Genomic DNA, 42,076 nt, shown 5'->3' with positions numbered 1-42,076 from the left:
GGGGGGGGGAGGGGGCGGTGGGTCGGAGCCGCGGGGAGGAGGCGGAGTCCGGGGGCCGGGCCGGGGGCCGGGAGGCGCCGGCGGTACGGCGGTGTGCGGCGCACGCGTCCGCCGGGGGGAACCGGCTCGTCGGCCGCCACGGTGGCGGGACCGTGGGAGATTCCGGCGGATCCGGCGTTCGGCCCGGGCCCCGGCGCGGTACCCGCAAGGGCGGTGCACCGGGTTGCGGGCGGTGTGCCGTGACCGGTGCGGGGCAGAGGCGAGGAGGCAGGCGGTGGCCGACACCGAGGACGGGACGCCCGACGGCAAGCCCGCCTTCGCTCGCGGTGCCTTCCGCGGCCCGGGCGGAATCCTGAGCAGGACCGGTGCCTCACGGCGCGCCGAGCGCGCTGCCGTGCGCTTACGGATCGCTGACGTCCGTCACCGCACGGTCTCCGGAGCGGCGGTACCGGTGCCAGACTCGCTGGTGTGAAACGCGTACTCGTCGTGGACGACGACCCGACCGTGTCCGAGGTCGTCGCCGGGTATCTGAACCGGGCGGGCTTCGCGGTCGACGTGGCCGCCGACGGTCCGGCCGCCGTGGCACGGGCCGCCGCCCGGCCGCCCGACCTGGTGGTCCTGGACCTCATGCTGCCCGGCATGGACGGACTGGAGGTCTGCCGCCGGCTGCGCCGCGACGGCCCGCTGCCCGTGATCATGCTGACCGCGCGAGGCGAGGAGGAGGACCGGATCCTCGGCCTGGAGGTCGGCGCGGACGACTACGTCACCAAACCCTTCAGCCCGCGCGAGCTGGTCCTGCGCGTGACGTCCGTGCTGCGCCGCGCCGCAGCGAGCGGGGGCGCGGCGGCCGGGGGCGGCGCGGCCGGGGGCCGGCTGAGCGCGGGCCCGCTCGTCCTCGACCGCCCCGCCCGGCGCGCCACCCGTGACGGATCCGAACTGCCGCTGACCGCGAGGGAGTTCGACCTGCTGGAATACTTCCTTCGGCACCCCGGCCGGGCCACGGGCCGGGAGGAACTCATGCGTGAGGTGTGGGGCTGGGAGTTCGGCGACCTGTCGACCGTCACCGTGCACGTACGGCGGCTGCGGGAGAAGATCGAGGACGACCCGGCGCGCCCCCGGCTGATCAGCACGGTGTGGGGCGTGGGCTACCGCTTCGACCCTCCGGCGCCGCCGGGACCGGGCGGGAGCGGGGCGCGTGATGGCCGGTGACATGCTCCTCATCGCCCTGTACGCGGCGATCGGCGCGGCGGCCGCCGGACTGGCCGGCGCGGTGGCGCTCAGGCTGCTGCGCCACCGGTCGGTCGCGCTGTCGCTGGCGGTGGTCGCGGCCGTCACCGTGACGGCGATGTTCGCGGGCACCCTGCTGGTGTCGTCGGCGATGCTCCTGTCCGACCACGACCTGTGGGTCGTCACCGTCGTGTGCGCCATGGCGGCGGTCGTCTCGCTGGCGGTGGCGCTCGTCCTGGGCCGTGGCGTCGTCAAGGGCAGCCGGGCCCTCGCGCGGGCCGCCCGCGCCATCGGCGACGACGGCGGATTCACCCCGCCCGCCGAGCCGCCCGTCGCCGAACTCGCCGAACTCAGCCGTGAGTTGTCCGCGACGAGCGCCAGGCTGGCCGCCTCGCGGGAGCGGGAGCGCGCCCTGGAGGCCTCGCGGCGCGAGCTGGTCGCCTGGATCTCCCACGACCTGCGCACCCCGCTGGCCGGTCTGCAGGCGATGACCGAGGCGCTGGAGGACGGCCTGGCCGACGACCCGCGGGTCTACCACGCCCGGATCCGCGCGGAGGTCGAGCGCATGAGCGACATGGTGGGTGACCTGTTCGAACTCTCCCGCATCCAGGCCGGCGTCCTCACCCTGGACCGGACCCGGATGTCGGTGTACGACCTCGTCGGCGACGCCATCGCGGGTGCGGGCGCGCTGGCCAGGGAGCACGGGGTACGGCTGGTGGGGGAGGGCGTGGAGCCGGTGCCGGTGGAGGTCGACGGCCGTGAGATGTCCCGCGTCCTGGCCAACCTGCTCGTCAACGCCATCCGGCGCACGCCCGCGGACGGGGCCGTCGCCGTCGCGGCCCACAGGGAGGCGGACGACGTCGTCGTGTCGGTGACCGACGGCTGCGGGGGCATCGCCCCCGAGGACCTTCCGCGCGTGTTCGAGACCGGTTGGCGGGGCAGTGACGCCCGGACCCCGCCGGCCGGAGCGGGTCTGGGGCTGGCCATCGTCCGCGGCATCGTGGAGGCCCACCGGGGCCGGGCCACGGTACGCAATGTGCCCGGCGGCTGCCGTTTCGAGGTCCGCCTGCCGGCGGCCGGCTGAGAGCCGCGAACAAACGGGGTCCGATCAGCTCGCGGGTCCGGCGCGTGCGGGCGCAAGGTCGTCGGAAGGTCCTTGCGGCGGAGTCACCGGGGCCTTCCGGCAACACCGCGAGCGTGCGGGCCGGGCACCCGTTTCGTTCGCAGCTCTGAGCCGGGGCCCCTCGTGGCGGGGTCAGCGCCGCGTTCTGAGGGGTGTCCCCGCGGCGGGACCGTGGGGCCCTCCCGACCGTCCCGTCCCCGTCCCCGTCCGGTCCTCCCTGACCGTCCCCGTCCCCCTCCGGTCCTCCCTGCCCCCCGTCCTCCCCGGCCCTCTCCGGTCCTCCCCGGTACGTCACGCGGTGCGATCCGCGGGCTCAGGCGGGCCGGTAGCGCTCCGCGAGACGGGGGCTCTGCGCGCCGAACGCCGCGAGCTGGGCCTCGGACACGGCGCGCAGCAGCCGGTCGTCCTCGACACCGGGGGCGCAGACCACCTCGCCCAGTTCGAGACCGCGCAGACCGGCGGTGACCACGTCCTCGGCCGACATCCGGGCAACGGCGCTGAGGTCGAGGCCCTGACGCTCGTGGAACTCCGTCGCCACCACGCCGGGGCACAGGACCTGCACGCGGACCCCGGTCCCGCTCAGCTCGGCGTGCAGCACCTGGGACATGGTGACGAGGTGGGCGAGTGTCCCGGCGTAGACCGCGCGGCGCGGCATCTGCTCCGCCGGGGCGGGCCCGCTGAACGCGATCATGCCGGCCACGTTCACGATCGCGCCGGCGCCGCGGGCGAGCATCCCGGGGACCGCGGCACGCGTCAGCAGCGTCGGAGCGACCACCTTGACGTGCAGCAGCTCGCGCGCCTTTTCGGCGGGGAGGTCCGCGAAGGGCATGTAGTGCGCCACCCCGGCGTTGTTGACCAGCATCGACAGCGGTTCGCCGGCGCACAGGGCGGCGACCGCCTCCACACCGTCGCCGGTGGACAGGTCGGCCACCACGGGACGGACCCGGCCGCCGGGGAAGCCGGCGGCCAGTTCCGCCAACCGGTCGGCGCGCCGGCCGACGGCGATCACGTCGTGCCCGTCGCCCGCGAGACGCCGGGCGAATGCCCTGCCGATGCCGGAGGTGGCTCCGGTGACGAGTGCCAGCTTGCTCATGACGGCTCCTGTACGGGTGGGTGAGGCCGGAGGCCTCGACGGCTTTCACCGCCCTACCCTGCGCGCGGGCGCCGCGGCCTGCCAGTGTCCCCGTGGTCCTGGTCGTGGCGGGACCAGGATCACGGGGACCGTCCGCCGCCTCCCGGCGACGTGACACGGTGGGCCGACGGGGGCCGACGCGCCTCGGCGGGCCGGCCGCCCCGCCCCGGAGCCCGCGCCCGCGCCCGGCACCGGTCACCGCCCGCCGGGGGCCGCGGCCGCCCCCCGGCGGCACACCGCCGACCGCCTCACCTTCCGACCGCGTGCCCGCCGGTCACCGCTGCGGGCGCCGACGGGGACTCACGCCCCCCGGTGCACGATGTGGCCGCCGGTCACCGTGAGGCGTACCGGGGCCTCGGCGACCTCGTCGGCCGGCGCTTCGACGGGGTCGGCACCCAGGGCGGTCAGGTCGGCCCGGAACCCCCGCCTGATGCGCCCGGCGACGGCACTCTCACCGGCGGCGACGGCCGCGTGGGTGGTGCAGCCCTCCAGTGCCTGGGCACCGGTGAGCCCCGCCCGCTCGGAGGCCGCTCCCCGGGGCGCCCGTGCGGTGGCCAGGACGGCGCGGACGTCATGGTGGGCGACGGGCCAGTCCGAGCCGAGGGCGACGACCGCGCCGGCGTCCCGCAGGTCCCGCAGCCGCCAGGCCCGCCGGGCGCGTGCCTCGCCCAGGCGCACGGACCACTCGTCGGACCGGTCGGCCCGGGTGTAAGCCGTGTGCGGCGGCTGCATCGAGGCGATGACCCCGGTCCGGGCGAACCTGCCGACGATGTCGTCCGGGACGGACTCGATGTGCTCCACCCGGTGCGTGAGGCGGGCGCCCTCGCCCAGCGCCGCCACGGTGTCGAGGACGTGCCGCACGGCCGCGTCCCCGATCGTGTGGGTCGCCGTGCGTACTCCCGCGCGGTCCAGGAAGCGCACGGCCTCGCTGTAGGCGGCCGGGTCCGGCCAGAACGCCTCGGTGCCCTGCCCGTGGCAGTCGGGGTGTTCGAGCCAGGCCGTGCCGCCCTCGACGGTGCCGTCCATGAAGAACTTCACCCCGCCGATCTCCCAGTGCCTGCCGCCGAGCCCCTGCAGCGCGACCAGTTCCTCCAGGTCCTCCTTCGCCGCCCCGGGCATGCACCACGGGGCGAAGCGCAGCCGCAGGGGGAGGACGGTGTCCTCGGCGACGGAGCCAACGAGGTCCGGGTCGCCGATGTCCATGACGTGGGCACCGGTGAGCCCGGTGGCCGCCATGGCGGACAGCAGCTCCGTCAGCCGGGCGCGCCGCGCGGCCCGCGACGGCCGCGGCATGACCGCGGTGACCAGGTCCATCGCGGCGTGTTCGACGAGGTGCCCGGTCAGGCGCCCGTCGGGGTCCGTCGCGAGGTGCGCCCGCTGCGCGAACGCGCGCGGCCCGGTGATCCCCGCCGCCTTCAGCGCCGCTCCGGTCGCCAGGGCCGAGTGCGCGTCGTACAGGCGCAGGAAGGCGGGCGCCCCCTCCAGCACGTCCTCGATCAGGGCCCGGTCCACGGACCGCCCGCCGAACACGTTGTGGTCCAGGCCGAAGCCGACGACCCACCCGTCGATCCGGTCCGCCGCGGCGAGCGCCGACCGCAGCCCGTCCAGGTCGCGCACGGCGGACAGGTCCACGCCCGTGGTCATCTCCAGGCCCATCACGGGGTGGCTGTGACAGTCCACCAGGCCGGGCACGAGATGGGCGCCGGCCAGGTCCACGACCTCGGTGCCGGGTCCCCGCCAGTGCCGTACGTCGTCCTCGTCGCCGACGGCGGCGATCAGGCCGTCGCGTACGGCCACGGCGGTGGCGTGCGGGCGTTCAGCGTCGAGGGTGCGGACTCGGGCACCGGTGAGGACGAGGTCGGCTGAGGGCATGCGGAGGGCTCCTGGTCTGGTCGGCGGGACACTGGTCGGGGAGAAACGGGTTGGAAGGGGGGTCGGCCGTAACCCCGGCCGGGAGCGAGGTGGTTGACGCCCCGGGTCCGGCCAGGGGGTGGCTCGGAGGACCGCCCGGGGGGCCGCTCAGAGGGTGGCGGGCGCGGGGGCGCCGGCCGGTTCCGCGGCCGGTTCCGCGGCGAACCGTTCGTAGACGGCGGGCCGGTTGCGGCGCAGCCACCGGGCGAGCGGGAGGCCGGCGAGGAAGACGAGCGGGACGACGGCCGCCAGGACGGTGTTCACCGTCGTGGAGGCACCGGTGAACAGGTCGAGGTGCGCGACGACCAGCACGATGGCGGTGGCCAGGAGCACGGCGGCGGTCACGGGCGCGACCACCGTGCGCAGGACGCCCTCGCGGTGCCTCACCCGCCGGAAGTACAGCGGAACGGCCAGCGCGGCCAGCAGTTGCAGCACCAGCAGACCGAGCATGCCGGGCGTGTTCACCCACAGCAGCAACTGCTGGTACGGGTCCGCGCCGGCGGCCGCGAAGACGAGGACGACGGCGGCGCCCAGCACGGTCTGGACGGCCCCGGTGACGTACGGGGAGCGGTGGCGCGGATGGACGCGGGCCAGTGCCCTGGGCAGGACGCCTTCCTCGGCGAGGGCGAGCCCGTAGCGGTTGATGGCGTTGTGGAAGGCGAGCAGGGAAGCCAGGACGCTGGTCACGATGAGCACGTGCATGGCGTCGGCGGCCCAGCCGCCCACGTACGTCGTGATCGCGGAGAAGAACAGTCCGGCGGGGTCGCCGCCCGCGGCCCGCACGACCTGGGCGTCGCCGAAGGCCTGGATCGCGATCCAGACGACGAACGCGTAGAACAGGCCGAGGAATCCGACGGCGAGGTAGGTGGCGCGCGGGACCGTGCGCGCGGGGTCGCGGGCCTCGCGGCGGTAGATGACGGTCGACTCGAAGCCGGTGAACGCCGCGAACGCGAAGGCCAGCACCGCGGCCATGCCCGGCACCAGTACGTGGCCCGGGGCGAAGGAGGCCGCCGACAGTCCGTGCGCCCCGCCCCTGGCCAGTACGCCGACGGCGAGGAGGACCAGGATGCCGGTCTCGGCGGTGAGCAGGACGCCGAGGAGCCTGGCGCCGAAGTCGATGGACCGGTAGCCGCCGTAGCCGATGACCAGCAGGCCCGCGAGGGAGACCGGCAGCCAGGGGACGTGGCCGCCGGCCAGCGCGTGCACGGTGTCCTGCGTGGCGGTGCCGAGGAGCCCGTACACGCCGATCTCCATGCCGTTGTAGCCGAGCAGGGCCAGCAGCGCGGCGCCGATGCCGACGCGGCGGCCGAGCCCGCGGGTGATGTACGCGTAGAAGGCGCCCGCGCCCCGGACGTGACGGCTCATGGTGGTGAAGCCGACGGCGAAGACGGCCAGGGTGATCCCGGCGAGGAGATAGCCGACCGGGGCGCCGATCCCGCCGAGCATGATGGCGAGCGGAGCGACCCCGGCCATGACCGTGAGCGGTGCGGCGGCGGACACCACGAAGAAGGCGATGTCGGTGGTGCCGAGCGACCCCGGGCGCAGGGTCGGGGCCGGGGGAGCGGCGCTCTCGGAGGGGCGGGGGCTGGGGGTGGTGACGGGCATGGGGAAAGAGCCCTTCTGGCGGCGGGCGCGGAGGGATGACGGCGGACGGCAGGCGTGCGGGATCTCCGGAGCCGTAAATCTAAAGGCTTTCGGTTTCCGCAATGTAACCTTCCGTTCGTACGGATGGGAAGACCCTCGAAGGGGGAAGCACGCCATGGGGCGCCCGCGCACGGCTCTGCTCGACCAGGAGCGCATCACCGCGACCGCACTCGGACTCCTCGACGAGCAGGGCGAGTTCAGCGTCCCGCAGATCGCCCGGCGCCTCGGGGTGCAGACCGGCTCCGTGTACCACCATGTCGACGGCCGGGACGGGATCGTGGAGCTGGTGCGCGAGCGGATCGCCGAGGCCATCGACACCGCGACCCTCGACGCGCGGCCCTGGGACGCCGCCCTCGCGGGCTGGGCCCGCTCCTACCGCGCCGCCTTCGCCGCGCACCCGAGGGCCATCCCCCTGCTCATGGCCAACCCGGTGCGCGCCCCCCGGGTACTGGCCCAGTACGAACGGGCCGTCGCCCTCCTGCTCGAAGCGGGCTTCGCCGCCGCCGACGTCATGCGGGTCATCACCGCCCTGGAGAACGTCGTCCTCGGGTCCGCGCTCGACCTCGCCGCACCGGAGGCCATGTGGGAGATCGCCGACGCCTCCGCCACCCCGCGTCTGGCCGAGGCACTGGGCGCGGTCCGCGGCAGCCGCACCGACCAGGCCTTCGAACTCGCCCTGGAGGGCCTGCTCGCCACGGCACGGCGCGTACGGGAGGGCTGAGGCGCGCACCGCGGGGGCGAGAACACCCGCCCGCGCGCGGGTGCGCTGCGGACCCTCACTCGTCGGGAGCGGTGCCCTCCTGTTCCCGCACGGCCCGCCGGTGCCTCCCGGGCGCCCGCGGCGGCGGACCGGGGGCACGGTGCGTGGCCCGGAGCAGCAGGAGGGTCGTGTCGTCGGCTCCCGGGCGGTGGTCCCGCAGCAGGGCATCGGCGATCTCGTCGAGCGGTGCGCCCGGCGTCCCGGCGGCGGCGAGACGGTCGGCCAGCGTGGCCAGCGCCCGGTCGGGATCGGTGCCGGGCAGCTCCGTGAGCCCGTCCGTGTACAGGGCGAGGACGGCTCCTTCGGGCAGGCACAGCCGCACGTGCGGGTAGGCGGCCCGCGGGTCGATGCCGAGCAGGAGACCGCCCGGCAGGTCCAGGGCCTCGACCCGGCCGTCCGGATGGCGCAGCAGCGGGTGGGGATGCCCGGCCCGCGCGAGGAGGACGCGGTGGCGGCGCGGGTCCAGGCGCAAGTACACCGCGCTGGCCAGCAGTTCGGTGTCGAGCGCGGTGAGCAGCCGGTTGGTGAGGGCCAGGACCCGGCGGGGATCGGCGCCGCTCGCCGCGTGGGCGCGCACCGCCGTGCGGATCTGGCCCATCAGCGCGGCGGCCGGCCCGTTGTGCCCCTGGATGTCGCCGATGACGGCGGCGGCCCGGTGGTGGCCGAGGGCGATGAGGTCGTAGAAGTCGCCGCCCACGGACATGCCCTCGGCCGCCGGCAGATAGCGGACCGCGGTCTCCAGGCCGTGGATCCGCGGCAGCCGGCGGGGCAGGAGGGCGTCCTGCAGGTCGCGGGCGAGGCCGCTGGCGTCGTCGTAGCGGCGGGCCCGTGCCAGCGCCTGGGCGATGAGACCGGCCAGGGCGGTGAGCGTGGCGCGCTCCTCGGGCAGGAAGCGGCGGGGCCGGTCGTACGCCAGGACACAGGCGCCGACGTCCCGGTCGGCAGCGAGCAGCGGCAGCACCGCCCAGGCGCAACCGTGGCCGAGCGCCGCGTGCCGCGGATAGAGCCGGGCCATCTCGTGGCGGCTCTCCAGGAAGAGCGGCGCGCCCGTGGCCAGGGCCCGGGTGCCAGGGGTCTCGGCGCCCGCGGGCGGCCGGTCGATGCGCCCCAGGACGTCGGACGGGTAGCCGTGCGCGCCGATCACGCGCAGCCGTCCGTCCCCCTCCAGGGCCAGGAGGACCGCGCGGGCGGCGCCGAAGACGGGCAGCATCTCCTCGGCGACCAGACGCACCACGTCCCGTACGCCCGTCGCGTTGGCCAGGGCGCCCACCAGGTGCAGCACGTGGTAGACGCCGTCCAGGCGCGCGGGCGCCGGGGTCCCGCCCGGGCGGTGGATCGGCACCGCCGCGTGGGGCGGGCCGGCCGGACGGGGGTCGGGGCCGGCGTCGGTGATGCGCACCGTGATGCCGGAGGCGTCCGGGTAGAGCTGGAAGCACAGCCAGCGGTCCGGCGGGCACAGCACCGTGAACGCGGTCGGCTGCCGGCTCATCGCCGCCGCGCGGTACCGCTCCTCGTACACCGGATGATCCAGCCACGGCAGTGCCCGCCACAGCACCCGGCCCACCAGGTCGTCCCGGGACGCGTCCAGCAGGGCGGCGGCGGCCGGAGTGGCGAGCAGGACGCGGCCGTCGACGCCCAGCACGCACACCCCTTCCGGCAGGCGCGCCAGCGCCGAGCCCTCCAGGAGCCCGCCCGTGGCGGGCGCGGGGCCGGGCAGCACCAGGGGCTCCGACGCCGGACGGACCGGAAGCCCGGTGCCCGCGGCGTGCGCGAGGACCCGGCCGAGCGCCGAGGCGGCCGCCTCCAGCCGGTCACGCTCCGTGCGCTCGAGCCGCTGCGGGCGGGATCCGGCCCAGTTCACGAAGAGCGTGCCGTGCACCGCGCCGGCGGCCGAGACGGGCAGGCAGGCGAACGCGAGGCGGTACGGCAGGAGCAGCGCCGTCCGCGGATAGCGGCGGGCCATCTCCTGGGCGTCGGCCACCCACACCAGCTTCCGCTCGCGGGCCGCCTCGGCCGCCCCGACCGGCGCGTCCAGGCGGATCCGGCGCCAGGGCCCGGCGAACTGCGGGGGCAGCCCGGTGTACACGGACAGCACCAGGGCGTCCCCGGCCGGATCGAGCAGGTACACCCCGCCGCCGTACGCGCCGAGTCCCGACACCACGCCGGACAGGCACACGCCCAGCTCCTGGAGCCCCTGCCGGGCTGCTGCGGCGGCGGAGCCCTTGCCGTCAGGGACACCGTTCGAGGCGGAGTCGTCGCACATAGGCACCACCACCCTGCGGCCGCCGCGGGGCCGGACATCCGGCCGTGGCCGGTCGCCGGACCGGGGCCCGGCTCCCACCCCTCCACTATTCCACGCGAACGGGCGCCCGGTACGAGGGTGAGTGCCCGGCACTCCGCCGCTCTCTTAGAGCTGCGGCCCCTGGAGTACGCATCTGACGCCGCGAGAGCCGCCCTCCGGGCGGACGAGGGGCATGCGAGGGGCATGCGAGGGGCGTGCGACGACAGCACTAGGCTGACGGCATGGAAGCGATCCTGGTCAGCACGTGTCTGCGCGGGGTGCCCTGCCGGTTCGACGGGCGTCACAAGGCGTCGGCCGCGGCCGAGGAGGCGGTGGCCGGCCGCCACGTCGTCTCCTTCTGCCCGGGGGTCGCGGGCGGACTCGCGACACCGCGGCGGCCGGCGGAGCTGGTGGGCGGCGACGGACACGCCGTGCTCGACGGCACGGCGCGGGTGGTGGAGGACACCGGACGGGACGTGACGGAGCAGTTCGTGGCCGGTGCCCGGCGCGCCCTCGCGGCGGCCCGGCACGCCGGCTGCACCGAGGCACTCCTGATGCCGCGCAGCCCGTCGTGCGGACGCGGCACGGTGTACGACGGCTCGTTCGCCGGGGAACCGGTGCCGGGAGACGGCGTCACGGCGGCCCTGCTGGAGCGCAACGGCATCACCGTACGGCCCGCCCCCGGAGTGTGACTCCACCGCCCGGGCGGGACCCCGCCCCGGGATGTGACTGCGCTGCCGGTGGAGCAGGCCGCCGACGGGAAAGGCCTGGTCGCAAAGGCCTGCCCGTGAACAACGCCTGGCCCGGAGCATGACCGCTCTTTCGGCTTTCAGCCGTCCTTCCCCGGAGGCCGAGGGAGCCATGGACGCCCCGGTTCGCGGCCGGCCGCGCGGTCCGCTTCCTGGCCCGGTGCCTCGCCGCGGGGGCCCGGGAGGTGCGGGGGCGCGGCGTCCGGCCCCCGATCCGGGCGACCGTTCTCCCCGCCCCTGCGCCTGACGGCGGCCCGTACCGGCCGTGGCCGGTACGGGCCGCCCGGTCAGCGGCGCCCGGAGAGGACGCTCAGCACACCGTCGTGAAGGTGGGGACCTGGGCCGCGGCCCGGGGGATGCACGGGGTGTCCTCCTCGGCGGCGGTCTCCTGGGGCATGCGCTGCAGCTCGTCGAGGTTGTCGGTCATGTCCGATCTCCTTTCGTGAGGGTCCCGGACTCCCCGGTCGGGAGCGGGACGTCACACGGTCCGCGCCCTGGTGCGCGTACCGCGGTCGAAGGGGCCGCCGCGAGGGTGTCGGGCAGCCAGGCGCGCGGGCCGCCGCGCAGGAGCCGCAGCAGGAAGCCGAGGACGCCGCCCAGACCGGTGTGGTGGCCGGTGCTCACCCCGCGCAGGGTGTCGTCGGCGGGCAGCAGCAGCCCGTCACGCAGGGCCGTGCGGCTCAGGACCGCCTCCACGGCCTGGTGCGCGCGCCGGCGGTGGCGGCTCTCACCCGTGGCGTCCGCGAGGTCCAGCAGCAGTTCCGCGTTGCCCGAGACGCCGTGGCAGGCGGCGGGCGGCAGCATCCAGCGGTCGGCGTGCACGGCCTCGGCCGCGCCGCGCGCCGCCCGCAGGTGACGGGGGTCGCCGGTGACCTGCCACAGCCGCAGCAGGAAAGTGCCCACGCCGGAGGAACCGCTGCACCAGTTGGTCAGGGCCACGGTGTCGTCGGGACCCGCCGTCCAGCGCAGCGCGCCCCGGTCCTCGACGGCGGCCTCGGCCAAGGCGTCACCCGCCCGTACGGCGGTGGCCAGGTACCGGGCGTCGCCGACGGCCCGGAACGCTTCGAGGAGGAACGTGCCGATGCCGGCCGCACCGTGCGCGAACCCGTGGTGGACCACCGGCCGGGCCGCCGGGCCGTCCTCCGAGAGCACCGTCCAGCGCGGACCCGTCCGGTCGTCCGCGGCGGCGGCGAGGATCCCGTCGGCGCAGCGCGCCGTCCGCTCCCGGAAGCGCTCGTCCCCGGTGCGCGCGAGGAAGTGCGCCTGGGCCAGTCCGGCGCCGGCGGTTCCGTGGACGACGTCCGGGACCGGCCCGGTGACCGGAACGCGCAGTGCCATGTCCCGGGCGGCGGCCACGACGGAGTCGTCCGCGAGCAGCAGTCCCGCGTCCAGCAGGGCCCACGCGGTACCGGACCGTCCGAAGTGCAGTCCGGGCAGCAGCCGGGGCTCGCGCGCGGCGCGCTCCAGCGTCCAGGCGGCCACGGTGCCCACCGTCTCGCGCAGCCGCGCGTCCCGCGGGTGGGTGCGCGCGGCCCGGGTCAGCACCCCGAGCAGCCCGGCCGAGCCGTAGTAGACGTTGCAGGGGTCGGTGGTGGCCGCGAACCCTTCGGCGGGCCACAGCCGTTCGGGGTCGTCCGGACGCAGGGTGTCCAGGAGGTGGTGCAGGCCGTCGCGGAGCAGGCGCTCCGCGTCCGCGCCGGGCGCGGCGGCCGGTCCGTGCGGGGCGCGCACGGAGCGGGGGGCGCCGGGGGCCGGACCGTCGGCGAGGAAGGACCTCACGCGTTCCAGGGACCAGCGGCGCCGCGGGTCGTCGTGCAGCAGGCCGAGGACGAGCGGCGCGAGACGGCGTACGACGGGGCTGTGCGGTGCCAGAGCGGCGAGCCGGCCCTCCAGACGGCGCCACGCGGGCCGTTCGGCCGGCCGGTCGGGCGCGAGCAGCGGCTCCGTGCCCGTCACGACGAGGAAGAGCACGGCGCCCAGCGAGTAGAGGTCGGCCGAGGGGTCGGGCAGGGCACGGCGGCCGGGGCCCGGGTTCAGCTGTTCCGGGGCGCCGTAGCCCGTCGTGCCGCCGCCGGGGGCCGGAACACCGGCGCAGGCGGCCAGTTCCAGGTCGATGAGACGGAGTCCGCCGTCCGGAGCCACGAAAACGTTGTCAGGAGTCAGATCGCGGAGCACCACACCGCTCGCGTGCACGCGGGAGAGCAGGTCCGTCAGCCGCCGGGCCACGTCCAGCACCGTCCGCTGCGCCGGTGCCCCGCCGCGCGCGCGGGCCCGGAGGTTCCAGAGCCGGAGCGGAACGCCGTCCAACTGCTCCTGCACCAGGAAGACATGGCCGTCCTCGGTGAGGAAGGAGACCTTCTCGGGGGTCAGGCCGAGCGGTGCGAGCCGGTCGAGCATCTCCCCTTCGTTGCGCAGCAGATCGCGTACGTCGGTGCCCAGCGCGGTGGCGTCGATGTGCGCCCTGCCCTGCTTGACGACGACACGGCGGCCCGTGTGCCGGTCCGTCGCCCGGAAGACACCGCCCTTGGTGCTGAGCCGCAGGGCGGCGTGCACGACGAAGCGGTCGCCGATGACCACGGGCCGGGCCGGCCGGTCCTCCCGCGCCGCGGAGGCGGGCCGCTCCTCGTCCGCGGCCGCGGGGGGCGCCTCGAAGGGGTCGGCCACCCCGGCCGGCGGTGTGTACCACGGCTCGCGCACGTCGGGCACCCGCCTGCCTTCGGCATCCACGAGGGTCGGCCGGTAGACACCGTTGTCACCGAGGACCAGGACCGGCCGGAACCCTCCGTACCGGTAGTGCACCAGGCTGCCCGGACGGAAGGGCCGGTCCGACAGGATCCGCGGACCCGGCAGCCCGGCCGTCACGTCGTGCAACTCGGCCGCTACGGCCCGAAGGCGCTCCGTGTCCCGCGGATAGACCGTGATGAATTTCCCCGCGGAAGCCCGGTCGTATTGCCGGGAAACCAATTCACGCACGCGATCCGCGGAAGCCGCAACCTTGAAATCCAGTCCGTTCCGGAGAAGGACCGGTGCGACTTTTTCCAGAATTTCCGCGGCGGCCACCGGAGTGGCCGAGACATGGATTTTCCAGCCCTGGCCGGGAAGGTCCCCGCCGGCCGGCGACACCCGGCACCACAGCTGATCACGGGTGATGCGCCAAGGGTGACCAGCCCGATCGCGCTCCCGCAGCAGAGGCGTGAGGACCGCCACGGGGTCGAAGGCCCGAGTCGTGCCGTCGGCCCGCGCCAGGTCTCCCGTGACCTGGTCCATGCTTCCCGACGTCACCCTGCGGCCTCCGAGATCGTCGTTTCCAGTTCGTCACGCACTGCTGCGATCATCACCCTCCGGCGGTGCGCCAAAACCATATGGTCATGTAAAGAAACGGCAAATCAAGAAGCGGTGAAGGGTCTTGTCTTGGAAACGGACGATGGCATCGCAATTGCCCATTTTGGTGGAGCGGCTGCCGTATTGCCGTGTCGTCCCGGGAACGGGGACCGCTCCCTTGCGGCGGATGGGCCCGTGGAGATCGTCCTCCCCGTTCTCTTCGCGCTGCGCGCCGCGGTCGGCAACGCGACCGCGACAGTCCTGCGGCGCCGGGCCGCGCCGGCCGTGCCCCGGCCGCCGGGGTTCCGGCACCCCCGCCGGTGGCGCGCAGGCGGCCGGGGGCGGCCACGGCCTGGAGAAGGCACCGGCGGTATGCCGAAGTCCGCGCCGGACGGGGAAGGATGACCGGGACGTCCGACGAACCCCCACAACTCACGGAGGACACCGAGATGGCGCTGACCCGGGAAGAACGCGAGAGCTTCCTCGCCGAGCCGCACGTGGCCGCGCTGGCGGTCGACGGAGAGGCGGGCAGGGGCCCGCTGACCGTCCCCATCTGGTACCAGTACGAGCCGGGCGGCCTGGTGTGGATCATGACCGGGCTCGACTCCCGCAAGAACAGGCTGATCCGCGCGGCCGGCCGGTTCTCGCTCATGATCGACCGGGAGGAGCCCACCGTCCGGTACGTGTCGGTGGAGGGCCCGGTCACCGGCACCTCGCCCGCCACGGTCGAGCAGCTCAGGGAGATGGCGGCCAGGTACCTGCCGGCCGGGAAGGTCGACGCCTACGTCGATTTCGCCTGGAAGAACCACGGGGAGCAGGTCGTCGTCCGCATGCGGCCGGAACACTGGGTCTCCTCCGACCTGGGAACGGTGTGACCCGTCGGGGACGGGCGTAAGATCGTGCGGCCCGGACGGGGTACTACGCTGACGGCATGACGCACTTTGATGTCCTCGTCCTCGGCGCAGGCCCCGGTGGATACGTCGCCGCCATCCGCGCGGCCCAGCTCGGCAAGTCGGTCGCGGTGGTCGAAGAGAAGTACTGGGGCGGTGTCTGCCTGAACGTGGGGTGCATCCCCTCCAAGGCCCTGCTCAGGAACGCCGAGATCGCCCACATCCTCACCCAGGAGAAGAAGACCTTCGGCATCACCGGTGACGCCACCATGGACTTCGGTGTCACCCACCGGCGCAGCCGCTCCGTGGCGGAGGCCAGCGCCAAGGGTGTGCACTACCTGATGAAGAAGAACAAGATCACCGAGATCGACGGCTGGGGCACCCTCACCGGCCCGAAGTCGGTGGACGTCAGGGGTGCCGACGGCACCATGACGTCGTACAGCTGCGACAACCTGATCATCGCCACCGGCGCGCAGGTCAGGATGCTGCCCGGTATGAGCCGCAGCGCCAACGTCGTCACCTACGAGGAGCAGATCCTGGACGAGGATCTGCCGCGCTCCGTCATCATCGGCGGCTCCGGCGCGATCGGTGTCGAGTTCGCCTACGTGCTGCGGAACTTCGGTGTCGAGGTGACCATCGTCGAGTTCCTCGACCGCATGGTGCCCACCGAGGACGCCGACGTCTCCAAGGAACTGCTGCGGCACTACCGCAAGCTGGGCGTCGACGTGCTGCTCTCCACCAAGGTGGACTCGGTCGAGGACACCGGTTCGGGCGTCCGGGTCACCGTCAGCCCCGCCGGCGGCGGCGAGGCGCGCGTCCTGGAGGCCGACCGGATGCTCGCCGCGTTCGGCTTCGCGCCCCGGGTCGAGGGCTACGGCCTCGAGGCGGCCGGCGTCCAGCTCACCGAGCGCGGCGCCATCGCGGTCGACGCCCGCGGCCGCACCAACGTCGAGGGCGTCTACGCCATCGGTGACGTGACCGGCAAGCTCATGCTGGCCCACACCGCCGAGGCCATGGGCGTCGTGGCCGCCGAGACCATCGCCGGTGCCGAGACGCAGGAGATCGACTTCGCGATGATCCCGCGGGCGACCTTCTGCCAGCCGCAGATCGCATCGTTCGGCTACTCCGAGGCGCAGGCCCGGGAGCTGGGCTACGACGTCAAGGTGGCGCAGTTCCCCTTCTCCGCCAACGGCAAGGCCCGCGGCATGGGAGAGGGTGTCGGCTTCGTCAAGATCGTGGCGGACGCCCGGCACAACGAGATCGTGGGCGCCCACATGATCGGCCCCGAAGTGACCGAACTGCTGCCCGCGCTGACGCTGGCCCAGATGTGGGACCTCACCGCCGACGAGGTCGCCCGCAACATCTTCGCCCATCCGACGCTGTCGGAGGCCATGAAGGAGGCCGTCGAAGGCATCGCGGGCCACATGATCAACCTCTGACCCGGGCGGGTCACGTGCCCCCGCCGCCCTGCGCCGGGCGGGGGCGTCCGCGGCCCGGTCCCCGCACACCGCGGGACCGGGCCGTGCGCGGCGAGGCCGGGCCGTTCGCCGCGCACGCCGGGCCGGCCCGGCCCGGCGGGCGTCCGGCGCCGTCAGCGGCCGCCCAGCAGTTCCAGCGTGTCGATCACACGGTTGGAGAACCCCCACTCGTTGTCGTACCAGGCGACCACCTTGACGTGCCGGCCGTCGACCCGGGTCAGCGCCGAGTCGAAGACCGAGGAGGCCGGGTTGCCCGTGATGTCGGACGACACGAGCGGATCCTCCGAGTACTCCAGGATCCCGGCGAGCGGCCCCTGCGCGGCGGCCCGGTACGCCGCCAGCACGTCGTCACGGGTCACCTCACGGGTGACGGTGGTGTTGAGTTCCACGATCGAGCCCACCGGCACGGGCACCCGGATCGAGTCGCCCGACAGCTTCCCGTCCAGGCCCGGCAGCACCAGCCCGATCGCCTTGGCGGCGCCGGTCGTGGTCGGCACGATGTTGACGGCGGCGGCGCGGGCCCGGCGGGCGTCGCGGTGCGGGCCGTCCTGCAGGTTCTGCTCCTGGGTGTAGGCGTGCACCGTCGTCATGAACCCGTGCTCGATCCCGGCGAGTTCGTCGAGCACCGAGGCCAGCGGCGCGAGCGCGTTGGTCGTGCAGGAGGCGTTCGAGACGACCGTGTGCAGCTCCGGGTCGTACGCGCCGGTGTTCACCCCGTACGCCAGCGTGACGTCGGCGCCGTCCGACGGCGCGCTGACGAGGACCTTGCGCGCACCGGCGTCGAGGTGGGCACGGGCCGCCCCGGCCGAGGTGAACCGGCCGGTCGCCTCCAACGCGACGTCGACGCCCAGCTCCGCCCACGGCAGCCGGCCCGGCTCCCGCTCGGCCAGCACCCTGATGCGGCGCCCGTCGACGACGAGGGTGTCCCCGTCCACGGTCACCGGGCGGCCGAGCCGGCCGGCCGTCGTGTCGTAGGCGAGCAGGCGCGCCAGCGTGGCGGGCTCCGTGAGGTCGTTGACGGCGACGACCTCCAGGGCGCTGTCGCGCTCCAGCAGCGCACGCAGCACGTTGCGTCCGATGCGGCCGAATCCGTTGATGGCGATACGCGTCATGAGTGACATCCCTTCCGTTCGCCACCAGCTTCGCCAGTGGCGGCCGGCCCGGACAGCGGCGTGAGCGCCACGGTTCGCAAGGATCGTGCCACACGCCGGTGCTACTCGCCCCGGGCGAAGGTGCGCCGGTACTCGCTCGGCGTGGTGCCGAGGACGCGCTGGAAGTGCAGCCGCAGGTTCGCGCCGGTGCCCAGGCCGACGTCGGCGGCGATCTGCTCGACACTCAGTTCCGAACGCTCCAGCAGTTCACGGGCCACGTCGATGCGGGCACGCATGACCCACTGCATCGGTGTGTACCCCGTGTCCTCGGCGAACCGCCGCGAGAACGTGCGCGGCGACACCGCCGCGTGCCGGGCGAGCGCCTCCAGGGAGAGCGGTTCGCCCAGCCGGTGCAGCGCCCACTCGCGGGTGGCGGCGAACCGCTCACCCAGCGGCTCGGGCACGCTGCGCGGCACGTACTGCGCCTGGCCACCACTGCGGTAGGGCGCCGCGACCAGCCGTCGCGCCGCGTGGTTGGAGGCGGCCACCCCGAGGTCGCCGCGCAGCATGTGCAGGCACAGGTCGATGCCGGAGGCGGCACCGGCCGACGTCAGCACACCGCCCTCGTCGACGAACAGCACGTTCTCGTCCACCCGGACGAGCGGGTGTTTCGCCGCGAGCGCCCGCGTGTAGTGCCAGTGCGTCGTGGCCCGTCTGCCGTCGAGCAGACCCGTCGCGGCGAGCGCGAAGGCACCGGTGGAGATGGCGGCCAGCCGCGTGCCGTGCCGGTGCGCGGCGACCAGCGCGTCGACGACCGCCGCGGGCGGGTCGTCGCGGTCCGGGAAACGGTAGCCGGGGATGAACACGACGTCGGCCCACACCAGGGCCTCCAGGCCGTGCGCGACGTGGTACGACAGACCGTCGCCGCCGGTGACCAGCCCGGGGACGGCGCCGCACACACGTACCTCGTACGGCATGCTCGCGCGGGTGGTGAACACCTGAGCCGGGATACCGACGTCGAGGGGTTTCGCACCGTCGAGCACGAGGACGGCGACGCGTCGCAGACGAGAGGGTGACACGCGAGCAGGGTACGGGGCCGGTCCGCGCGGCGATTCCGGCACCCCCGCCGCGTCGCCCGCCGCCACCCCGGCCGGGGCCGCCGGGTCCGTCGGCAGCCTGGTGGGGTGCCGGGCCGGGCGCCGGCGGGGCGCCCGTCGGCGCTGCTCCGACGCGCCCGTGAACTTGTGTGCACCGCAAGCCGGTTGGCACGTATCTTGTGCGGCGGACGCTTCATGCTCGACTGCTCGACCTCTCACGGCACACGGACGGACGGTATCCATGACCCACCCCGCGAACACTCCCGGGCCGGCGGCGCACCCGAAGATCGACACCTCGGTGCCGCACTCGGCCCGGATCTGGAACTACTGGCTGGGCGGCAAGGACAACTACCCCGTCGACGAGGAGGCCGGCGACGCCTACACCGCCGTCTTCCCCGGCATCGTCACCATCGCGCGCAGCAGCCGCGCCTTCCTGCGCCGCAACATCACCCACCTGGTCGCCGAGGCGGGCATCCGGCAGTTCCTCGACGTCGGGACGGGCCTGCCGACGGCCGACAACACGCACGAGGTCGCGCAGCGGCTCGCCCCCGAGGCCCGGATCGTCTACGTCGACAACGACCCGATGATCCTGGCGCACGCCCGTGCCCTGCTGTACTCCACGCCCGAGGGGGCGACCGCCTACATCGACTCCGACGTGCTGGACACGGACCGGATCCTCACGGCCGCCGCCGCGACCCTCGACCTCTCCCGGCCCACCGCCCTGATCCTCAGCAACATCCTGGGCCACGTCCCCGACTACGACCGGGCGCGCTCCCTCGTCACCCGGCTGATGGACGCGCTCCCCTCCGGCAGCTACCTCTCCGTCAACGACGGCTCCCGGGGTACCGACCCGGTCTTCGAGCAGGCCCAGGACGCCTACAACGAGAGCGGCGCCGCCCCCTACATCCTGCGGACCGTCGACCAGATCACGGCGTTCTTCGACGGCCTGGACCTCGTGGAACCCGGGGTCGTGCCGGTGAACCGGTGGCGGCCGGACCCCTCCGACCCGGCCCCGGAGCCCATCGGGGAGCACGGCGGCCTCGCCCGCAAACCGTGACCCGGTCACCGGCGCGGCACGGGGCCGCCAGGGTGACCCCGTAGGGATCGTCAGGTGACCCGGTCTCACCTCGGCGCGGACACCCCCGCGGTTCCCCCGCGTGGACGCGCCGAGGGGGCGTCAGTAGTCCGAATGCGGCGCTCCGATGGTGCGGACCGCGCATCCCGCTGACAGTGATCACGTCGCACCTGCGATCCCGAAGAGCGGGCATCGTGCCCGTTCTCGCAGTCGCGACGGAAGGATCACCATGCGTATCTCCCGTACTCTGTTCGTCTCGGCGGCGATCGCCTCCGCCGTCGCGTTCTCCGCTCCCGCCGCCGGCGCCCTGGGCGTGACCGTCCAGGCGCCCGCGCAGACGGCCACCGTCGTCCACGGTGACGACTCCGACGACAACGGCAGCGACAACGACCGTTCGTCGAAGGGCAACGACGACCGCGGTGGCGACCGTGGCGGTGACCGCGGTGGTGACCGTGGCGGTGACCGTGGCGGCGACCGCGGTGGGGACCGTGGCGGCGACCGTGGCGGTGACCGCGGTGACAAGCCGCACGGCGGTGTCCACGCCGGTGGCGGTGCGCTGGCGCTGCGCACCACCGGTGACGACTCCGACGACAACGGCAGCGACAACGACCGTTCGTCGAAGGGCAACGACGACCGCGGTGGCGACCGTGGCGGTGACCGTGGCGGTGACCGCGGTGGCGACCGCGGTGGTGACCGTGGCGGCGACCGCGGTGGTGACCGCGGTGACAAGCCGCACGGCGGTGTCCACGCCGGTGGCGGCGGCCTGGCCCAGTCCTCGAACACCATGGGCCTGGGAGCCGCTCTCGTGCTCGGCGGCGTCGGGGCCGGTGCCTACATGCTGCGGCGCCGCAAGGCGTCGGGCACTCCCGTGGCCTGAACAGATTCTGTTCACCGTCGGTGCGCTGCCGCGGCCTGCGTCCCTCCCCGTGAGGAACGCGCGGGCCGCGGCGGCGGCGCCCCACCCCGCCACGCGGGGCCCGCACCACCTTCTTGACGAAAGGCACCGTCCATGGCTTTCCAGCGTCCGCCTCAGACGGAACAGTCCGGGACCGGGACCGCACCTCGTCGCGGCCGGCTGCGCCTGCTGTGGCCGGTGGCGGCGGTCGGGTTCGGACTGGTGCTCATCCACCAATCGCTGGGCACCGCGCCGGTGACCAGCGCCCGGCAGCCGGACCGCCCGACCACGGTCGCCACCCGGGCGGCCGGGACCCCACAGGCCACGCCGTCCACCGGGTCCGACGACGGAGCGCTGCCCCGGTCCGCCCCCACACGGATCTCCATCCCGGCGATCTCCGTGGACGCGCCGTTCACCAAGCTGTCCCTGGACTCCACCGGGCACCTGACCCCGCCGCCGGCCGACGACACCAACCTCGTCGGATGGTTCCAGGGCGGAGCCTCACCCGGCGAGCGCGGAACGTCGGTCGTGGTCGGCCACGTCGACACCACGACCGGCCCGGCGGTCTTCGTCGGCCTCGACGCCCTCAAGGCCGGCGAACACGTGGAGATCACCCGCGAGGACGGCATCGTCGCCCGGTTCCAGATCGACGCGGTGGACACCTTCAGCAAGGCGGACTTCCCCGACGACGAGGTGTACGCCGACACGCCGACGCCCGAACTGCGGCTGATCACCTGCGGCGGCACGTTCAACCGCACCAGCAAGGACTACGAGTCCAACGTGGTCGTCTTCGCCCACCTCGAATCCAGCTCCCGTTCCTGAGAGGCGACCGGGGCGGAGGAGTGGGGCGGAGGAGTCAGGAGCGCGGCCGGGGGACGAGGAGGTCGGCGACGACGGGGCGGTGGTCCGAGGCCGTGGTGACGGCCTCACGCACCCCGGCGACCGCGATCCGCGGGGAGACCGCCACGACGTCGATGCGCCGGTCCGGTGCGGCCGCCGGATAGGTCATGCCGCCGTGCGGGGCGGCATCGGCCAGCGGTCCCCACAGTTTCGCCAGTTCAGGCGCACCGGGTTCGGCGTTGAAGTCCCCGACGAGGACCTTCGGGCCGGCGTCCGCCGCCAGCACGGCCAGCATGTCGTCGACCTGGGCGCGCCGCACCGACGGATCGGCGCGGTAGTCCAGGTGGGTCGTGTACACGTGCACGAGGGCGCCCCGGACCCGTACCGTCACCTCCGCGAAGCCCGGCGCGGGCTCGGGCACCGGGTCCGGCGACTGGGTGGACAGCCTCGTGATCTCGTGGTTCTCGGCGCTCACCACGGGGTAGCGGCTCAGCACCGCGACACCGAACCGGCGCCGCTGGGTCCGCGGCGGCTCGGCGGGCAGGTCGTAGACCGGTGCGAAGAACACCCGCATGTGCAGCGTCCGGGCCAGGTCCCGGGCCTCGTCGCGGAACTCGCTGCGGGCACCCCAGCGCACGTCGACCTCCTGGAGGCCGACCACGTCCGCGTTCAGGTCACGGACGGCCCGCGCGGTCCGGCCGAGGTCGAAGACGTTGTCCTCGCCCGCCCCGGCGTGGATGTTGTACGTGGCCACCCGCAACGGCACGGGCACAGCCGCCGGCCGCGCCGCCGCGTCCCCGGGGGACGCGGCGGCGAGGGTGACGGCGGCGCCGAGCGCGACGGCGGTCACGACGCGGCGGACGAACGAGCGGTGGGTGCGTGTCACACGAGCCTCCGGATGAGAGTGTGATGCGGCCTTCGCTGGAGGAGTGGAGCGTACTAGGTCCTGTCGTCACCTTCCCGTCGTCCGCCCGCAGGGCGGCCCTCGCGGCGTCACGTGCGTGCTCTCGGCGTGCCGGGCCCTGACCCTCGTACGGGCCGTACCTGCCGATCGGCAGGTACGGCCGGTGAACTCCCCGCTTCCGTCGCTCAGTTGCCTGCACCTCGTGCAAGACGAACCACCGGATCAGGCCTGCCGTGAAGCCGGACCCCGCAGATCGCCTGCGGCCGGAAGGGCGGCCTTGCCGGCCGGTCGGCCGAAACTGGACAGTCCCCACAGCTCGGCGATCAGGCCGTGCCGGACTCGGAAGATCTCCATCATGGCGGGTGCGGGATCCGCTCCGCCCGGCACGGAGTCCGAAAGTCCGCGCAGCACGGAACGGACGGCGACCCGGTCGTGGTCCACGAGCATGTCCTCGACGACGACCTGAATACCGGGATGGGCTGCGAACATCCTGGACCAGGCGTCTGCGACGGCCCCGACACCGGTCGTTCTCAGCGGATGGCTCACGAAGTCCGGTGCGAGGATCGTTCGCAGGCCGGCCAGGTCCCGGCCGTTGAACGCCTCGTACATGCGCAGGCCGACGGCCCTTGCTTCCTGCACGTCGTCCGTCATCGGCCCGGTCCCAGCCCGTGGTCGAACCAGATCCGACGCGTTCCGTCAGCATCGACGGCCATTCCTCCCGCGCCGATCCCGGCCGGCTCTCCCGTGCCGCTCGCGGGCACGACGCCGAAGAACTCCCGCGCCCCATCGCTGCCGGACGTCACCGCCGAGTGCACGAAGTTGGCCGAGTGCACGAAGTTGACGGCGGTCCGGCCGCCGCACGACGAGCCTTCGAACGACTCCATGGCTCCACACGTGTCCACCGGGGTCGCCTGGTCGAACGCAGCGGTGAACAGTGTCGCCGCGCGGCCGGTCACGCCGCCCTCGAAGTGCTTCTCCATCGTTGCGACACCCACCGGAAGCCCGGTGGACACAGCCGGGTCCGGTCTCAGCTCGGTCGTAACGAACGCTTCGACCGTGAACGTTCCTGTAGTTCTCATGGGCGTGACCGTATCGGCGCGGTCTGACACCGCTCTCCTTCCCGGCGGCGGGAGTCGAACCGCCTGGCCCGCAGCACGGGCGGCCGGGCCCGGGGACCTGCCGTCTCACCCACCGCGGCCCACTGGTGATCCCGACTCGACACGCGCCCTGGTTTCCGTACCCACGGCGATGAAGACTCCGTCAGCCGTCAGCCGTCAGCCGTCAGCCGTCAGCCGTCAGCCGTCAGCCGTCAGCCGCGCCCCTTGCGCGTGACCTGTCGCCCCGTCACCCTGTCATGTCGTCACCCCGCCGGGGCCTTCGCTCCTACGGCTTGTCCGGCGGAAAGTCAACGGTTGACTTGGCCGAAACGCGCTGCCATGTTGGCAAGCGCTTTCTAGTGGGCTTTCCCCAGGTCATCCGCTCAGCACCCGGCCCCGCCGGGAGCCTTCACGTCGAGGGGGACGTATGAAGGAAGCAGCCGCAGCCCCCGAGGTCGCCGGACCCGGATCCGGGACCGGCGCCGTCCCGGGGTCCGGCGACCTGCGCCCGGTCTTCTCCGGGCGGCACACCCATCTGTGGGCCTTCCTGCTCGCCGGCTGGCTGATCAGCTATGCCGACCGCACGGTCACCGGACCGGTCGTCTCCTGGATGATCGACAACAAGGCCGGGTTCATCGGGGACGCGGCGCATCCCGCCACCCTCGGCGGCCTGATCGGCTCGATGTTCTTCACCGGCTACATGCTCACCCAGTACGCGGGCGGCCGGCTCGGCGACCGCTACGGCCACCGCGAGATGCTGGTGGTGTCCCTGTTGTGGGCCGGACTGATGACCCTGGTGTCCGGACTCGCGGGCGGACTCGTCGCCTTCGTCGTGGCCCGGGTCCTCACCGGCCTGGGGGAGGGGGTCTTCTACTCCAACGACCGGGTGCTCGTGATCGCCCACACCCCGCTGGCCCGGCGCACGGCCGGCCTCGGCATCGTGCTGTCCGGGCTGTCGATCGGACTGACCGTCGGCGTCCTGGCCACCCCGCACCTGATCGACTGGGGCGGATCGCTGGGCCTGGGCGGCCGTGCCTGGAGCATGCCGCTGTACGTGTTCGGTGTCGTCTCGCTGCTGATCGCCGCCGCCACCTGGATCTTCTTCCGGGGGCGCGGGGACCGGCCGCTGCGGCTCGGGCCCCCCACGCTGCGGCTGCTCGGCTACTCCGTGCCCACGGCCGTGGTGATCGTGGCGCTCTTCCTGTGTGCCGACGCCTTCGGCTGGCCCGACTGGCTGACGGCGGCGGGCTCCGGTGTGCTGTTCGCGGGGATGCTCGCGGTCGTCGTGCGCGGCATCGTGCGCGAGGGGCGCTCGGCGGCGCTGCTGAACCGCACTGTGTGGCTGGTCTGCGTCGCGTTCGTCGCGGTGATGTGGAACCTGTGGTTCTTCTCCTTCTGGTCGGTGCAGATCGTCAAGGAGAGCGCGCACAGCAGCCTGGGCGCGGCGGCCCTGACCGCCGCCTTCAACGCCGGCGCCGGCATCATCGGCTTCCCGGTCGGCGGCTGGATCGCCGACCGCCGCGTGCGTGCGGGCAAGGGCCGCAAGCCGCTCGCCGTCGCCTGCGCGGCCGTCCACACGGTGCTGGCGACGGCCTTCGGGCTCAGCCTGCTGGACGGCAGGCCCTCCCTGCTGCTGCTCGGCCTGATCCTCTTCTTCTCCGGCCTCTTCTTCAACGCGCTCCAGCCCATCGTGCACAGCCTCCTGGGCGATCTGGCGGACGCGGAGGACCGCGGCGCGCTGTTCGGGCTCTTCAACCTGGTCGCGGAGGCCGGTGCGGTGGCCAGCCCGGTGATCAGCGGAGTCCTGCGCGACGCCACCGGGAGCTGGGCGCCGGGTGTGTTCACCGCGGCCGGGGTGATGGCGGTGTCCGTGGTGCTGTACGCGATGGTCAAGGAACGCGTGCCCGGCGCCGTGTGACGGGCCGTCGAAGGGTTCCCGCGCCGGCGGCACCCCCCGGACCCGGTGCCGCCACGACCCGCCTTTCGGGCGTGGCGGCACGGGCCCTGGTGGCCGAGGGCGGCACCGCCGTGACCCCGCCGCCCGCATTTCCCGGGCCCCCGGCACACGGCCACGTGCGACCCGGCCACCCGTGGGCCGGGGCGGAGGCCCTCGCCGCGCACACGGCGCTCGTGCTGCCGTGCCGCCGCCCCGCCCCGGTGGACCGGGGCGGCGGTGCCGGGAGGGGGGATACCGGGCGGCGCCGGTGGGCCGGGGCGCATCCCGCTGTCACGCGTGGGGCCCGACGTACGCTCGCGCACTTCTGTTGATGATATGAAGAAGTCTTTTCAGGCTTTGTCGTCGCCGCGGCACGGACATCACCACGGTGGATTTCCGCCGCTTGCGAGGTGAAGCCGCATGGTGCAGGTCGAGCGTTTACTGGCCGACTGCCTGGACGACGCACGCACCCAGCCGATGGGCGCGGTCCCGCTGGACGCCGACGGCGCCGGTTACGCTGCCGCTCGCCGGACCTTCCTGGCGGCAGGGCTGCACGCGCTGCGCGAGCATGCGCCCGACGCCGGATGGGTCCAGCTCAACGTCCGGGCCGAGCCGGCCGGCTGGCCCCGCCTGTACGCCCGCCTCGCCGGGACGGCCCGGGAGGTGCTCGGCACCGGCGCGGCCCGCGGCTTCTTCTTCATGCACAAGCCGCCGGGACTGCGCATCCGCTTCCACGCGGCGGAACCGGCCCGCGCCCCGCAGTTGCGCGCCACCCTGGTCCGCCGGCTCGCCCCCGCGGCCGACGGATCCTGGGCGCAGCCGGTCGCCGACGTGTACGAGCCGGAGACGTACCTCTTCGGCGGTCCCCGCTCCATGGCCCACGTGCACGAGCTGTTCACCGCGGACTCCCTGGCCTGGCTGGACGTGCACACCGCCGTCGCCGGCGCGCCGGCCCCCGCCGACTGGCGGGTGTCCCTGCCGCTGCTGGGCGCGGTCTTCGACGGCCTCGGCGTGGTGGGCTGGGAACACCGCGGAGTCTGGCAGGCCGTGCGGGACGAGACCGGCCGCCGGCTGCCCGGCGGACTGCGCGACCCGGCCCGCCGGCGCGCCGCCGACGGCATCCGCGCGTACTGGGAGCAGGAGCCCGGCGCCCGTCTCGCGGCGCTGCCCGAGGACTGGCAGGACGTGCTCGGTCCGCACACGCACGACGTGCGGCGGGCCGCCGAGCGCTGGCGCACCCACTACTTCGCGTCCGGCGACGCCTCGGTCGGCCCGCGCCGGGCCGCCGCACACCACGTGATCTTCCACTGGAACCGCGGCCGGCTCTCCACGGCACGGCAGTGCCTGCTCACGGAGGCGCTCGCCGCCGACGGCCACGAGGAGGCGTACTGAACATGGGCCAGCCCCCCGCGTACCCGCCCGGGACGACCGGCACGGCCGGACAGGCGCTCGGCAACACCGCGCTGCTGCGCATCGCGGGGATGCCCTGCGACGCCTGGACGGCGGCCGGCGCGCCCGGCCTGTTCGACAGCGTGGTGCGGCACGCCGACGCCACCGGGCACCTCGCCGAACAGGGCCGCCTGCTGGCCGACCGGCTGGGCGAGGAGGTCGTACCGCACCCGGCGCTCAGGGCCGCCGACCGAGGCGCCGTGCTCGCCCTGCGGCGACGACTGCACTCCGGCCTCCCGCCGCGCGCGGCCGACCACGCCGCTTTGCTGCGGTCGCCCGCCGTCCCCGCCGGCCTCGCCGCCCAGGTCCACCACCTGCTGCGCCGGTACGAGCAGGCCGAGGAGACCCGGGCGGGACTGGAGCACGCGATCACAGCCGAACAGGAACGCCTGGCCGCCCAGGCCTGGCAGACCGCCTGCGCGAACCCGTTCCTGCGGGCCTTCCTCGACAGCGCCGCGCCCGGACTCGCCGACGACGTCCGCAGGCGGCTCGCCGAGGGCCAGTCCTGGTCCGGCAGGCAACTGCGCAAGCGCACCGCCTACCTGTGGCGGGCCGTGGGCCGGGCCGCGGCGAAGACCACACCGCGCGGCTGGGCCGGCCAGATCGCCGCGCTCCCGGTCGCCCCCGGGGACGACGGCAGCCCCCTGCTGCTGGAGCCCGGCGGCAGCCTCGGCGCGCTCGCCGCCGTCGCCGTGGAGAACGTGCACCTGGTCCGCACCCGCGCGACACCGCCCGAACTGCGCACCGCCGGCCCCGGCCTCCTGCTGACCCCGGCACCCCTGCACTTCACCGAACCCCCCGGCTCCGCGCCCGGCAACACCCCCGGCCAGGTGCGCTGTTACGTGGTCGACCCCCGCGAACCCGGACGGCTGCGGCAGATCGTGCTGCGCCGCACCCGCGCCCTCGAAGGCGTCCTCGCCCTCCTCGCCGACGGGCCCCGCCCGCTCGGCGAACTCGAAGCGGCGCTGGCGCACGCGGCGGCACCACCCGGTGGGCCGCCCCTGGCCTCCGCCGACGTGCTGCGCGGCTTCCTCCAGCACCTGCTCGCCCTCGGCGTCCTGCAGATCTGCCGGGCGCCCCGGCAGCACCGCGTCGACTGGATCCCGCCCGGCGCCGTCACCCCCGACCGCGCCCTTCCCCGGGCACCCGGCACCGAGGACGACGGCCACTGGTTCCTCGACTCCTACCGCCGCCCCGCCGCCCCCGCCCGTGTTCCGGGCCGGGCCGCCGCCCGGGTGCTGCGCGGCCTGCGGACCGCGGCCCGCATCGCCGCCCTGTGCGCCGCCGACAGCGCCCCGGACCTGCCCGCCCAGCGCCCGGAGCCGGCCGGCCTCACCGAACAGCCCCGCCCGGTCAGCGAGTTCCTCGCCGACCGGCTGCCCGCCGAATCCCCGCAGCCCCCGCCCCGCCGGCCCACCGGATGGGTGCCGGCCCGCGACCGCACCGGCGCCTACGCCCGCCTGCTGCACCACCTGGACACCGCCGCCCGCGCCGGCGCCACGCAGGTCGACGTGGACGACGACCTGCTGGACGACCTGGGCGCGCCCCCGCCCGAAGCCGCCCTGCCCTGCTGGCCCATCGACTGCCTGCTGCGCCCCCTCGGCCCGTGCGAGGGGCGGGGACCGGTCGCCGTCCTGGAGACGGCCTCGGCCGCGGGCGTCCTCGACGCCCGGTTCGCCGACGGGCTGCGCACGCTGTACGGCGGCTACGGCAACAGCGACGCCTACCGCGACTTCCTCGCCACCGTCGAACGCCGCACCGGGGTCAGGTTCGTCGACCTGCTCGTACCGCCGCTGAACGAACGCTCCGCGAACGCCGTACGCCGGCCCGTCACCACCCGCTGGTGGACCGGCGACCCGGACCCCACCCCGTACTACGGACCGGACACCCGGCACGCCCGCTACCTCCCGCTGGACCGCATCAGCCTGCGCCGCAGCGGCCGGCGCATCATCGCCGAGGCCGACGGGCGGCGCATCGTCCCCGTCTACCACGCCACCCGGTCACCCGCGCCGCCCTACGACACGCTGGTGCGCCTCCTGCTCGCCGCGAGCCACCCCGCCGCCTCCTACCTGCTCCGCCTCGACGCCCTCGACGCGGCCCTGCCCGACCGGCCCGTACTGCCGCGGCTGACCGCCGGCGGCGACCTCGTCCTCGCCCCGGCCACCTGGCGCGTCGAGCGCTCCCGGCTGTGGCAGCCCGGCGACGACACGCTCGGCAAGGTCCGCACCCTCGCGCTGCTGCGCCGCGCCGCGGGACTGCCCCGCCACGCGTTCGTCCGCACCGCCCCGGGCGGCAAACCGGTGCCCGTGGACCTCGCCTCGCTGACGGCCCTCCACCTCATCGAGCGGCTGTGCGCCCAGCAGGCGGGCACCACCCTGCTCGTGGAGGAGATGCTCCCGGGCCCGCGGGAGCTGCTGCTGCGCGACCCGGTGCACGGCGGGTCGGCCGTCGCCGCCCAGGTACTGCTCCGCCTGCCGCACGACCGCGGCGCCGCCCACCTCGCCGAGGCCGCCGCCGACGCACTGGTCCGCGGCGAGCGGCAAGACGTCCCCGGCCCGCCCGCCAGGCGGTCCGCCGGGGCGGCCATCACCCGATGAGAGAGAAAAGGGGAAGTCCCATGCCCAACACCGAACTCACCGAACTCGACGCCCTCATCAGCGACCTCGACGAGCGGATCAGCGACAGCGACCTGCCGTCGGCGTCCGCCAGCACCGCCGGGTGCAGCGGCCTGTGCACGATCATCGTCTGTGCCACGGTCGTGATCTGCGCCTGACCACCCCCCACAGGAGCCGCCCGTCCCGGCGGGCGGCTCCGCCCCGGCCGATCCGAGGAGCCCGATGGCGCCCGAAACCGCCTCACCGGCCACCGCCCGGGACGAGGTCCACGCCCTTGCCGCCCGTTACCTCAAGGACTGGACCGCGGCGCCCCGCCCGGCCCGGCACCCCGGCGACCCCGGAATCCCCGTACTGGCACACCTGGTCGCGGACCGCGACACCGCCCGTGCCGCCGTGGCCGTCTGGGCCCGCGCCGCCGGACGCGGCCCGGCCCACCCCGCCCTGCACGACGGCGGCCTCGCCGGAACCCTCGTCGGCCTGCGCCTGGGCGAACGCCTCCATCCGGCGCTCCGGCCCGTCGGCGACCGCCTCGCCGCCCCCCTGAGCCGACGCCTGCCGAAGTACCGCACGCACGCCGTCGCCTTCCCCGACTACGACCTGATCTCCGGCCCCGCCGGCACCCTGCTCGCCCTGTGCACGGGCACCCCCGACCCCGAGGCACTGCGCCCCCTCGCCGCCCACCTCGCCCTCCTGTGCGACGAGCCGGAACTGCCCCGGCTGCGCACCGGCCAGTACGCGCGGCATCCGTACCTGTCCTGGGTGCAGGGGCGCATCAACACCGGCATGGGCCACGGCGTCGCCGGTGTCGTCACCGCGCTCACCGCGGCCCTGCGCCGCCTCGGACCGGACCCGGCGCTCACCACGGCGCTCACCCACGCCACCGGCTGGCTCGTCCGCCAGGCCTACGACGACGACCGCGGCATCCGCACCTGGCCCGGCGCGGGACTCGACGCCCCGCCGCCCGCGACGGCGCAACCGCGGCAGGCCTGGTGCTACGGCGCCGCCGGGATCGCCTGGGCGCTGTGGGACGCGGGCGACGCCCTCGGTGACAGGGCGACCGCCGACTGGGCCGCCACCGCGTTCCGCGGGTTCGCCGAGCACTACGACGAGAGCTTCCACCTCTTCGGCGACACCCCGGCCGACCGCCTCGGACTGTGCCACGGCGCCGCGGGCGTCCTGTGCGTCGCCGACGCCCTGCACCGCCACGCCCGGCTGCCGGCCGCCGCCGCGCTCGTGCGACGCCTCGTCCACCACCTGACCGGCAGGCTCCCCGCGCACCCGGCCGCCGAGTGGACCACGGACCTGCTGAACGGCCTGCCCGGCGTGCTGAGCGCGCTCCTGACGGCCACGGCGGCGGCCCCGCGCACCTGGCTGCCCTGCCTGGGCCTGCGCTGAGCCCGCCCCACAGGCCGGCCGCCCCCCACAGGCCGCCCGCGCCCCGTAGGCTGAGCCGCACCGAACCGGCCGCGAACGAGACGGAGTTGCCGTGACCCTGCGGATGAGACCGACCGCCGTCACCCTGGACTGCCCCGACCCGCTCGCCCTGGCGGCGTTCTACCAGCGGGCCACCGGGTACGCCCTCCACCCGCGCTCCGACGCCGACTTCGCGGGCCTCACCGGTGAGGACGGTCTCAGTCTCGGCTTCCAGCGGGCCGAGGACCACCGGGCGCCGTCCTGGCCCGGCCAGGACGTCCCCCAGCAGATCCACCTCGACTTCGAGGTCGCGGACCTGGAGGAGGCCGAGGCCCGGCTGCTCGAACTGGGCGCGGGCAGGCCGCAGGAGCAGCCCGGTGGCGACAAGTGGCGCGTCCTCACCGACCCGGCGGGTCATCCCTTCTGCCTGATCGCACGCTGACGCGCCGCCCCGCGGTCACGGGCGGCGGCTGCGCCAGGTACGCGGACGGAGCGCGGCCCAGCAGACCGCGGAAGGCCGTCGTGAACGCGGCGGGATTCTCGTAGCCGAGCGAGACGGCGACCCGCGTCACCGGCGTGCCCGCCGCCAGCGCGTGCACCGACCGCAGGATGCACGCCCGCTGCCGCCACTGGGCGAAACCGAGCCCCGTGCCGCGCCGGAAGAGACGCCCCAGGGTGCGCTCGCTGACGTTCAGGGCCGCCGCCCAGCGGGCGGGCGGGTCATGGATGTCGGGAGCCCGTAGGAACGCCTCGCACAACCGCCGCAGCCCCGGATCGGCGGGCAGCGGCACGTCGAGGGGGAGCGGTGCCAGGGTGCGCAGCTCGTGCAGGATCAGCTCGATCACCGTCGCGTCCCGCCCGTGCTCGGCATAGCGCGGCTCCATGTCGACGGCATCGAGGATCAGCGCCCGCAGCAGCGCGGAGACCTCCACCACGCGGCAGCGGTCCGGGAACCACGGCGCGGCGCCGGGCTCGATGTACAGGCTGCGCGTGCTGACGCCCGTCATGGTGACCTGGTGCCGCACCCGCGGCGGGACGAGGACCGCGCGGGCCGTGGGCACCGTCCACGAGCCGTCCGCCGTCTCGACCTCCATGACGCCGGTGGCCGCGTAGAGCACCTGGGCGCGCCGGTGCTCGTGGAAGGGCAGCAGATGGTCGTGCGGGTAGTCGGTGCCGATGGCGAGCACCGCGCGGTCCAGGCCGTCCACCTCGTCGACGGAGATGTTGCGCACCGCACGAGCCTACTCCCGGCTGTCGTCTGCGCGTAAGAAACTGGCGAACGGTCGAATGCCCGCCACCCGTCCCGGTCCGTAGCGTCGTCACCGTGCTCACCACCTCCTCGTTCCTCACCCTCCTGCTCTTCGGCTGCCTGACCGGTGTCACGACCGTGCTCTTCGGCTTCGGCGGAGGATTCGTCACCGTGCCCGTCGTCTACGGCTTCCTGGGCGCGACCGCGCACGGCGACGGCGCCATGCACGTGGCCGTCGCGACCTCGACCGTCGTCATGCTCGTGAACGCCGCGTGGGCCACCGTGGCCCAGCACCGGGCCGGCCGGCTGCGCCGGGAGTACCTGTGGCCGCTGGCCGGGTACGTCCTGCTCGGCGCGGCACTCGGCTCGCTCGTCGCCACCCGGATCAGCGACACCCTGCTCAACGTGCTGTTCGCCGTGTACCTGCTGGTCACGATCGCCGACAGCGTGCTGCGCAAGGGGTTCCTCGCGGTCACCGGCGACGGCGCACCGCGCCCGCTCGGCCGGCTCACGACGACGCTCGGTGGCGCCGGCATCGGCACGGTCGCCGCCAGCCTCGGCGTCGGCGGCAGCGTCATGACGGTTCCGCTGCTGCGCCGCCGCGGGCTGCCCATGGCCACCGCCACCGCGCTGGCCAACCCGCTCAGTGTCCCCGTCGCCCTCGCGGGAAGCGTCGTCTACGCCCTGGCCCCCGCAGCCCAGGCGCACACCGGCCGCCTCGGCTACGTCGACCTCGGCGCGGGAGCCGCGCTGCTGTGCGGCTCCCTGCCGGCCATCGCGGTCGTGAAGCGGCTGGGCGGCCGGGTCCCCGACCGGCTCCACTCCGCCGCCTACGTGGCCCTGCTGGTCCTCGTCCTGATCGTCATGCTCGTCACCCGGCCGGGGACATGACGGTGCCAGGGCATGACGGACCCGGCCCCGTTCGCCGGGGCCCGGTCCGTCGCGCTCGCCACCGCCTGAGCGGGCGGGGCGGGCACGCGCGGGCGCACCGGACACCGGACGCGGACGCACCGGACGCACGGGGGCGCGTGGCCGGGCTCCCCTCTCAGCCGGCCGCCCCCGCCCGCCCGCGAGTCCACGGCCGGGCCCGTCGTCCGGGCGTCGCGCGTGCGGCATCCGTCAGTGGCCGAGCGTGGCGCGCAGCGAGGGCTGGAGCAGGTCCGCGTGGGCGCGGACCATGTCGTCGCACAGGTCCCAGATGCGTTCCACGGGCAGCGCCGCGGCCGTCGCGGGGTCGGTCATCGCCGCCTGCCGGATCGAACGGGGATCGTCCTCCAGGGCCGCCCGCACCACGAGGTCGTTCATGCTCAGGTAGGTGCGGTTGAGCGCCGCGCACTGGGCGGGCAGCGCACCGACCCGGGTGGGCTGCACGCCCAGCGCGTCCACGAGGCAGGGGACCTCCACGGTCCCCGAGGCCGGCAGGTTGTCTATCAGCCCGTGGTTGGGCACGTTGCCGTAGACCGTGCGGGGCGTGCCCGTGGTGATGCTGTGGATGATCTGCGGGGCGTACTCCATGGTGCCCTCGACGGCGAGCGGGGCGCCCTGCGCGAGGGCGTCGCGGGTGTGCTCGTAGGCCGCGATGTTCTCGTCGACGATGTCCAGGTAGGCCCCGACCGGCAGGCGCAGGCGCTCCACCTCCTCGGCGTGGTGCAGGTACCAGGGGACGTACTCGGAGGAGTGCTCGCTCGTCTCGGTGGGGTAGTAGCCGAGACGCCGGTACATGTCGACGCGTACCCGGCGCCGCAGCTGGGGGTCGTCCGCGATCAGGGCGTCGAGCCGGGGGTACAGGTCGCTCCCCTGGTGCTCCAGGCTCAGGATCCAGGCCTGGTGGTTGACGCCGGCGGCCCGGTAGACGACCTCCTCCTGCGGGACGCCGAGGAGTTCGGCCAGGTCGTGGACGGTCCAGAACACGGAGTGGCACAGTCCCACCACGCGGGTCAGCCCGGTCGCACGGGTGAGGTACTGGACGTTCATCGCCATGGGGTTGGTGTAGTTGAGCAGCCAGGCGTCGGGGCACACCTCGGCGATGTCCTCGCCGAGCGACCTGAGCAGCGGGAAGGTGCGCAGCGCCCGGAAGATGCCCCCGATGCCGAGGGTGTCGCCGATCGTCTGGCGCAGTCCGTAGCGCGCGGGGATCTCGAAGTCGGTCCGGGTCGCGGCGCGCATGCCGACCTGCACGATGTTGATGACGAAGTCGGCGTCTTGAAGGGCCGCCCGCCGCTCGGCATGGGCGGTGACCCGCACCCGCGAGCCACCGGAGCCGGCCCGCTGGTCGGCGATGTACCGGGCGGCGCCGTGCGCGGTGGCGAGCCGCTCGGCGTCGATGTCGTGCAGGGCGATGTGCGCGCCCTGGAGTTCGGGGAAGGCCAGCAGGTCGGCCAGCAGGCCCTGGGTGAAGACGACGCTGCCCGCGCCGATGAAGGCGATCTTCGGGGAGCCGGAGGACAGGGAGGTCGTGGCGGCCGGGGAGGTGTGGGTGGTCATCACAGGTGCTTTCCGTTGCGGGTGACGGCGGCCGCGGCCTCGTCCCAGGTGGGCTGGGCCGGTGTTCCGCCGTGGGCCCGGGTGGACAGGGCGCCGCAGGCCGCGGCGATCTCGAGGGCGTGCGGGGTGGACAGGCCGCGCAGGCGGGCGGCGACGAAACCGGCGTCGAAACTGTCACCGGCTCCGACGGTGTCCAGCGGCCGGACGGGGACGGCGGGGGTGCGCAGCAGCGTCCGGCCGTCGTGCGCGAGGGCGCCCCGGGCGCCGTCCTTGACGACCACGTGCGGGCCGAGCGCTGCCAGCGCGGCGGCCGCGGCCTCCGGGGCGGCGTCCTGGGGAGCGCCGACGGCGGCGGCCGCGAGGGCGGTGGCCTCCCGCGCGTTGGGCAACAGGTGGTCGGTGACGGCGAGCACCTCCGCCAGGGCGCCGGGCGCCCACGCGTCGGCCGGGTCGTCGTTGGTGTCGAGGGAGGTGGTGGCGCCGTGCGCGCGGGCGGTGGCGAACAGGGCGGGCAGGGCGGCGGCGAGCCGCGGCAGCAGGAAGTAGGAAGCGGCGTGGACGTGGCGGCTGCCGGTGAGCAGGGCCTCGGGCACGTCGTCGGGCCCGGTGGCCGGGAGCGTGCCCGGGGAGGTGAGGATCGCCCGGTCGCCGTCGGGGCGGGTCAGCACGACGGTGAGTGGCGTGGCCAGGGCGGGGTCGACGCGCAGGGCCGAGGTGTCGACGCCCCGCTCCTCCAGCGCCGCCCGCACGAACCGTCCGGCGTCGTCGTCGCCGACGCGTCCGGCGAAGGCCACCTTCAGCCCGAGCCGGGCGGCCCCGCACGCCATGATCGACGCGGAGCCGCCGAGGGTGAGCGTCCCGCTGTCGACGAGCCGTTCGCGCTGCCCGAAGGCGAGGGGCGCCTCCAGCGGTCCGACGACGATGTCGGGGTTGGCGTCTCCCAGGACGAGGAGGTCGTAGGCGTGCTGCATGCGGTCTTCCTTGAGGTGCGGACCCTGACGGGCCCGGGTGCGGACCCTGACGGGCGGACGGCGGTGGGGCGGCTGACGGGGGAGGCGGCCGGGAGGCCGGTCACCCCTTGAGGCCGCTCGACGTGATCGACTGGATGAAGGACTTCTGCGCGAGCAGGAAGGCGAGCAGCACGGGCAGCACGGTGATCACGTTGCCCGCCATGACCGCGGACCACTTGGTGTGGTGCTGCCCCTGGAACGTGGTCAGGCCCAGCTGGAGGGTGTACTGGGTGTCGTGGTTGATGGCGATCAGCGGCCAGCTCAGGTCGTTCCACGTGGTGAGGAAGGTCAGCACCGCCACCGTGCTCAGCGCCGGCCGCGACAGCGGCAGCACGATCTGCCACAGCACCCGCAGCCGGGAGCAGCCGTCCAGCCAGGCCGCCTCCTCCAGTTCCCTGGGCAGCGACAGGAAGAACTGGCGCAGCAGGAACACGGCGAACGGGGTGACCAGGGAGGGCACGATCAGCGCGCCGAGCGTGTCGATGAGCCCGAGCCGCTTCATCACCAGGAACGTCGGGATCATCGTCAGCTGGAACGGGATCGCCATGGTGGCCAGCATCAGCCCCAGCAGCAGCCGGGAGCCCGCGAACCGCATCCGGGCGAACGCGTAACCCGCCAGGGCGCCGAGGACCAGGTTGGACACCACCGCGGCCAGTGACACCAGCAGCGAGTTGGCGAACCAGCGCGGGAACATGGCGTTGCCCAGGACGTAGCGGTAGCCGCCCAGATCGATGCGGGAGGGCCACAGGGCGGGCGGGAACCGGTTGATCTGCGCGTCGCTCATGACGGAGCTGAGCAGCAGCCAGATCAGCGGGACCGCGAACACCAGGGCGAGCGGGGCCAGCAGAAGGTGCCAGGGGCTGAACGGCAGCCTCTTGCGGGGCCGTCCGGGCGCGGCCGCCGGGCGGTCCGGGGACGCCGGGGCGGGAGCCGAGGGGAACGCGGACGGGGCGGGGGACGTGGCCGTCATCGTGCGGCTCCTTCCAGGCCGGCGGAACCGGCGCGGCCGGTGCGGCCGTGGTGGGCTCGGGCCCGGCGCCGTACGGCCCGGGCGGTCCGCGGGACGGCGGCGAGCAGGATCAGGGCGAGGGCCAGGGCGTAGGCCGCCGCCGCACCGTAACCGGCGGTGAAGTTCTTGAAGGCCTGCTCCCAGATGAAGTAGACGATCACCGTGGTCGAGCCGAGCGGGCCGCCCTTGGTCGTCACGTACACCAGGTCGAAGACCTGCAGGGCGTTGATGGTCTGCCACAGCAGGAGGAAGACCAGCACCGGGGCGAGGGCCGGGAGCGTCACGTGGCGCAGCACGTGGCGGCGGCCGGCGCCGTCCAGCCGGGCCGCCTCCACCAGTGAGGGCGGTACGTCCTGGAGGGCGGCCAGCAGCACCACCACGCAGAAGCCGGTGCCGCTCCACAGCGAGATCGCCACGAGCGCGAGCAGCGCCTGGCCGGGGTCGGTGAGGAAGCCCTGCGGGGATATCCCGACCTTGTGCAGCACGGAGTTGGCGGCGCCGAACTCGGGGTCGAGGATGAAGGAGAACAGCACTCCCTGGGCCGTCGCCGAGACGACGAACGGCACGAAGAAGAGGGTGCGGTACAGGGCGACCAGCCGCAGCCGCTGGTTGAGCGCCAGGGCCAGGAACAGCCCGAGGCCGATGCTCAACGGCACGTACAGCGCCGTGTAGAGCAGGGTGTTGCGCACCGCCTGGCTGAAGTGCGGGTCCTGCCCGAGCGCCCGGTAGTTGGCCAGGCCGACCCAGCGGCTGGGCGTGACCAGGTCGTCGGCCTGGAAGGACAGCAGCAGCGACCACGCCACCGGTACGACGCTCAGGCCCAGGATCACCAGTACCGCGGGGGAGACGAACGCCCAGGCGGCGGCGGACTCCCGGCCGGCACGGCGGCGCACGGACCCGGAGCGCGGCGGGGCGTCCGCGCCGGTGCCGTGTCCGTCGTCGTCGCCGGGGGCGTGGCGGCCGGTGCGGGTCTTCCGGCCGGGGCCGCGGTCCGCGAGGGTGAGGGGTGAGGGCAGGCGGGGCATGGTGGTCCTCTCAACGCGGGATGAGCAGGGCGGCGTTGGCCTCGTGCGCGCAGTCGCGCAGTGCCTTGGCGGGGGTGCTCCGGCCGATGAGCACCGAGGCGATCGCCTGGCCGAGGGCCTGCGAGATCTGCGGGTACGCCGGGTGGACGGGCCGCACCCGGGCCGAGGTCAGTGCCTCGGTGAACACCGCGAGGCCCTCGGTCCGCGCCTCCTGCGCGTGCCACGCGGGCAGCGCCTGCGTGCTGCGGCTCAGGGGGAGACTGCCGGCCTGCACGTCCCAGCGGACGTCCTGGGCGGGCTGGGACAGCCAGGTCACGAAGGTGCGCGCGGCACGGACCCGGGCCGGGCCGTTGTCGAACACGGTCCAGGTGTCGGGGCCCGAGATGGTCACCGGGCGGCCGCTGTAGCTGGGCAGCGGCACCACATGGTGGTCGATGCCGGCCTGGCGGATGTCCGGCAGCTGCCACGGTCCGGTGACGACCATGCCCATGCGGCCCGACGCGAAGACCTGGTACATCTGCTCGCTGCCCGGCTTCGGATCGACGTAGACACTCCTGTCCCCGGCCAGGGCCGCCACCGTCTGGAGGGCCTTGACGCCGCTCTCCTCGAACCCGATGCGCCGTCCGTCCGGGCCGATGACGTCGCCGCCCAGGTCCCACACCATCGGCCACAGCCGCCACACGGTGTCCTCGTCGCCGACGCCGGGCCAGCCGGTGCCGAACACCCCGCGCCGCCGGTCGGTGAGCCTGGCCGCCGTGGCCACGAACTGCTCCCAGGTCCAGCCGGGCCGGGGCAGCGGCAGGCCGGCGTCACGGAAGAGCTTCTTGTTGCAGACGACGGCCAGGGAGTCGAGCAGGGCGGGCGAGGCGCGGACGTGGCCGTTGAGCGTGACCGCGGCGCGGGCGGGCGCCCAGAAGTCGTTCCAGGGCGTCGGTCCCGAACGCACGGTGTCGCTCAGGTCCACCACCGAGGGGCTGCGGGCGACGCTGGCCAGGTCGGAACCGAAGACGTAGGCGACGTCGGGGAAGGAACCGGCCGCGAGCGCGGCGGTGATCTTCTGCAGCATCGCGTCGGCGAGGACCCCGCCGCCCGGGTCCACCCGGATACCGGGGTGGGTGCGGTTGAACTCCGCCACCAGCTTCTCGATCGCCGCGCGGCCCGTGTCCGTCTGGCCGTGCCAGAGTTCGACGGTGACCCGGCCGTCGGCGCCGACGCCGTCGTCCGTGGCCGCGCCGCACCCGGGCAGCGCCGCCGTCGCGGCGGCACCGAGGGCCAGGGCGCTGCCCCGGCGCAGGATCGTACGGCGCGGAAGTCCGGTGCCGGACGGGCGGTGTGCTGCGGCCATGTGAGCCCCCAGGAGGACGCGTGACGCGGGATGCCACGCGGACGGACGGTCCGGCGCGGCGGGCCGGTTGCCGGACGGGACGGTGTGCGGTGGGAGGGGTGCCGCCGCGCGGGGCGGACGGCACGGGAGGGTGCCGCCGGATGCGCGGGGTGCGCCTGCCGCGGTGGGCGGGGTGCGCCGGAGCGCGCTTCTCGCGCGGCGGGGAGCCCCGGCGGGGGAGCGGCTCACCAGGGGGGCGGCTCACGGGCGGGGCGCCTCGGAAACGGGCGACCCGGAGCGGGGCGGAAGCCGGAGGGGTGCCCGGTGCGCCGGAAACGGGACCGGACGCACCGGGCGGGCCGTGCGGGCGGCGCGTCAGCAGGTCTTGCGGACGTAACCGCTGTCGCCGGGAGCCGTCACGTTCACGTCGCGCAGCACGACGCTGAGGCGGTCACCGTAGGCGGCGCACACCTTCTTGAGGTTCTTCTCCTGGTACTCGATGACGATGACGTGGTCACCGAACCCGTCGACGTAGTCGCCGCACTCGTCCCACTCGCCGCACTCCTCGGCGACGGCGAAGTCGAGCCCGGTGTCAGCGCGGTCGGTGGAGAACTGGGACGTGTTCTTCTGGGCGATCGCCAGGCCCTTGTCGTGCGCGTGGGCCGACAGCAGCCGGATGAACGCCTTCGCGTTGGCCTCGCTGATCAGCTTCGTCCGGTCGAAGGTGTCCAGGTTGTCCGGCTCGACGGCCTTGAAGCCCTTGCTCGCACACGTGTCGATCCAGGAGTTCACCTTCGCCGCGATCCGCTGCCGCTTGGCGTCGGTGCGGATGTCGAGCATGGCCTCCCCCCAGTTGTCGTCGTACACGACCTTGCCGTTCGCGTCCCGCAGCAGCAGGTCGCCCCACTGGCTCTCGGCGCCGGGCTGGGCCTGGAAGGCGTTGACGTAGCAGATGTTGTAGAGACCGGCCGCCGGGGCGGCCGTGTAGTCGCGGGTGACGACCTTCACCCCGGACGGCGGCGGATAGGCCTTGCCGATCTGGTAGTCGAAGGCGGCGTGTGCCGGAGGAAGGGTCACCGTGGCCGCGGAGGTGGCCGCGGGGGTGGCCGTGGAGGTGGCCGCACTCGCCGAAGCGCAGGCGGACAGCGGACAGATGACCGCCGCCGCGGCGGCCACCGCCACGGTGGCACGCCCGTGCGGCCGGGCACGATCGAAGAGGGACATCTTTGAGCTCCAGAAGATGCGAGGGTACGTCCCCGCCTCGGACCCCGCGTCCGTGCGGACGGATCCTGGCGACTTTGTCCGGACTTACGGTGTGCGCACCGTGCTACCGGCTGGGCGTACCTCTGACGCCGGGTGCTCAGCTCTGGCGTTGGAAGGAGTAAAGCGAGCAACTTTCGCCATGTCAACAGATCGAAGATGCGCATCTTGTTCATATGGGCAAGGGTGCTCGGCCGGTCGCTTTCCCTCGGGGCGGCCGGTCACGCCTCCCCGTCGCACGGCCCTCGTGCCGCCCCTGTCCGGTCTATGCTCATCGCATGCTGAAAACTGAGCGTCATGCGCGAATACTTGAGCATGTCTCCGCGCGTGGTGCCATCGACGTCACCGAGTTGTCCCGGTTGCTGAACGTCTCCGGAGCCACCATCCGGCGCGATCTGCAGCACTTGAGCCGGCTGAACCTGCTGCGCCGGACGCACGGCGGGGCCGTCCAGGGCAGCGCGGGGCCCGAACTCCCGGTCCAGCACCGCACCGAGCGCAGCCGGCCGCAGAAGCAGGCCATCGCGCGGGCCGCGGCCCGGCTCGTGCCCCGCGGCGCGGTCGTCGGGATGACCGGGGGGACCACCGTCACCGAGATCGCGCGCGTCCTGGCCGCCCGGGGCGCCGTCACCATCGTGACCAACGCCGTGAACATCGCCGCCGAGACGGTCCCGCACCACGACGTCACGCTCGTCGTCGTCGGCGGCTACGCCCGCACCGAGAGCTACGAACTCGTGGGCCCCATCGCGGAGAAGACGCTCGCCGACCACCACACCGACATCACGTTCCTCGGCGTGGACGGCATCAGCGCCGAGCACGGCTGCACGACCCACGACCAGCTCGAGGCGGCGACGGACCGGGCCTTCGCCGCCAGCAGCGACAGGACCGTCGTCGTCGCCGACCACTCGAAGATCGGCCGGGCCACCTTCGCCCGGATCTGCTCCCTGAAGGACGTCGACCACCTCGTCACCGACCAGGCCGCACCCGCCGACGCGCTCGCCGCGATCACCGGCGCCGGCGTCGCGGTGACCGTGGTGTGACACAGCCCGGAGACGGAGGACGGGAGAGGGGAGACGGGAACGGGCGGAGCGCGGGGCGCGGGACGGGGCAACGGCGCCTGGGGGCAGGCGCTTTCGGTGCCTCGGACCAGGGGTAGGCGCACCGCGCAGGGGGCAGGAAGTCCGGGGGGCGGACAACCGACGGTGCCCTGCCGGAGGGCCGCACGGACCACAGCGGGAGGGCTGGACCATGACAGCGGAACAGGCCGCGGGGAGCGCGGTGCGGGCGGTGGTCGTCTACGACGGGCGGCTGCTGCTGGTGGAGGAAGAGGGCCGGGACGGCTGGGGGCTGCCCTCGGGCGTCCCGGAGCCGGCCGAGACACCGCAGGCGACCGCGGCGCGCCTCGTCTACGAGTCCACCGGGTACCTGGTCGACGGTTCGGCGACGCTCGGTGCGCCGGGCGGAAGCGGGGGGACGGAGCCGGCCGCGGTGGTGTGCCAGCTGCTGAGCGAGGACCCCTCCTCCGGGGCGCGGCTCGCACCGGAGCGGATCCGCTGGGCACCCATGGACGAGCCGCTCCCGGCGGACCTTCCCGGTGCCGTACGGGACTACCTGGCGGGCCACACACCCGTCTGAGGGTCGGGCGCCGCGGCGAGGAACCGCTGCCGGTCGACGATCGCCCGGTCGATCTCCCCGGTGGCGACGAGTTCCCCGGCGCCGTCGACGGCCCGCACGAGGAAGGTGAGCCGACGGCCCACGGCGGCGGCGGGCGCCTCCGCCACGACCTCCAC

36 protein-coding genes (1 of these 36 cut by a window edge) are annotated in these 42,076 nt (G+C 74.5%); 18 read left to right on the top strand and 18 right to left on the bottom strand.

Annotation, left to right across the window (positions count from 1 at the left end):
* The first annotated feature begins 468 nt into the window (after positions 1-468).
* A complete protein-coding gene (locus IG64_RS12325) occupies positions 469-1,209 on the top strand; it encodes a response regulator transcription factor (RefSeq protein WP_037854978.1) in 741 nt (246 codons plus the stop codon).
* Positions 1,199-2,311 carry a sensor histidine kinase gene (locus tag IG64_RS12320; RefSeq protein WP_051812734.1) on the top strand — a complete coding sequence of 371 codons (1,113 nt, stop codon included), beginning with the start codon at positions 1,199-1,201 and terminating at the stop codon, positions 2,309-2,311. Before IG64_RS12325 ends, IG64_RS12320 begins: the two co-directional genes overlap by 11 nt.
* Positions 2,312-2,663: 352 nt before the next feature.
* Here IG64_RS12320 and IG64_RS12315 read toward each other — a convergent pair whose 3' ends face one another.
* The 3 genes from IG64_RS12315 to IG64_RS12305 form a co-directional block, all read right to left on the bottom strand.
* A complete protein-coding gene (locus IG64_RS12315) occupies positions 2,664-3,443 on the bottom strand; it encodes an SDR family NAD(P)-dependent oxidoreductase (RefSeq protein ID WP_037854976.1) in 780 nt (259 codons plus the stop codon).
* 339 nt (positions 3,444-3,782) lie between these two features.
* Positions 3,783-5,354 (bottom strand): amidohydrolase, encoded by a 1,572-nt coding sequence (locus IG64_RS12310; RefSeq protein ID WP_037854975.1) that lies wholly within the window; start codon positions 5,352-5,354, stop codon positions 3,783-3,785.
* A gap of 147 nt (positions 5,355-5,501) precedes the next feature.
* Complete coding sequence (locus IG64_RS12305; protein WP_037854974.1) at positions 5,502-6,998, bottom strand: APC family permease; 1,497 nt, start codon at positions 6,996-6,998, stop codon at positions 5,502-5,504.
* Positions 6,999-7,152: 154 nt separating this feature from the next.
* On the opposite strand from IG64_RS12305, the gene IG64_RS12300 reads away from it, so the two are divergent.
* Entirely contained in the window at positions 7,153-7,758 is a 606-nt protein-coding gene (locus tag IG64_RS12300; protein WP_037854972.1) for a TetR/AcrR family transcriptional regulator, read from the top strand.
* Between the two features lie 55 nt (positions 7,759-7,813).
* On the opposite strand, the gene IG64_RS12295 is transcribed toward IG64_RS12300, so the two are convergent.
* Complete coding sequence (locus tag IG64_RS12295) at positions 7,814-10,060, bottom strand: GAF domain-containing SpoIIE family protein phosphatase (protein ID WP_051812732.1); 2,247 nt, start codon at positions 10,058-10,060, stop codon at positions 7,814-7,816.
* Between the two features lie 260 nt (positions 10,061-10,320).
* On the opposite strand from IG64_RS12295, the gene IG64_RS12290 reads away from it, so the two are divergent.
* Complete coding sequence (locus IG64_RS12290; protein WP_037854970.1) at positions 10,321-10,770, top strand: DUF523 domain-containing protein; 450 nt, start codon at positions 10,321-10,323, stop codon at positions 10,768-10,770.
* A 480-nt stretch (positions 10,771-11,250) separates the two neighbouring features.
* On the opposite strand, the gene lanL is transcribed toward IG64_RS12290, so the two are convergent.
* Positions 11,251-14,094, bottom strand: coding sequence for a class IV lanthionine synthetase LanL (lanL, locus tag IG64_RS12285; RefSeq protein WP_107474238.1), 2,844 nt, complete (start codon positions 14,092-14,094; stop codon positions 11,251-11,253).
* Between the two features lie 503 nt (positions 14,095-14,597).
* Here lanL and IG64_RS12280 point away from each other — a divergent pair.
* A complete protein-coding gene (locus IG64_RS12280; RefSeq protein ID WP_037855040.1) occupies positions 14,598-15,023 on the top strand; it encodes a pyridoxamine 5'-phosphate oxidase family protein in 426 nt (141 codons plus the stop codon).
* 56 nt (positions 15,024-15,079) lie between these two features.
* Complete coding sequence (gene lpdA, locus IG64_RS12275; RefSeq protein WP_037854969.1) at positions 15,080-16,477, top strand: dihydrolipoyl dehydrogenase; 1,398 nt, start codon at positions 15,080-15,082, stop codon at positions 16,475-16,477.
* Between the two features lie 152 nt (positions 16,478-16,629).
* On the opposite strand, the gene gap is transcribed toward lpdA, so the two are convergent.
* Positions 16,630-17,628, bottom strand: coding sequence for a type I glyceraldehyde-3-phosphate dehydrogenase (gene gap, locus IG64_RS12270; RefSeq protein ID WP_037854968.1), 999 nt, complete (start codon positions 17,626-17,628; stop codon positions 16,630-16,632).
* Positions 17,629-17,729: 101 nt separating this feature from the next.
* Entirely contained in the window at positions 17,730-18,686 is a 957-nt protein-coding gene (locus IG64_RS12265) for a GlxA family transcriptional regulator (protein WP_037854967.1), read from the bottom strand.
* A gap of 259 nt (positions 18,687-18,945) precedes the next feature.
* Here IG64_RS12265 and IG64_RS12260 point away from each other — a divergent pair, with 259 nt between their 5' ends.
* The 3 genes from IG64_RS12260 (at position 18,946) to IG64_RS12250 (ending at position 21,496) form a co-directional block, all read left to right on the top strand.
* Positions 18,946-19,761, top strand: coding sequence for an SAM-dependent methyltransferase (locus tag IG64_RS12260; RefSeq protein WP_037854966.1), 816 nt, complete (start codon positions 18,946-18,948; stop codon positions 19,759-19,761).
* A gap of 247 nt (positions 19,762-20,008) precedes the next feature.
* The gene (locus tag IG64_RS12255) at positions 20,009-20,656 is read left to right on the top strand and encodes a hypothetical protein (protein WP_037854965.1); all 648 of its coding nucleotides are present in this window, start codon (positions 20,009-20,011) and stop codon (positions 20,654-20,656) included.
* A gap of 132 nt (positions 20,657-20,788) precedes the next feature.
* The gene (locus IG64_RS12250; protein WP_037854964.1) at positions 20,789-21,496 is read left to right on the top strand and encodes a class F sortase; all 708 of its coding nucleotides are present in this window, start codon (positions 20,789-20,791) and stop codon (positions 21,494-21,496) included.
* Positions 21,497-21,530: 34 nt separating this feature from the next.
* Here the strand turns inward: IG64_RS12250 and IG64_RS12245 are convergent, their stop codons facing one another.
* From IG64_RS12245 to IG64_RS12235, 3 genes are all read right to left on the bottom strand, one after another.
* Positions 21,531-22,400, bottom strand: a complete 870-nt coding sequence (locus IG64_RS12245) for an endonuclease/exonuclease/phosphatase family protein (RefSeq protein ID WP_037854962.1) — start codon at positions 22,398-22,400, stop codon at positions 21,531-21,533.
* 240 nt (positions 22,401-22,640) lie between these two features.
* Positions 22,641-23,069: an ester cyclase gene (locus IG64_RS12240; protein WP_051812728.1), complete on the bottom strand. Its 429-nt coding sequence runs from the start codon at positions 23,067-23,069 to the stop codon at positions 22,641-22,643.
* Positions 23,066-23,527 carry a DUF3224 domain-containing protein gene (locus IG64_RS12235; protein WP_324609571.1) on the bottom strand — a complete coding sequence of 154 codons (462 nt, stop codon included), beginning with the start codon at positions 23,525-23,527 and terminating at the stop codon, positions 23,066-23,068. Before IG64_RS12235 ends, IG64_RS12240 begins: the two co-directional genes overlap by 4 nt.
* Before the next feature lie 415 nt (positions 23,528-23,942).
* Here IG64_RS12235 and IG64_RS12230 point away from each other — a divergent pair, with 415 nt between their 5' ends.
* The 6 genes from IG64_RS12230 to IG64_RS12210 all read left to right on the top strand — a co-directional run bounded on the left by IG64_RS12230 (position 23,943) and on the right by IG64_RS12210 (position 31,370).
* On the top strand, positions 23,943-25,433 hold the full coding sequence (locus IG64_RS12230; RefSeq protein WP_037854961.1) for an MFS transporter: 1,491 nt from the start codon (positions 23,943-23,945) through the stop codon (positions 25,431-25,433).
* Positions 25,434-25,871: 438 nt separating this feature from the next.
* A complete protein-coding gene (locus tag IG64_RS12225) occupies positions 25,872-26,843 on the top strand; it encodes a thiopeptide-type bacteriocin biosynthesis protein (protein WP_037854959.1) in 972 nt (323 codons plus the stop codon).
* A gap of 2 nt (positions 26,844-26,845) precedes the next feature.
* Positions 26,846-29,497 (top strand): lantibiotic dehydratase, encoded by a 2,652-nt coding sequence (locus tag IG64_RS12220; protein ID WP_037854957.1) that lies wholly within the window; start codon positions 26,846-26,848, stop codon positions 29,495-29,497.
* 20 nt (positions 29,498-29,517) lie between these two features.
* Entirely contained in the window at positions 29,518-29,673 is a 156-nt protein-coding gene (locus IG64_RS41130; protein ID WP_158771544.1) for a hypothetical protein, read from the top strand.
* Between the two features lie 64 nt (positions 29,674-29,737).
* On the top strand, positions 29,738-30,910 hold the full coding sequence (locus tag IG64_RS12215; protein WP_037854955.1) for a lanthionine synthetase LanC family protein: 1,173 nt from the start codon (positions 29,738-29,740) through the stop codon (positions 30,908-30,910).
* 103 nt (positions 30,911-31,013) lie between these two features.
* Complete coding sequence (locus tag IG64_RS12210; RefSeq protein WP_037855035.1) at positions 31,014-31,370, top strand: VOC family protein; 357 nt, start codon at positions 31,014-31,016, stop codon at positions 31,368-31,370.
* On the opposite strand, the gene IG64_RS12205 is transcribed toward IG64_RS12210, so the two are convergent.
* Positions 31,327-32,160 carry an AraC family transcriptional regulator gene (locus IG64_RS12205; protein ID WP_051812726.1) on the bottom strand — a complete coding sequence of 278 codons (834 nt, stop codon included), beginning with the start codon at positions 32,158-32,160 and terminating at the stop codon, positions 31,327-31,329. The two genes, IG64_RS12210 and IG64_RS12205, sit on opposite strands and share 44 nt — an antisense overlap.
* Positions 32,161-32,252: 92 nt before the next feature.
* Here IG64_RS12205 and IG64_RS12200 point away from each other — a divergent pair, with 92 nt between their 5' ends.
* The gene (locus tag IG64_RS12200) at positions 32,253-33,068 is read left to right on the top strand and encodes a sulfite exporter TauE/SafE family protein (protein WP_037854952.1); all 816 of its coding nucleotides are present in this window, start codon (positions 32,253-32,255) and stop codon (positions 33,066-33,068) included.
* A gap of 228 nt (positions 33,069-33,296) precedes the next feature.
* Here the strand turns inward: IG64_RS12200 and IG64_RS12195 are convergent, their stop codons facing one another.
* The 6 genes from IG64_RS12195 to IG64_RS12170 all read right to left on the bottom strand — a co-directional run bounded on the left by IG64_RS12195 (position 33,297) and on the right by IG64_RS12170 (position 40,253).
* A complete protein-coding gene (locus IG64_RS12195; protein ID WP_051812724.1) occupies positions 33,297-34,661 on the bottom strand; it encodes an alpha-glucosidase/alpha-galactosidase in 1,365 nt (454 codons plus the stop codon).
* Positions 34,661-35,632, bottom strand: a complete 972-nt coding sequence (locus tag IG64_RS12190; protein ID WP_037854950.1) for a carbohydrate kinase family protein — start codon at positions 35,630-35,632, stop codon at positions 34,661-34,663. The genes IG64_RS12195 and IG64_RS12190 overlap by 1 nt, the downstream gene beginning before the upstream one ends.
* 100 nt (positions 35,633-35,732) lie before the next feature.
* The gene (locus IG64_RS12185) at positions 35,733-36,641 is read right to left on the bottom strand and encodes a carbohydrate ABC transporter permease (protein WP_037854949.1); all 909 of its coding nucleotides are present in this window, start codon (positions 36,639-36,641) and stop codon (positions 35,733-35,735) included.
* The gene (locus IG64_RS12180) at positions 36,638-37,705 is read right to left on the bottom strand and encodes a carbohydrate ABC transporter permease (RefSeq protein WP_037854947.1); all 1,068 of its coding nucleotides are present in this window, start codon (positions 37,703-37,705) and stop codon (positions 36,638-36,640) included. The genes IG64_RS12185 and IG64_RS12180 overlap by 4 nt, the downstream gene beginning before the upstream one ends.
* Before the next feature lie 10 nt (positions 37,706-37,715).
* On the bottom strand, positions 37,716-39,050 hold the full coding sequence (locus IG64_RS12175) for an ABC transporter substrate-binding protein (protein WP_037854945.1): 1,335 nt from the start codon (positions 39,048-39,050) through the stop codon (positions 37,716-37,718).
* Between the two features lie 354 nt (positions 39,051-39,404).
* Positions 39,405-40,253 carry an endo alpha-1,4 polygalactosaminidase gene (locus IG64_RS12170; protein WP_051812722.1) on the bottom strand — a complete coding sequence of 283 codons (849 nt, stop codon included), beginning with the start codon at positions 40,251-40,253 and terminating at the stop codon, positions 39,405-39,407.
* 314 nt (positions 40,254-40,567) lie between these two features.
* Here IG64_RS12170 and IG64_RS12165 point away from each other — a divergent pair, with 314 nt between their 5' ends.
* Positions 40,568-41,326 carry a DeoR/GlpR family DNA-binding transcription regulator gene (locus IG64_RS12165; protein ID WP_037854943.1) on the top strand — a complete coding sequence of 253 codons (759 nt, stop codon included), beginning with the start codon at positions 40,568-40,570 and terminating at the stop codon, positions 41,324-41,326.
* A 208-nt stretch (positions 41,327-41,534) separates the two neighbouring features.
* Complete coding sequence (locus tag IG64_RS12160; protein ID WP_037854941.1) at positions 41,535-41,921, top strand: NUDIX domain-containing protein; 387 nt, start codon at positions 41,535-41,537, stop codon at positions 41,919-41,921.
* Here the strand turns inward: IG64_RS12160 and IG64_RS12155 are convergent.
* Positions 41,894-42,076, bottom strand: the 3' portion of a protein-coding gene (locus IG64_RS12155) for a thioesterase family protein (protein WP_037854940.1). 201 nt of this gene lie beyond the right edge of the window; 183 of the gene's 384 nt are visible here — the last part of the coding sequence; the start codon falls outside the window, past its right edge — the gene reads right to left on this strand; its stop codon occupies positions 41,894-41,896. The genes IG64_RS12160 and IG64_RS12155 overlap by 28 nt on opposite strands.

The sequence above is a fragment of the Streptomyces sp. NRRL S-340 genome (assembly GCF_000720185.1).
In the GTDB taxonomy this organism is placed as follows: domain Bacteria; phylum Actinomycetota; class Actinomycetes; order Streptomycetales; family Streptomycetaceae; genus Streptomyces.
The sequence above is the reverse complement of the archived record's forward strand: the minus strand, read 5'-3'. Positions and strand labels throughout refer to the sequence as shown.

What these genes read in the sequence shown, in the direction of transcription:
- IG64_RS12320 (WP_051812734.1), top strand. Translation starts at nt 1,199, where the DNA reads ATGGCCGGTGACATGCTCCTCATCGCCCTGTACGCGGCGATCGGCGCG.
- IG64_RS12315 (WP_037854976.1), bottom strand. Translation starts at nt 3,443, where the DNA reads ATGAGCAAGCTGGCACTCGTCACCGGAGCCACCTCCGGCATCGGCAGG.
- IG64_RS12310 (WP_037854975.1), bottom strand. Translation starts at nt 5,354, where the DNA reads ATGCCCTCAGCCGACCTCGTCCTCACCGGTGCCCGAGTCCGCACCCTC.
- IG64_RS12305 (WP_037854974.1), bottom strand. Translation starts at nt 6,998, where the DNA reads ATGCCCGTCACCACCCCCAGCCCCCGCCCCTCCGAGAGCGCCGCTCCC.
- IG64_RS12300 (WP_037854972.1), top strand. Translation starts at nt 7,153, where the DNA reads ATGGGGCGCCCGCGCACGGCTCTGCTCGACCAGGAGCGCATCACCGCG.
- IG64_RS12295 (WP_051812732.1), bottom strand. Translation starts at nt 10,060, where the DNA reads ATGTGCGACGACTCCGCCTCGAACGGTGTCCCTGACGGCAAGGGCTCC.
- IG64_RS12290 (WP_037854970.1), top strand. Translation starts at nt 10,321, where the DNA reads ATGGAAGCGATCCTGGTCAGCACGTGTCTGCGCGGGGTGCCCTGCCGG.
- lanL (WP_107474238.1), bottom strand. Translation starts at nt 14,094, where the DNA reads ATGGACCAGGTCACGGGAGACCTGGCGCGGGCCGACGGCACGACTCGG.
- IG64_RS12280 (WP_037855040.1), top strand. Translation starts at nt 14,598, where the DNA reads ATGGCGCTGACCCGGGAAGAACGCGAGAGCTTCCTCGCCGAGCCGCAC.
- lpdA (WP_037854969.1), top strand. Translation starts at nt 15,080, where the DNA reads ATGACGCACTTTGATGTCCTCGTCCTCGGCGCAGGCCCCGGTGGATAC.
- gap (WP_037854968.1), bottom strand. Translation starts at nt 17,628, where the DNA reads ATGACGCGTATCGCCATCAACGGATTCGGCCGCATCGGACGCAACGTG.
- IG64_RS12260 (WP_037854966.1), top strand. Translation starts at nt 18,946, where the DNA reads ATGACCCACCCCGCGAACACTCCCGGGCCGGCGGCGCACCCGAAGATC.
- IG64_RS12255 (WP_037854965.1), top strand. Translation starts at nt 20,009, where the DNA reads ATGCGTATCTCCCGTACTCTGTTCGTCTCGGCGGCGATCGCCTCCGCC.
- IG64_RS12250 (WP_037854964.1), top strand. Translation starts at nt 20,789, where the DNA reads ATGGCTTTCCAGCGTCCGCCTCAGACGGAACAGTCCGGGACCGGGACC.
- IG64_RS12240 (WP_051812728.1), bottom strand. Translation starts at nt 23,069, where the DNA reads ATGACGGACGACGTGCAGGAAGCAAGGGCCGTCGGCCTGCGCATGTAC.
- IG64_RS12230 (WP_037854961.1), top strand. Translation starts at nt 23,943, where the DNA reads ATGAAGGAAGCAGCCGCAGCCCCCGAGGTCGCCGGACCCGGATCCGGG.
- IG64_RS12225 (WP_037854959.1), top strand. Translation starts at nt 25,872, where the DNA reads ATGGTGCAGGTCGAGCGTTTACTGGCCGACTGCCTGGACGACGCACGC.
- IG64_RS12220 (WP_037854957.1), top strand. Translation starts at nt 26,846, where the DNA reads ATGGGCCAGCCCCCCGCGTACCCGCCCGGGACGACCGGCACGGCCGGA.
- IG64_RS41130 (WP_158771544.1), top strand. Translation starts at nt 29,518, where the DNA reads ATGCCCAACACCGAACTCACCGAACTCGACGCCCTCATCAGCGACCTC.
- IG64_RS12215 (WP_037854955.1), top strand. Translation starts at nt 29,738, where the DNA reads ATGGCGCCCGAAACCGCCTCACCGGCCACCGCCCGGGACGAGGTCCAC.
- IG64_RS12210 (WP_037855035.1), top strand. Translation starts at nt 31,014, where the DNA reads ATGAGACCGACCGCCGTCACCCTGGACTGCCCCGACCCGCTCGCCCTG.
- IG64_RS12195 (WP_051812724.1), bottom strand. Translation starts at nt 34,661, where the DNA reads ATGACCACCCACACCTCCCCGGCCGCCACGACCTCCCTGTCCTCCGGC.
- IG64_RS12190 (WP_037854950.1), bottom strand. Translation starts at nt 35,632, where the DNA reads ATGCAGCACGCCTACGACCTCCTCGTCCTGGGAGACGCCAACCCCGAC.
- IG64_RS12185 (WP_037854949.1), bottom strand. Translation starts at nt 36,641, where the DNA reads ATGACGGCCACGTCCCCCGCCCCGTCCGCGTTCCCCTCGGCTCCCGCC.
- IG64_RS12180 (WP_037854947.1), bottom strand. Translation starts at nt 37,705, where the DNA reads ATGCCCCGCCTGCCCTCACCCCTCACCCTCGCGGACCGCGGCCCCGGC.
- IG64_RS12175 (WP_037854945.1), bottom strand. Translation starts at nt 39,050, where the DNA reads ATGGCCGCAGCACACCGCCCGTCCGGCACCGGACTTCCGCGCCGTACG.
- IG64_RS12170 (WP_051812722.1), bottom strand. Translation starts at nt 40,253, where the DNA reads ATGTCCCTCTTCGATCGTGCCCGGCCGCACGGGCGTGCCACCGTGGCG.
- IG64_RS12165 (WP_037854943.1), top strand. Translation starts at nt 40,568, where the DNA reads ATGCTGAAAACTGAGCGTCATGCGCGAATACTTGAGCATGTCTCCGCG.
- IG64_RS12160 (WP_037854941.1), top strand. Translation starts at nt 41,535, where the DNA reads ATGACAGCGGAACAGGCCGCGGGGAGCGCGGTGCGGGCGGTGGTCGTC.